Raw genomic sequence first — 57671 nt, 5'->3', positions numbered from 1 at the left:
CGCAGTTACCCGCGCCCCTGAGCATCTGCGGTGTCGCGGTGTGCTCTCGAGCGCGGGTCGCGTCGTGGTTGCCCGCGCAGTTCCCCGCGCCCCTGAAAGGCCGGCTACGTCTGCCGGGCGGGGCTTTCATCGCGGGCTGCGGTTCGTCGTGGTTGCTCGCGCAGTTCCCCGCGCCCCTGGGGAGATGCGCCCTTCGGACGGCATCTCCCCAGCGGGGGAAGGCTGCGCGAAGCGCATGCCTTCCAGGGGCGCGGGGAACTGCGCGAGCAACCACGACGAAACCCGCGCTCGAAGATCCGGCCACCACATGGCAGACGCTCAGGGGCGCGGGGAACGGCGCGAGAAGGCCCCACTGGTCGGCAGGCCGCGACGAATCCCTGCGCGAGCGGACGCAGTCGGCTTTTCAGGGGCGCGGGGAACTGCGCGAGAAGGCCCGCCCACCCGCACCCGAACATGGCGACAGCCAAGCGTACGCGGCAGGCTGAGCGCGTGAAGTCCGACCGCCTGCTCTCGATCCTCCTGCTGCTACAGACCCGCGGCCGCGTCCCCGCCCACGACCTGGCCACCCGCCTGGAAGTCTCCGTCCGCACCATCTACCGCGACATCGAAGCCCTCTCGGCCTCCGGCGTCCCGGTCTACGCCGAGCGCGGCCGCCACGGCGGCATCACGCTCCTGCCGGGCTACCGCACGGACGTCACCGGCCTGACGGCCGACGAATCCCGCGCCCTGTTCATCCTCGCCGCCCAGGGCGCCCACGCCGCCCTGGGCCTGGACGAGGCCCTCGGCTCGGCCCTGCGCAAGGTGATGGCGGCCCTGCCCGAACCCCACCGCCCCGCCGCCGAGTTGACCAGCCGCCGCATCCTGGTCGAGTCGTCCCGGTGGATGGGCCCGCCCCCGCGCGAGATCGACGTCAGCGCCCTCCAGGACGCGGTCTTCGCCGACCGCCGCCTGCGCATCCGCTACCGGCACAGCGGCACCGAGACCCCCCGCACGTACACCGTCGACCCGTACGGCCTCGTCTCCAAGGCCGGCGTCTGGTACCTGGTGGCCGACCGCCGCGCCGTACCCCGCCTGTTCCGCGCCGACCGGATGCACGCGGTCACCGTCACCGACGCACCGGTCCAGCGGCGCGCGGGCGTCGAACTCGCCGACGTCTGGGCCGTCCTGAAGCACGGCGTCGAGGTCCGCCCGGGCGGCATCGCGGTCACCGCCCGGGTCCACCGCAGCCGCTACGACCTGTTCCTGAAGATGTGCGGCAACTCCCTGATCGAGAACCCCGTGGGCCCCGAGAACCCCGAGGACCCCGAGGGCGACGGCGCAGGCGAGTGGATCACGGTCCGACTCGGCTTCGGCATCCTCGCCGCGACCCGCACCCTGCTGCCCTTCGCCGACCACCTCGAAGTACTCGAACCACCCGAAGTCCGCGCGGAGTTGGCGAACGCGGCGGCCGCCGTCACCCGGCTGTACGCAGGAACTCCCCAAGCGCCACCGTGAGTTCGGCCGGAGCGTCCTCCTGGACGAGATGACCCGCGCCCTCGACGATCCGCAGCTCGGCACCGGGGATCAGCTTGACCAGCTCGTACGCCCTGGCCACCGGGATCCAGGTGTCCTCGGCGCCCCAGCAGACCAGCACCGGCAGGTCCACCTCCCCGTAACGGCCCTGGATGTCGTCGGTGAACCGCTGGTCGTTCTGCTCGATCTGCCGGTAGAAGGAGTCCTTGCCCGCCTCGGTCAGCCAGGGTTCCACGAGCCGTGCGTGCGTGTCGGGGTGCAGGCCCTGGTGGCTGCCCGAGCTGATGTACCGGTGCACGAGGGCTTCGTGCAGATCGGCGGGCAACTGCCGGAAGACGTCGGAGTGTTCACCGAGCAGCCGGTACGTGGGGGAGCCCCACGGCGCGATCGCCACCGGGTCGACCAGGGCGAGCCGCGAGTACCGCGCGCCGTGCAGCAGCAGCGCGCGCAGCGCGATCGCGCCGCCGAAGTCATGGGCGACGACGGCCGGTTCGGCCAGGCCCCAGTGGTCGAGCAGATCGGCGAGGACCCGGGCCTGGGCGTCCAGCGAGAGGTCCTGGCCGGGGTGCTTCGCGGAGGCGCCGTAGCCGGGCAGGTCCCACACGTACACGCGGTGCCGGGCGGCGAGCGCGCGGGCCGGGCCCCGCCACACGTAGGACGAGAACGGCGTGCCGTGGACGAGGACGACGGGCGGTGCGTCCGCCGGGCCGAGCGCGGCCCACCGGATCTCGCCGGACGAGCTGGAGTAGCTGCGGTCGAGGTTCCACACGGCTGCTGTCATGACCGTAAGGCTAGTTGCTCATGACAGGTCGAGCCAGTGCTTTCGCCCGAGCGTCACCAGGCGCAGCTGCCGCTCGGCGAGACCGGACACCCGGGCGAGGTCCTCCGGGGCGGTGGTGAGGAACGCCGATGCCGTGATCACCATGTGGTCGACGTACAGGGAGGCCAGCATCAAGAGGTCCTCCTCGGTCCAGCCCGCCGCCTCCGGGTCGAGCCGGAGCGCCGCGCGCACCTCCTCCGCGAACTGCCCGAGCTGCTCGCTGATCGCCTCCCGCACCCGCCGGACCCCACCGTGCCGCTCACGGGCGATGAAGCGCACGTGAGCGGGGTACGCGCGGACGTGACGGGCGATCAACTCGACCGTGCGCGCGATGCGTTCGTCGCTGTCCCAGGTCGCCGTCAGGGCGTCGTGGATCACCGCGTGCAGGCTGCCGAGCGCCTCCTCGACCAGGGCGACACCGAGGTCGGCCGTGCTGTCGAAGTGCCGGTAGAAGGCGGTCGGGGCCACACCCACGGCGCGCGTGACCTCGCGCAGCCCCAGGCTGCTGAGGCTCTGCTCCTCCAGAAGCTCCAACGCGGCGTCCAGGAGCGCCTGTCGGGTCTTCTGCTTCTGTGCCTGCCGGATGCCGAGGGTGTGACTCATGTCATCCAGTTAACAACTGTTCTCTGTAATTGGGAACCCGTGTCCAGCGCTAGACTCGTCAGTCAGTGAACAGTTGTAACCCGCTCACCCGGGCCAACTCGAACCAACTCCGTGACGTCCTCGAGAGGTTCTCCATGCTGTTCCTCGTAGCGGCCCTCCTGCTCCTGGGTTTCGCCCTCGGCACCGTGGCCCACGCCCCGCTCTCCTTCACTCTCGTCGCGGCCGCCGTCATCGGCGTCTGGCTGACCGTCTTCGCGATCCGCGAGCGCCACGCCCGCCGCCACCAGCACTGACACCGCGTCCGCGCCCGTGTCCACACCCGTGTTCACGCCCGTGTCCATGTCCATCAGGGGGTACACCATGCAGCTCACCGCAGAATCCGAGTCCTCGGTTCGCCAGGCCGGTCAGGACGGTCAGGACGGTCAGGTCGGCCGGGATCGTGCGGACCGCCCGGTCGGCCGCCGGGACACCGACGGCATGGCCGTCGCCTCGTTCGTCCTCGGCCTCGTCGGCCTGCTCGTCCTGAACGTCTTCCTCGGCCCCGTCGCGATCGTCCTCGCCGGCCTCGCCCTGTGGCGCGGCACCACCCGCCGCGGGCGCGCCCTGCTCGGCCTCGGTCTCGGCATCGCCGACCTCGTCGTGCTCGGCGCCCTCATCGCCGCGGACGGCACGATGTCCTGGAGCATCACGGGCTGACACCCCGCCGAAGTCCGCCGTTCGATGTCCACCGTGTGGGACGGGACCCCACGCGGCGGCGGAGGGCCGCCGACGGGCTCGTAGAATCGTGCCCACCATGGCTTACCTCGACCACGCCGCGACCACTCCGATGCTTCCGGAGGCCGTCGAGGTGATGACCGCCCAGCTCGCCGTCACCGGCAACGCCTCGTCCCTGCACGCCGCGGGACGCCGCGCCCGGCGCACCGTCGAGGAGTCCCGCGAGACCCTCGCCGAATCCCTCGGCGCCCGCCCCAGCGAGGTCGTCTTCACCTCGGGCGGCACCGAGGCCGACAACCTCGCCGTCAAGGGCCTGTACTGGGCGCGCCGTGCCGCCGACCCGGCCCGCACCCGCGTCCTCGCCAGCCCCGTCGAGCACCACGCCGTCCTCGACGCCGTGCACTGGCTCGCCGAGCACGAAGGCGCGACGGTGGAGTACCTGCCCGTCGACGCCCACGGCCGCGTCCACGCCGACGCGCTCCGGGACGCGATCGAACGCAACCCGGACGACGTCGCCCTGGCCACGGTCATGTGGGCGAACAACGAGATCGGCACCATCCAGCCGGTCCGCGAACTCGCCGACGTCACCGCCGAGTTCGCGATCCCCCTGCACGCCGACGCGGTCCAGGCCTACGGCCAGGTCCCCGTCGACTTCGCGGCCTCCGGACTCGCGGCGATGACGGTCTCCGGCCACAAGGTCGGCGGCCCCTACGGCATCGGCGCCCTCCTCCTCGGCCGCGAGCACACCCCCGTCCCCGTCCTGCACGGCGGCGGCCAGGAGCGGCACGTCCGCTCCGGCACGCTCGACGTCCCGGCCGTCGCCGCCTTCGCCACGGCCGGCCGGATCGCCGCCGAGCAGCGCGACTGGTTCGCCCGCGAGATCGGCGGCCTGCGCGACGCCCTCGTCACGGCGGTCCGCGCGGCCGTCCCCGAAGCGATCCTCGGCGGCGACCCGGCGAGCGCGGGCCGGCTCCCCGCCAACGCCCACTTCACCTTCCCCGGCTGCGAGGGCGACTCGCTCCTGCTGCTGCTCGACGCCCAGGGCATCGAGTGCTCCACCGGCTCCGCCTGCACCGCGGGCGTCGCCCAGCCCAGCCACGTCCTCCTCGCCACCGGCACCGACCCCGACCTGGCCCGCGGCACGCTCCGCTTCTCCCTCGGCCACACGTCGACCAAGGCGGACGTGGAGGCGGTGGCGCAGGCGATCGGACCGGTGGTGGAGCGGGCGAGGTCGGCGGGCCTCTCGTAGCGCCGCGACGGCTACATGCGGCTACGTGCGGCTACGCCTTGGCGGACCCCGCCCGGTCGTACGCCGCCCGCACCAGCTTCATGTACCGGTCCCAGTCCCAGTGCGGACCGGGATCGGTGTGGTCCGTCCCCGGCACCTCCACGTGCCCGATGACGTGCTCCCGGTCGACCGGTATGTCGTAGCGTCTGCATATCCGGGCGGTCAGCCGCGCCGACGCCTCGTACATGGCGGCCGTGAAGTCCTGCGGCCGGTCCACGAACCCCTCGTGCTCGATGCCGACACTGCGCTGGTTGAAGTCCTTGTTCCCCGCGTGGAACGCGACGTCCAGCTCCCGGATCATCTGCGCGATGTGCCCGTCCTGCCGCACCACGTAATGCGCGGCGGCCCCGTGCCAGGGATCCTTGAACACCTTCAAGGTCCCCTGATAACTCCCCTGCGTCACGTGAATGATCACGCGGTCGATCGCATAGTCCGCGGGCCGGTCCGCCCGCCGCCAGTTCGCCGCGGCCGCGGCCACCCACTCCGCGCCCTTGAAGTCGACCTCACCGGCCTTGCGCGGCTTGTCGACGCCCGGCACCTGCCACCACATGCGGGCGAGGTCACTGCGGGCGAGCAGTCCGATGCCCACCGCGGACGCCGCACCGCCCACGATCAGGGCCCGCCGGCTGATCACCCGATCCCCGTCCCGGCCCTTGCCGGCTCCCTGCTTCCCCATGTGGCGCCCCCGTCCCCCACCAGCCCGTACGAGATCCACAACGGATATCCGCGGGATTCGGTTCCCGTGGCCCCTTACCCTGTTAGTGCTATGACTTCGCAGACCTCGATGCTCCCCACCGACCGCCCCCTCCGCGTCCTCGCCGCCATGTCGGGAGGCGTCGACTCCGCCGTGGCGGCGGCCCGCGCCGCGGAAGCGGGCCACGACGTGACCGGCGTTCACCTGGCCCTCTCGGCGAACCCGCAGTCCTTCCGCACCGGCGCCCGCGGCTGTTGCACCATCGAGGACTCCCGCGACGCGCGCCGCGCGGCCGACGTCATCGGCATCCCCTTCTACGTGTGGGACCTGGCCGACCGCTTCCGCGAGGACGTCGTCGAGGACTTCGTCGCCGAGTACGAGGCCGGCCGCACGCCGAACCCGTGCCTGCGCTGCAACGAGAAGATCAAGTTCGCCGCGCTCCTGGACAAGGCCCTGGCCCTCGGCTTCGACGCGGTCTGCACCGGCCACTACGCGCAGGTGATCCTCACGGAGTCCGGCGAGCGCGAGCTGCACCGGGCCTCCGACATGGCCAAGGACCAGTCGTACGTGCTCGGCGTCCTGGACGACCGGCAGCTCGCCCACGCGATGTTCCCGCTGGGCGACACGGAGACGACGAAGGAGGAGATCCGCGCGGAGGCGGAGCGACGTGGCCTCGCGGTCGCCAAGAAGCCCGACTCCCACGACATCTGCTTCATCGCCGACGGCGACACCCAGGGCTTCCTCGCGGCCCGCCTCGGCAAGTCCGAGGGCGACATCGTCGACGAGCAGGGCACCAAGCTCGGCACCCACGAGGGCGCCTACGGCTACACGATCGGCCAGCGCAAGGGCCTGCGCATCGGCACCCCCGCGGCGGACGGCAAGCCCCGCTACGTCCTGGACATCTCCCCGGTGAACAACACGGTGACGGTGGGCCCCGCCGCCTCCCTCGACGTCACGTCCCTGACAGCGATCAAGCCCCGCTGGTGTGGCACGCCCCCCTCGGGCCCCGGCACGTACACGGCCCAGCTGCGCGCCCACGGCGGCGAGACGGAAGTCACCGCGGACCTCCTGAACAACGAACTCCACGTCCACTTCACGGAGCCGGCCCGGGGCGTGGCACCGGGCCAGGCGATCGTCCTGTACGACGGGACGCGTGTGGTGGGGTCGGCGACCATTGCCACGACGGAGCGGGTGGCGGCGGGGGTCTGACGGCTTACGTGAACTTCAAGAGGCACGCGGCCAACAGCATGCCCGGCACCACCAGCAGGGCGGCACACGACGGCATGGGCTGTTTGCGCCGCCATCCCTGGACAGCCAGGCAGAGGCCGTAGAGCAGGACCAGTTGGAGGCCGATCAGGGGCCAGGTGATGACGCCGCGCAGTGCCCGGGGCACCGTCACGTACCCACAGACGGCGGTGAAGACGCTCACCCAGGCAGTGATAATGCGCTGGTTGTGGTGAAATTCTGCCTCACTGGGCATGGGATGTTCTAAGTTCATCTGATCTCTCATGGCGGAATGGAACGTGACTGCCGGGTGGTCACGCAGACATGAACAGACCGCTCACGCCTGCCAACCCGAGCAGCACGACTACGGCGATGGCGGTAAGTGGAAAGTGCTTCTTTCGCCAGCCCTGGAATGCGATGAACCCGTTGCAGATCAAGACGAGATCGGCGGCGAACCAGGTGAGGGAGAACATCCCTCTCCAGAGATCCACAATCAGATTCCCTGTCGCAAGCGCGCACAGCATGGCAGTCAGGAACGCCACCTTCTCCTGAACTCTTTCCGCCTGTGTTCTGGGGCGGTTCCGCTGTCCGAGTTCCACGTGATTTCCTTGCGTCTCGATCGGTGACTAGACGAGTGCGTTGTCGTAACTCTTGCCAACGACCGGGAAGTCCCGCACGTCCTTGCTGACGGAGCAGATGAATCCGCCCGCGGCGAAAGCCGCGTTGACGGCCTGCATGAGGTGCTCGTACTTCTCCACGAGACTCTTGTACTTCGCGACCATGGAGGCCACACGCTGCGCGGCGAACGCCGCGCCGATGAACGCTCCGGTGAACCCGACTCCGGATGCCGCCAGGGCAGTCGAAGCCGCGGCTGCCACGGCGGCTTGCACGCCCTCGTCGCACACCTCTGCCAGGACCCCTTTGGCTGTCTCGGCGACCGAGTAGACCATCGTGGCCACTCTCCTGTAGAGGTCATACAGGTCGTGAAAGGCATCGCGCGCGGCCTCGAGCTTCTTGGCGATGTTGTCGAAGTACTTCCATGCGGCCTCTGCGGCATTTCCGCGCCACGTGGTACTCAGCACGCCGTTTCCGTGCCGGATGTTCTCGGCCATGTCGGCACAGGCGTCACCAAGACATTTCCAGGCATCGGCGCACCCTGCGTAGTTCTGCCAGTCGCCTCCGAAGAGGTTGGCGAAATAGCCCAGGATGTCCCACCCGAAAGCAAGCTTGAGGCCCTCGTTGACCAAGGCCGATGGGCTGCCGAAGTCCAGCAGGGTGCCGACCCCCTTGTTGGCGGGGGCGAATGCGGCTTCTGCCAGGTGCCCTTGCAGCCAGCCGTCCGCCCCTCCGGGGGGTTTGAGGCGGCTGACGGCATCGCGCACATCGCGGAACGAGGTGGCGCCGTGGGGCACGACACGGGGAACCGGGGCGGAATGGCCGGACGGGTAGGTGGCGTCCAGCTTTCTGGCCGTGTCGAGGTCGATCGAGTCGTACCAGGCGGCGGTCTTCTTCAGTTCGCTCTTCGACGCCTGAAGGATCGTGCCGAAGCGGCTCAGGAGATCGCGAGCGTCCCGTACCTGCTCCTCGTGGTGCCCCAGCACCTTGTCCCAGAGAGGTGCAGTTGCCGAAGCTTTGATGCCGGTGCTGCGGGCCAGATACGCGCCTGCACTGCCGCTGTCCTCGCTTGCCCGGCGCACCAGGTCTGCGTAGCCGACCACGTCGTCGGACCGAACGGCCAGCGTCACAACCGCCCCCTCCCCACACGCTCCGCCTCCATGAGCGCCCGCTCCTCCGCCACCTGCCGCTCGCCATCACGCGCGAGCGCCTCCCGTTCGGAGTTCGGCATCGACTCCCACCGGGTGCGGAACTCGTGGCCCTGGTCGAGGACCGCCTCCGCGTAGGCGGGGATCCGCACCGCGTCACGCAGGGCGATGCGGCCGGCCAGTACCTCCTGGGCCAGCTCCCTCAGGACGGGGCCACCCCCGCCCTGCCGGAACACCTCCAGTGCCTTGCGCAGTAAGCGTTGCTGGACGGGATCGTCCGTCAGGTCCATGTACGCCGCCCGGTCGAGCGGGGGCGGGGTCTCGGGGGTCACCAGGCGTCTCCTCGGTGCGGTAGCGCGGGAGAGCGGCACAGTAGTGATGTCATTCCCTGCGAAAAGCACACCGAGCGACGGCGCGGCCCCGGGCGAAACGAAACCGCTCAACGGGGTCTTGATCGCGCGCCGCCGCACCGCCTCATCCGATCGGGCGAGGAGTCAACTCCCGTCCGGCGGAGGTGAATGGTGAATCAGGCGCGGCCCTGCAAGTAGTGGGCGAGGACCGGGGGGAGCTCGGCGCACCACGTCCGGGCCTGGGAGCGGCGGCGGGCCCGGACCGCGCACGTGTAGACCGGGCCGTCCACGGTCACCGCGGTGACGGTCACCCCGGCGTCCAGCGGCTGGAACTGGACCGTACGGAGGCGGGCCCACGGCAGGTCGATGGCGTGCGGGCCCTGTTCGAAGTGGACGCCGTCGGCATCGACGACCAGCCCGTTGTACTGGTCCGCCGCCACGAACTCCGGCCCCGCCCCGGGCGAAGGCATCGGCATCGGCACCGGCACCGGCGCGGGCTGGAACATGGGAGGGGGCGCGCCGAAACCACCCGGCGCGCCGCCCTGTTGCCCGTATCCCGGTCCCTGTGTCACTTCTGCCCGCCCCTTCGTGTGCGTGGGGGACCGCTCCGCCGGGCCTGCCCCACCGCCCTATCCCACCACCTCGACCTCGTAGAAGCACAAGTGCCCCTTGATGGCGGCCACTTCGCTCTTGGGCTCCGGGTAGGCCCAGACGAGGTCCTGCGCGTCCGGGAGCGACCAGTAGGAGGCGGTGCCCTTGAAGGGGCAGTACGTCGTCGTGTCCGAGGGGGAGAGGAGGTCGGTGCGGACGTCCTCCGGAGGGAGGTAGTAGCGGACGGGACAGCCCGTCTCGCGCAGCACCAGCGGGCGGGTGCTGTCGGCCAGCACGTGCCCGTCACGGACGACGCGCACATGTTCGGCGCTCTGCTCGACAGTGATCGTGTGTCCTGCGGATCCTTGCGTCATGTGAGCCATGTATAGGGCAGCGCCCGGCGCGCGGGGGTTCTTCCCGGCGCGCGGCACCCGTCCGGGCCGTCTGGAAGGATCACGGGCGACGAGAGGACCGCCATGGCGTTCACCCCCGAGGACCGCACCGCCGTCACCGAACTGCTCGCGCTGCACGGCCACCTGTTCGACGCCGGTGAGCTGGACCGGCTGGACGAGCTCTTCACCGTCGACGTGGTGTACGACGTCACGGACTTCGGCGGGCCGCCGCTGCGGGGCGTGACCGCCATCCGCGACGCGGCGCTCGCCCTGGGCGCGGGCAACCCCGTCGCGCACCACGTCACGAACGTCGTCCTGACCGAGGTCACGGACGACCGCGTCCACGTCCTGTCCAAGGGGCTCGGCATCAACGCCGACGGCACCAGCGGCAGCGTGACCTACGAGGACACCGTCGTACGCGGCGACGGCGGCTGGCGGATCGCGCACCGGAAGGTGGTCGCACGCCGGGTCCCGCTCGGCGGCAAGGGCGGCGCATGAGGGCCGGCGAGGACCGCGGGCGACGGGCCGTACCGTGGACGCCATGAACATCTGTGTCTTCCTCTCCGCCGCCGACCTCGACGACCGCTACACCCGCCCCGCCCGCGAATTCGCCGAGCTGCTCGGCAAGGGCGGCCACACGCTCGTGTGGGGCGGCAGCGAGAGCGGGCTCATGAAGGTCGTCGCGGACGGGGTGGCCGACGCCGGCGGGCGGCTCGTCGGGGTCTCCGTGGACTTCCTCGCCGCCAAGGCGCGGACCGTCACCGCGCCCGACGAGATGGTGATCGCCAAGGACCTCGCCGAGCGCAAGGCGCTGCTCCTGGAGAAGGCCGACGCCGTCGTGATCATGGTGGGCGGCACCGGGACGCTCGACGAGGCCACCGAGATCCTGGAGCTGAAGAAGCACGGGAAGACGGACAAGCCCATCGTGCTGCTCAACTCGGCCGGGTTCTACGACGGACTCAGGCAGCAGTTCCGGCGCATGGAGGACGAGGGGTTCCTGCCGATCCCCCTCACCGACCTCGTCTTCTTCGCCGAGGAGCCCGTCGGCGCCCTGGCCTACCTGGAAGAGTCGCGCGGCATCGAGTAGTGCGAGCATGGCGGCCATGACAGGCACAACCACCCATGTGATCACCGGTGCCGGTTCCGGCATCGGCGCCGCCGTCGCCCGCCGCCTCCACGCGCGCGGGGACGAACTCTTCCTGCACGCGCGCGACGCGGGGCGCGCGAAGGAGCTGGCCGCCGAGTTCCCCGGCGCCAGGACGCTCGTCGGGGACCTCTCCGACCCCGACAAGCTGTCCTGGGCGTTCTCGCACCAGACGCTGCCCGACCGGATCGACTCGCTGCTGCACGTCGCGGGCGTCGTCGACCTCGGCCCGGTCGGCGAGCTCACCCCGAAGACGTGGCTGCACCAGCTCAAGGTGAACCTCGTCGCCCCCGCCGAGCTGACCCGCCACTTCCTGCCGCAGCTCCGCGTCGCCCAGGGACACGTGCTCTTCGTGAACTCCGGCGCGGGGCTCAACGCCTCCGCCGACTGGTCCGCGTACGCCGCCTCCAAGCACGGCCTGAAGGCGCTCGCCGACTCGCTGCGCCACGAGGAGCACGCCAACGGGGTGCGCGTCACCACCGTCTACCCCGGCCGCACCGCCAGCCCCATGCAGGCCAAGGTGCACCAGCAGGAGGGCAAGGAGTACGACGCCTCCCGCTGGATCGACCCCGAGTCGGTCGCCACCACGATCGTCATGGCGCTCGACCTGCCGCGTGACGCGGAGGTCAACGACCTGACAGTGCGCCCCGGGCGCTGATGGACGGGCCGCCCCGGGCGTTACGTACCCTTCCTGGGTGAGCGAAAAGAGCGACTTCAGGTGGGGGCCGGCCACGGGCATCGGCTCGATGCCCGGCGGTGACGCCCGCGAGGCGGCCAAGACCGTGACCGGGTCCTTCGAGGACTTCCCGTTCCTGGCCGAGCTGCCCGCACGCGGTCCCGGCGCCGACATGATCGGCCGGACCGCGGGGCTGCTCGTCGACCTCTACGCGCGCGTGGAGCCCAGCGGCTGGCGGATCGGCGACCGGCCGGGCCGCGACACCAAACGCGCGAAGTCCTGGCTCGGCGAGGACCTCGACGCGCTGGAGGAGTTCACGCAGGGGTACGAGGGCCCGCTCAAGGTCCAGGCCGTCGGGCCGTGGACCCTCGCCGCCGCACTGGAGTTGCGGAACGGGGAGGTGGCGCTCTCCGACCCCGGCGCCTGCCGCGACCTCGCCGGATCCCTCGCCGAGGGGCTGCGCGCCCACCTCGCCGACGTCCGCCGCCGGGTCCCCGGCGCCCGGCTCGTCCTCCAGCTCGACGAACCCTCCCTCATCGCCGTCCTGCGCGGACAGGTCAAGAGCGCCAGCGGCTACCGCACGCACCGCGCCGTCGACCGCCAACTCGTCGAGAGCGCGCTGCGGGACGTGATCGACGTGCACGACGGCCCCACCGTCGTGCACTCCTGCGCCCCCGACGTGCCGTTCGCACTGCTGCGCCGATCCGGCGCCGACGCCGTCTCCTTCGACCTCGCCCTCCTCACGGAGCGTGACGAGGAGTCGATCGGTGAAGCGGTGGAGGCGGGCACGAAGCTGTTCGCCGGTGTCGTGCCCGGCGTCGACGGTCCATTGTCAGACCCTGCCGGTAGCGTCATGGGTGTCAGGACGCTGTGGCGCAGGCTGGGGCTGAATCCGGGATCGCTCGCGGATGCGGTCGTGGTCACCCCGTCGTGCGGACTCGCGGGCGCCTCTCCCGCGTACGCCCGCGCGGCCCTCGCCCACTGCGCCCGGGCGGCGAGATCACTCGCGGACAACCCTGAGTGACCGGGGACGAAGGAAATCGGGAGGACGAGACGGTGGCTGCCGCAAGCGCTGGAAACACGCCGGAGACGAAGGACTCCGTGCCCGCCGAGGCGCGGGACGAGCACGCCCAGCTCGCCGAGCAGATCGAGGAACACCGCTTCCGGTACTACGTGAAGGACGCGCCGGTCGTCTCCGACGCCGACTTCGACAAGCTGCTGCGCTCCCTGGAAGCGCTGGAGGAGAAGTACTCGGAGCTGCGCACCCCGGACTCCCCGACGCAGAAGGTCGCGGGGAACTACGCGACGGAGTTCACGTCCGTCGAGCACCGCGAGCGCATGCTCTCCCTCGACAACGCCTTCGACGACCTGGAGCTGGCGGCCTGGGCCGAGCGCGTCCAGAAGGACGTCGGCACCACCGACTACCACTTCCTGTGCGAGCTGAAGGTCGACGGCCTCGCGGTCAACCTGACGTACGAGAACGGGCGGTTGACGCGCGCCGCCACCCGCGGCGACGGCCGCGTCGGCGAGGACATCACGCCCAATGTGCGCACGATCGCCGAGATCCCCGACCGCCTCAAGGGCGACCGCATCCCCGCCCTCGTCGAGATCCGCGGCGAAGTCTTCTTCCCCATGGAGAAGTTCGAGGAGCTGAACGCGCGACTGGTGGAGTCCGGCGACAAGCCGTTCGCCAACCCGCGCAACGCGGCGGCGGGTTCGCTCCGCCAGAAGGACCCGCGCGTCACCGCCACGCGTCCGCTGCACATGGTCGTCCACGGCATCGGCGCCCGCGAGGGTTTCGACATCGTCCGCCTCTCGGAGGCGTACGACCTCCTCCACGAATGGGGCCTGCCGACCGCGAAGCACAACAAGGTGGTGGACGACCTCGACGGCGTCCGGGAGTTCATCGCGTACTTCGGGGAGAACCGCCATTCCGTGGAGCACGAGATCGACGGTGCCGTCGTCAAGCTCGACGAGATCCCGCTCCAGGGCCGCCTCGGCTCCACCGCACGCGCCCCGCGCTGGGCCATCGCCTGGAAGTTCCCGCCCGAAGAGGTCAACACCAAGCTGGTGAACATCCGGGTGGGCGTCGGCCGCACGGGCCGCGTCACGCCGTACGCGCAGGTGGAGCCGGTCACGGTGGCGGGCTCCGAGGTCGAGTTCGCGACGCTGCACAACCAGGAGATCGTCAAGAAGAAGGGTGTCCTCATCGGGGACACCGTCGTCATCCGCAAGGCCGGTGACGTCATCCCCGAGATCCTCGGCCCCGTCGTCGACCTGCGCGACGGCAGCGAGTACGAGTTCGTGATGCCCGCCGACTGCCCCGAGTGCGGCACCCCGCTGCGGGCCATGAAGGAGGGCGACATCGACCTCCGCTGTCCGAACGCGCGGACGTGCCCCGCCCAGTTGCGGGAGCGCCTCGCCTACCTGGGCGGCCGCCAGTGCCTCGACATCGAGAACTTCGGCGAGGTCGCCGCCGCCGCGCTCACCGCCCCGCTGGAGCCCGCCGAGCCGCCGCTCACCGACGAGGGCGATCTCTTCGACCTCACCATCGAGGAGATCCTGCCCATCAGGGCGTACGTCCTCGACGCCGACAGCGGACTGCCCAAGCGCGACCCGAAGACCGGTGAGGACAAGGTCGTCACGGTTTTCGCCAACCAGAAGGGCGAGCCGAAGAAGAACGCGGTCGCGATGCTGGAGCACATCGCCGCGGCCAAGGACCGCCCCCTGGCCCGGATCATCAACGGGCTGTCGATCCGGCACGTCGGCCCCGTCGCCGCCGAGGCCCTCGCCCGCGATTTCCGCTCCATCGACCGCATCGACGAGGCCACCGAGGAGGAGCTCGCCGCGACCGACGGCGTCGGCGGGATCATCGCCGCCTCCGTGAAGCAGTGGTTCGCCGAGGACTGGCACCGCGAGATCCTGCGCAAGTGGCGCGAGGCCGGTGTCCGCATGGAGGAGGAGGGCGCCGGCGAGGAGCAGGGGCCGCGGCCGCTCGAAGGACTCACGGTCGTCGTCACCGGCACCCTGCAGAACTTCACGCGGGATGGCGCAAAAGAGGCCCTGCAGAGCAGAGGCGCCAAGGTGACCGGTTCCGTTTCCAAGAAGACGTCTTTTGTCGTCGTCGGGGACAACCCGGGATCGAAGTACGACAAGGCCATGCAGGTGAAGGTTCCGGTTCTGGACGAGGACGGGTTCGCCGTCCTGCTCGAACAGGGGCCGGAAGCAGCCACCGACGTGGCGCTTCCCGCCGAAGAGTCGACCCAGCAGTAGCGGTTGAAGACCACCCGTTCAGCGCATACCAGATGCATACGAGTGGCCGGGTCGCATTCGGGCAACCGCGCTCGGGCGCGTCCGTCTGGTGCCCGTGGAAGCCTTCTGCGGCCTACTGTTGAGGTGTGCGCCTGCCGTGTCCTGCTGCGGATGGGGCATCTCCTGCTCATCAGAAGCTCATCCGGAGCGGGGGAGCGGGCAGCGGACGTGGGCACCGCCGGCTGTGAGAGGGACGGGAATGGAACCGACCGATAGCGCCGCCCCGGACTCACGCCTGCGCCCGCGCCGACGCGTTCGGCGCGGCGGCACGGCTCGAAGCACGGACGGGGGCGACGGCATCGAGAGCGGTCGCGGGGAGAACGAGCGCGGTGGTGTGGTGAACTGGCGCAATTGGTGGCGCGGGAGCGGACTGGGTCTCGTCCGCCCGGGCGCGGATCGGACACGTAGGGCCGCGGCCGACGGCCCACCGGGCCTCTCGCCCCCTGCGGGCAGCGGCAGTTCACGCCCGGCCGACCCCGAGGGCACCGGCCCCGGCGCGGCCGTCGTACCGGGTGAGCGCCGCACGGCGGGTGCCCGCGTCCCGGGCGCTCCCGCGGTGCACGGCGGCCTCGCCACCGGAGTGACCGCGGACGCCGGCGTGCCGGGCGCACCCGTCGGGCCGCCCGGCAGCGGCCGGGTCGGCGCGGCCACCCCCGCGCGCAACCACCAGACGGGCCCCGCCGACACCTCGCGGGCCGCCGCGCTCCCGCTGCTGCCCGGCGCGATCGTCACCGGCGCCGCCGTGGTCCTCGCCGCCGGCTTCTACCGAGCGTTCACCGGCAGCCACGCCCTCTTCCCGTCCGGCACCGTCGGCTGGTCCCTCGCCGTCCTGACCGGCATCATCGTCGGCCATCTCGTCGCGCTCGGCCGCGACCGCTGGTGGGGCGGCACCGGATCGGGTGCCGCCCTCACCCTCGCCGTGCTGCTCCTGTACGGCTGGGTGCCCGCCGGGATGGTCAGCCTCACCGTCGTCGTCCTCGTCGGCGCCGCCCGCCGGCACCGCTGGCGCCAGGGCGTGCTGCACGGCGCCATCGACATCCTCGGGATCGGGGCGGGCGCGCTGGTGCTCGCCGCGTTCGGCCGGGTGCCGTCGGTCGAGTCCCCGTGGAAACCGGAGACCTGGGACCTGTACGCGGTCCCCGAAGTCGTCCTCGTGGCGTCCGCGTACCTGCTGGTCACGCGGGCGCTGCTCTGGTACGTGCACGCACCGCGCCCCCACGGACTGCCCACGGTCGCCCGCACGGCGCTCGTCCGGCAGGGCCTGGTCGGTGTCGCGCTGCTCGGCATCGCGCCGCTGGTCTGCGTCGTCGCGATCGCCCTGCCCGTGCTGCTGCCGCTGTTCGCGGTCCCGCTGATCGCGCTCGACTCGACGCTGTGGATCGCGCGGGCCCGCGCCGAGGAGCAGCTGCGCGACCCGCTCACCGGGCTGCCCAACCGGCAGTGGCTGCTGGAGCGGACCTGGACCGCGCTCGACGACGCCGAGCGGATCGGGGCGCGCAGCGCGCTCATGCTGATCGACCTCGACCGCTTCCGGTCGGTCAACGACACGCTCGGTCATCTCGCCGGTGACCGGCTCCTGTTGCAGATCGCGGACCGGCTGCGGGCCGCCCTGCCGCGCGGGGCGGAGGCCGCGCGGCTCGGCGGCGACGAGTTCGCCGTGCTGCTCCCGGTCGCCGACTCCACGACGTCCGCGACCCGCGTGGCCCGCAACCTCGTCGCGGCGCTCGGTTCGCCGTTGGACCTGGACGGGCTGACGCTGGTGCTTGAGGCGAGCGCGGGACTCGCGGTCTTCCCCGACCACGCGCTGGACGCCGAGGGGCTGCTGCGCCGGGCCGACGTCGCGATGTACCAGGCCAAGCGGGACCGCACGGGCGTCGAGGTCTACGAGTCGAAGCGCGACTCCAACACCCCGGACCGCCTGGGCCTGTTGGGCGATCTGCGCCGCGCGCTCGACGCCGGGGACGTGGAGCTGCACTACCAGCCGAAGGTGCGCTTCGACGGGCAGGTGGCCGGTCTGGAGGCGCTCGTCCGCTGGGTGCATCCGGAGCGAGGGAAGGTTCCGCCGGACGAGTTCATCGCCATCGCCGAGTCGTCCGGGCTCATGCCGCACCTCACCGAGTACGTGCTGGAGACGGCCCTGGCGCAGGTCGCGCGCTGGCGGGCGCAGGGCCTGCACGTGCCGGTCGCGGTGAACGTGTCACCGCGTGACGTGCACACGCCCGGGTTCGCCGGGGCGGTCGCGGCGCGGCTCGCCCGGCACGGGGTCCCGGCCGGATCGTTGCAGCTGGAGATAACGGAGCACGTGCTCCTGGAGGACCCGCAGCGCGCCGCCGACACCCTGGCCGGGCTCACCGGGCACGGCGTGAAGATGTCGCTCGACGACTTCGGCACCGGCTACTCGTCGCTCGTGCACCTGCGGCGGCTCCCGGTGAGCGAGCTGAAGATCGACCGCTCCTTCGTGGCCCGCCTCGCCGTGGACAACGAGGACGCGGAGATCGTGCGCTGCACCGTCGACCTCGCGCACTCCCTCGGACTGCTGGTCGTCGCGGAGGGCGTCGAGGACGACGAGACGTGGGAGCGGCTGCGGGACCTCGGCTGCGACGCGGTGCAGGGGTGGCTGGTCGCCGCCGCGATGCCGCCGGACGAGACGACCGCCTGGCTGCGGGCCCGGGGCGACCGGGGCTGGCAGCGGGAGCCTGCGGCGCTTCCGGCGGCTCAGGGAGACGATCCCCGGCCCTTCAGCTGAGCTCGGCCCGAAGCGGGGGCGGGGGCGCCCTCCGGGTGGGGGGGGCTGTGGGGGTTCGTCGGCGGGTGCGGGCTCGTCGTGGCCGGGCGCGCAGTTCCCCGCGCCCCCAAGAATGGTCACCCGATGTGTGCTCGTTGTGTGCTCGTTCGTGAGCGCGACGCCGAGGTGATCGGCGGCTCCGGGGAAACCGTTTAGGGGGCACGGGCCCGCGCCCCATAGGATTGGGCCCAAACCACACACACTCACCCCAGAGGATCGCTGCATGCCTGGCATCACGCGCGAGGAGGTCGCCCACCTCGCCCGGCTGGCGCGTCTGGAGCTGAAGCCCGAAGAGCTCGACCACTTCGCAGGCCAGCTCGACGACATCATCGGCGCGGTCGCCCGCGTCAGCGAGGTCGCCGACCAAGACGTACCGCCGACCTCCCACCCGCTGCCGCTGACGAACGTCATGCGCGCGGACGAGGTCCGTCCGTCGCTCACCCCCGAGCAGGCGCTCTCCGGCGCCCCGGCCCAGGAGCAGCAGCGTTTCAAGGTGCCGCAGATCCTGGGGGAGGACTAATCACCATGACGGACATCATCAAGCTCACCGCCGCCGAGATCGCCGGGAAGATCGCTTCCGGCGAGCTCACGGCCGTCGAGGTCACCGAGGCCCACCTGGCCCGGATCGAGGCCGTCGACGAGAAGGTGCACGCCTTCCTGCACGTCGACCGCGAGGGCGCCCTGAAGCAGGCCGCCGCCGTCGACGCCAAGCGCGCCGCCGGCGAGAAGCTCGGCCCGCTGGCCGGCGTCCCGCTCGCGCTGAAGGACATCTTCACCACCGAGGGCATCCCGACCACCGTCGGCTCCAAGATCCTCGAAGGCTGGATCCCGCCGTACGACGCGACGCTGGTCAAGAACCTCAAGGCCGCCGACGTCGTCATCCTCGGCAAGACCAACATGGACGAGTTCGCCATGGGGTCGTCGACGGAGAACAGCGCGTACGGACCGACGGGCAACCCGTGGGACCTGACCCGCATCCCCGGCGGATCGGGTGGCGGCTCCAGCGCCGCCCTCGCCGCGTACCAGGCCCCGCTGGCCATCGGCACGGACACCGGCGGCTCCATCCGCCAGCCCGCCGCCGTCACCGGCACCGTCGGCGTCAAGCCGACCTACGGCGGCGTCTCCCGCTTCGGCATGGTGGCCTTCAGCTCCAGCCTCGACCAGGGCGGGCCCTGCGCCCGTACGGTCCTGGACGCGGCCCTGCTGCACGAGGCCATCGCCGGCCACGACCCGCTCGACTCCACGTCCATCGACGCCCCGGTCCCCGCGGTCGTCGAGGCCGCGCGCAACGGCTCGGTGCAGGGCATGCGCGTCGGCGTCGTCAAGCAGTTCCGCGGCGAGGGCTACCAGGCCGGTGTCGTGCAGCGCTTCGACGAGTCCGTCGAGCTGCTGAAGTCGCTGGGCGCCGAGATCGTCGAGCTGGACTGCCCGACGTTCGACCTGGCGCTGTCGGCGTACTACCTGATCGCGCCGTCCGAGTGCTCCTCGAACCTCGCCCGGTTCGACGCCATGCGCTACGGCCTGCGGGTCGGCGACGACGGCACGCACTCCGCCGAGGAGGTCACCGCGCTCACCCGCGAGGCCGGCTTCGGCGACGAGGTCAAGCGCCGCATCATCCTGGGCACGTACGCGCTGAGCTCCGGCTACTACGACGCGTACTACGGCAGTGCCCAGAAGGTCCGCACGCTCATCACGCGCGAGTTCGAGGCCGCGTTCGAGCAGGTCGACGTCATCGTCTCCCCGACGACGCCGACCACCGCCTTCCCGATCGGCGAGCGCGCCGACGACCCGATGGCGATGTACCTCGCGGACCTGTGCACCATCCCGACCAACCTGGCCGGCAACGCCGCCATGTCGCTGCCCTGCGGCCTGGCCCCCGAGGACGGCCTGCCGGTCGGCCTGCAGATCATCGCCCCCGCCATGAAGGACGACCGCCTGTACAAGGTGGGCGCCGCCGTCGAGGCCGCCTTCGTGGAAAAGTGGGGACACCCGCTGCTCGAGGAGGCTCCGTCGCTGTGAGTGCAATCGGTAAGGCCAAGGGCTTCAAGAAGTCCAAGTCCGGCACGTACCTGTCGATCGGGACGACCGCTTTCGGCGCGCTCAGCGTCGCCAAGCAGGCGAAGAAGGCCCGCAGCGAGAACGACACGCTGCGCCTCGTCGACGCCGTCGTCTCCGCCGCCGCCATCGCCACGGGCCTCGCCCTGCTCCTGCGCGAGTTGAAGCGCCTGGGCGACGACGACGTCCTGCTGGGCTGAGAGGGAAGTACCAGAAATCGTGACTGCCACGACCACTCCCGAGCTGCTGTCGTACGAGGACGCACTCGCGTCGTACGACCCGGTCATGGGCCTCGAGGTCCATGTCGAGCTCGGCACCAAGACGAAGATGTTCTGCGGCTGCTCCACCGAGCTGAAGCAGGACGCCAACAGCCAGACCTGCCCGACCTGTCTCGGTCTGCCCGGCGCGCTGCCGGTCGTGAACGAGATCGGCGTCGAGTCGGCCATCAAGATCGGCCTCGCGCTGCACTGCGAGATCGCCGAGTGGTGCCGCTTCGCCCGGAAGAACTACTTCTATCCGGACATGCCGAAGAACTTCCAGACCTCCCAGTACGACGAGCCCATCGCCTTCAACGGCTACCTCGACGTCCAGCTGGAGGACGGGGAGGTCTTCCGCGTGGAGATCGAGCGCGCCCACATGGAGGAGGACACCGGCAAGTCGACGCACGTCGGCGGTGCCACCGGCCGCATCCAGGGCGCCTCGCACTCGCTGCTCGACTACAACCGGGCCGGCATCCCGCTCATCGAGATCGTCACCAAGCCCATCGAGGGCGCGGGCGAGCGGGCCCCCGAGGTCGCGAAGGCGTACGTCGCGGAGCTGCGCGAGGTCATCCGTTCCCTCGACGTGTCCGAGGCCCGGATGGACAAGGGCCAGATGCGCTGCGACGTGAACCTGTCGCTGCGTCCCCACGGGACCGAGAAGTTCGGCACCCGCAGCGAGACGAAGAACGTGAACTCGCTGCGTTCCGTGGAGCGTGCGGCCCGGTTCGAGATCCAGCGCCACGCGGCGGTGCTCTCCTCCGGCGGCACGATCGTGCAGGAGACCCGGCACTTCCACGAGGAGGACGGCTCCACCACCTCCGGCCGCATCAAGGACAACGCCGAGGACTACCGGTACTTCCCGGAGCCCGACCTGGTCCCCGTCGCCCCGTCCCGCGAGTGGGTCGAGGCGCTGCGTGCCGGTCTGCCGGAGCTGCCGCTCGCGCAGCGCAACCGGCTGATCGAGGAGTGGGGCATCACCGCCCACGACATGCAGTCGATCCGCAACGCGGCGGCCGTCGGCCCGATCGTCGCCACCATCAACGCCGGTGCGGACTCCACGTCGGCCCGCAAGTGGTGGATGGGCGAGCTGGCCCGCTCCGCGAACGAGCAGGGCGTCGAGCTCGGCGAGCTGCCCATCACGCCGGAGCAGGTGGCGCGCGTGTCGGAGCTGGTCGCCAAGGGCGACCTGAACGACAAGCTGGCCCGCCAGGTCATCGACGGCGTCCTCAAGGGCGAGGGCACGCCCGACGAGGTCGTCGAGAAGCGCGGCCTGAAGGTCGTCTCCGACGAGGGTGCGCTGACCACGGCCGTGGAGGAGGCGATCGCGGGCAACGCCGCGATCGCCGACAAGATCCGCGGTGGCAAGGTCGCCGCCGTCGGCGCGCTCGTGGGCGCCGTCATGAAGGCGACCCGGGGCCAGGCCGACGCGGCCCGCGTCAAGGAACTGATCCTGGAGAAGCTGGGCGTCAGCGAAGGCTGAGTGTCTTTTCCGGAGGGGCTGGACACGTCCAGCCCCTCCGGCGTGTGAGGAGCGGGGTCCGGGGCGGAGCCCCGTGGAACGGAGCAGCACCTTTTGAGTACGACCTCGGCCGAAGTGCTGGCCGTCACCCTCCTCCTGCTCACCCTCGCCTTCGCGGTGGTCCGCCCCCGCAACTGGCCGGAGGCCGTCGTAGCCGTACCGGCCGCAGCGGTCGCCGTGGCCACCGGCAGCGTCAGCGCCACCCACGCCTGGGCCGAGACGAAGGACCTCCTCCCGGTCGTCGGCTTCCTCGCCGCGATCCTCCTCCTCGCCCAACTCTGCGCCGACGAGGGCCTGTTCAAGGCCGCCGGCGACGCCGTGGCCCGGGCCTGTCACGGCAGCCCGACACGCATGCTCGGCGGCGTCTTCGCCGTGGCCGCCGCGATCACCGCCGTACTGAGCCTGGACGCCACTGTCGTCCTGCTCACCCCGGTCGTCTTCGCCACGGCCGCCCGGATCGGCGCCCGTCCGCGCCCGCACGTCTACGCGAGCGCCCACCTCGCCAACTCGGCGTCCCTCCTGCTGCCCGTCTCCAACCTGACGAACCTGCTGGCCTTCGCCGCGAGCGGGCTCACCTTCCTGCGCTTCGCCGGGCTGATGGCGCTGCCGTGGCTGGTCGCGATCGCCGTCGAGTACGCGGTGTTCCGGCGGTACTTCGCCGACGACCTGGCCGCCCCGGCGCACGAGCCCGACGCCGAGGCGCCCACCGGCGTCCCGGTGTTCACGCTGACCGTGCTGGCGCTCACCCTCGTGGGCTTCGTCGTCACGTCCTTCGCCGGGATCGAACCGCTGTGGGCGGCACTCGCGGGCGCCGCCGTGCTGGGCGCCAGGGCGCTCGCCCGGCGCCACAGCACCCCCGGCGAACTGCTCAAGGCCGCCAACCTGCCCTTCTGCGTCTTCGTCCTCGCCCTCGGCATCGTGGTCAAGGCCGTCGTCGACAACGGCCTCGGCGACGCCATAGGGCGCCTCCTGCCCGACGGCTCGTCGCTGCCCGCGCTGCTCGCGATCGCCGGGGTGGCCGCGGTGCTCGCCAACCTCATCAACAACCTGCCCGCGATCCTCGCCCTGCTGCCCGTGGTCGGCCCGGCCGGTCCCGGCCCGGTGCTCGCCGCGCTGATCGGCGTGAACCTGGGGCCGAACCTCACCTACGTCGGCTCCCTCGCGACCCTGCTGTGGCGGCGCATCGTGCACGCCCACGGCACCGAACCGGAGCTGGGCGAGTTCACCCGGCTCGGACTGCTGACCGTGCCCGCGACGCTGCTCGCCTCGACCGTCGCGCTCTGGGCCGGACTGGCCGTCCTCGGCTAGCAGTTGGACCTTTGTCACGGACGCTTGGACGTTTACGCCTTGGCTGGTTCTCGTACTTCCCAGGGACATCTGGCCTCGCTACCGTCCCCGCCGAAACAGTCAATGGGTCGGTAGCAGACCATTACGCGCGGAGGTCACCCGTGTCCCCGGAGTCCCCGGAGTTGTCCCGCAGACGCCTGCTGGCCGTCGGAGGAGGCGCGCTCGGCGTCGCCGCCGTCGGGTCGTTCCTGCCGCCCTCCCTCCAGCAGGCCCTCGCCGCACAGGCCGAGGCGGGAGCGCCGCCCCGCGGCGGCCTCGACGCCGTCGAGCACGTCGTCATCCTGATGCAGGAGAACCGGTCCTTCGACCACTACTTCGGCACCCTGCGCGGCGTGCGCGGCTTCGGCGACCGCAACGCCATCCGGCTGCCCAGCGGCAAGAGCGTCCTGGAGCAGCCCGGCGCGCTGCGCACCGTCCTGCCGTTCCCGGTCCGCGAGGCCGCCGAGACGCAGAAGAAGGACCTCCAGTACATCGGCGCCCTCGACCACTCGTGGTCCGGCGGCGCCAAGGCCTGGCACGACGGCTGGCACGACGGGTGGATCACCGCGAAGACCGCGGCCACCATGGCGTACTACACGCGCGAGGACATCCCGCTGCACTACGAGCTCGCCGACACCTTCACGGTCTGCGACGCCTACCACTCCTCCATCCACTCCTCCACCAGCCCCAACCGCAACCACCTGTGGAGCGGCAAGACCGGCTACGAGGCGAACGGCAACCGCGCCGTCGGCAACGACGCGTACGACGAGGGCACCCACCCCGGATACGACTGGGGCACGTACGCCGAGCGCCTGGAGAAGGCGGGCGTCAGCTGGCGGACGTACACCGAGTGGGAGAACTTCACCGACAACCAGATCGAGTTCTTCACCACCTTCAAGGCGATCGCGAAGAAGGTCCTCGCGGGGACCGGCCTCACCTACATGGAGGCCTTCTACGCGAAGGTCCGCGACGCCAAAGACGACGCCGAGCGCGCGACGCTGCTGGCCGGCCTCGACAAGGGCGTCGCCACGCTCACCAAGAGCGAGCGGTCGCTGTTCGAGCGCGCGCTGCGCCGCGTGCCCACCGGGAAGCTCGCCGAGACCTTCGCGGCCGACGTCGCCGCCGGGAAGCTGCCCCGCGTCTCCTACCTCGTGCCGTCCGCCGTCGACTCCGAGCACCCCTCCGTGTCGTCGCCGATCCACAGCGCGACCATCGTCTACAAGGTGCTCGACGCCCTCGCCTCGCACCCCGACGTGTGGCGCAAGACCGCCGTCTTCATCAACTACGACGAGAACGACGGCTTCTTCGACCACGTGCCGCCGCCGGTGCCGGGCGCCGACGTGACCGAGGAGCACTGGAAGGGCCTGCCCACCGGGCTCGGCGTGCGGGTGCCGATGCTGGTCGTCTCGCCGTGGACCGTGGGCGGCTACGTGTGCTCGGAGGTCTTCGACCACACCTCGGTGATCCGCTTCCTGGAGCAGTGGACCGGGGTGCGCGAGCCCAACATCGGGGCCTGGCGCCGCCAGGTCACCGGTGACCTCACCGGCGCCTTCGACTTCCGGCACGCCGCCCGCCGGCCCTCCGTCGAGCAGCCGGGCCCGGTCCCGGAGTTCAGCGGCCGCTGGGCCCCGCAGCCGCCCCTGAACCAGACGATGCCCGAGCAGGAGCCCGGCAGCAGGCCCGCCCGCCCGCTGCCGTACCAGCCGGACGCCTGGGTGCGGACCGCCGACGGGAAGCTGACGCTGCACCTCGACAACTCCGGCCGCTCCAGCGCGCACTTCGCGCTCTACCCGTACGCGGGCGAGTTCACGGCGCCGCTCCACGTCGACGTCGTACGGGAGGCGACCGTGGCCGTGCCCGTCCGGGACGGCGCCTACGACTTCGTGGTGACCGGGCCGAACGGTTTCCGGCGCGAGTTCCGGGGCCGTGCGGACGCCGGGGCCGACGTCACGACCACCGTGGACGCGCGGGCCCGGGCGCTCCGGATCCGGCTGCGCGCCACGGGCGACACGGCACGGACGTTCACGGTGGGGAAGCGGACCGTCACCGTGCGGGCCGGGCGGACGGTGACCGTCGTGCACGACGCGGGCAAGGAGCACGGCTGGTACGACGTCGAGGTCGCCACGGTCGGCACGGACGGGACGGACGGCCCGTACCGGCGGCTCATGGGGCACATCGAGAACGGGCGGCCCAGCGTCTCGGGCTGACCGACGCCTCGTGTGAGTAAGCGCACGAAAGCGACAAACGATCACGTCTGACTGCAAGAGTGTCTGGCCATTGCTCATGTGTTCTTTGCGGGCTGTTCAGGCGATCACCGACTGTTCCCGATAAAGATCCACGAAACACCCAGGGAGCACGTCCGTGGCCGCACTCGCACGATGGTGTGTCAGTCATCGGCTCGTCGTCGTCCTGCTGTGGCTGCTCGCCCTCGGCGGGACCAGCGCGGCGGCCGCGGTGGCCGGGTCCGCGTACTCGAACGACTACGAGGCACCCGGCACCGAGTCCGGCCGCGCCACCCAGCTCCTGGACGAGGGCTTCCACGGCCTCGGCGGCGACAGCGACACCGTCGTCTGGCACATCGACGGCTCCACGGTGCGCGCCGCCGACGTCGAGACCACCATGAGCAACGCGCTGGACGAGATCGGCAAGCTGCCGGGCGTCTCGTCGGTCGGCTCCCCGTACGAGGCGGCCGGCGCCGCCCAGATCAGCGCCGACGGCCACACCGCGTACGCCACGGTCACCTTCGACGAGCAGGCCGACGACATCCCGCAGGGCCAGGCCAGGGCCGTCGTGGACACGGCGCTCGACGCCGAGAACCACGGCCCCGACGGGCTGCAGGTCGAGCTCGGCGGCAGCGCCGTCGCGCTCACCGAGTCGGCGTCCGCGCACACCTCGGAGATCGTCGGCGTCGTCGTCGCGGCCGTCGTCCTGTTCCTTGCCTTCGGCTCCCTCGCGGCGGCCGCGCTGCCCATCGCCACCGCGCTGGTCAGCGTCGGCACCGCGTACGCGGGCATCGTGCTGCTCGGGCACGCCATGACCGTCGCGGACTTCGCGCCGATGCTCGGCATGCTCGTCGGGCTCGGCGTCGGCATCGACTACGCGCTGTTCATCGTGACCCGGCACCGCAAGGGCCTGAAGCGCGGACTGCCGGTGGCCGTCGCCGCCGAACGGGCGGTGGCCACCACCGGCCGCGCCGTCGTCTTCGCGGGCGCCACCGTCTGCATCGCCCTGCTCGGCATGCTGATCCTCCGGCTCAGCTTCCTCAACGGGGTCGCCATCGCCGCCTCCGTCACCGTGCTGCTCACCGTCGCCGCGTCGGTGACGCTGCTGCCCGCCCTGCTCTCGTTCATCGGGATGCGCGCCCTGTCGCGGCGCGAGCGGCGCCGGCTCGCCGAGCACGGGCCCGAGCCGGAGCTGCCCACCGGGCTCGCCGCCCGCTGGGCCGCCTTCGTCGAGCGCCACCCCAAGCTCCTCGGCGGCATCGCCCTCGCCGTGATCACGGTCCTCGCGCTGCCGATGATGTCGCTGCACCTGGGCACCTCCGACCAGGGCAACAACCCGAAGTCGGCCACCACCCGGCAGGCCTACGACCTGCTGGCCGACGGCTTCGGACCCGGCGTGAACGGGCCGCTCACCCTCGTCACCGAGGTCGACGGCGCCCAGGACAAGGCCGCCCTGACCGAGCTGACCGGCGCCCTGCGGACCACCGACGGCGTCGCCTCCGTCTCCCCGATCACGTACAACGCCGACGACAGCACCGCCTACCTCACCGTCGTCCCGACCTCCGCCCCGCAGTCCGAGCAGACCAGCGCGCTCGTCGACCGGCTGCGCACGGACGTCGTCCCGGACTCCGGACTCGACGCGCAGATCGGCGGCGTCACCGCCAGCTACGACGACTTCGCCGAGGTCATCGTCGGCAAGCTGCCCCTGTTCGTGGGCGTCGTGGTCGGACTCGGCTGCGCCCTGCTGCTCCTCGCCTTCCGCTCGATCGGCATCCCGCTCAAGGCCGCCGCGATGAACGTCGCCGCCGTCGCCGCCGCCTTCGGCGTCGTCGTCGCGATCTTCCAGTGGGGCTGGGGCAGCGAACTCCTCGGGCTCGGCCGCTCGGGGCCCATCGAACCCTTCCTGCCCGTGATCATGGTGTCGGTCCTCTTCGGGCTCTCCATGGACTACCAGGTGTTCCTGGTCAGCCGGATGTACGAGGAGTGGCTGGAGACCGGCGACAACCGGCGGGCCGTGCGCGTCGGGCTCGCCGAGACCAGCCGCGTGATCAACTCGGCCGCCGTGATCATGATCTCGGTCTTCCTGGCCTTCGTGCTCAGCGGGGACCGGGTGATCGCGATGTTCGGCATCGCGCTCGCGGTCGCCGTCGCCGTCGACGCCTTCATCCTGCGGACGCTCCTGGTGCCGGCCCTGATGCACCTGCTCGGCGGCGCCAACTGGTGGCTGCCCAAGTGGCTCGACCGGCGCCTGCCCCGCCTCAGCATCGAGCCGCCGGAGTGCCGGGCCGCCGCGGATGCGAGGATCCCGGGACAGCGCGGCACCGTCGCCGAGCTGGACGATCTGCTGGCGAAGGAGCCTGATGTACGCGATATCCCTGGGTGACGACGGCGCCGAACTGCGCCCCCTCGACCCCTGGCGCGCCGAGGAGTTCCTGGCGCACCTCGACCGCGGCCGGGACTTCATCGGGCAGTTCATCCCCTTCGGCTCCCAGGCCACGGACGTCGCCTCCGCCCGCGCGACCCTCCAGCGGTACGCCGACATGCGCTGCGCCGACACCGGCGGGCTGCACGGCATCTGGCTGGACGGAAAGCTGGTCGGCGGCGTGCTCACGCTGAACGTCGACGCGGAGCTCGGCAACGCCGAGGTCGGCTGCTGGCTGGAGCCCGCCGCGTCCGGCCGCGGTCTGGTCACCCGCGCCATGCGCTTCCTGATCGACTCGCTCGTCGAGCAGCGCGGTTTCCACCGGGTGGAATGGGTCGCCGCGTCCGGCAACACGCCGAGCCTGAACGTCGCCCGCCGCCTCGGATTCACCCAGGAAGGCGTGCACCGCGAGGCCCGTCCGTGGCGCGGGATCCGCCATGACCTGGAGGTCTGGTCCGTGCTCGCGCCGGAGTGGCGCAGCGCACGCGACGGACACAAGAAACGTTAAGAGACCTCTCAGACTCCGTCCGTACGGTGCGCAGCATGACTACGAAGACTGATGCGCAGCGCGACGCCGAGGTTGCGGAGGAGACGGCCGTCACGGAGGGTGCCGAGGCCTCCGAGGCCGCCGCGAAGACCGAGAACACCGCGAGCACCGAGAGCACCGAGAGCACCGAGAAGACCGAGTCGACCGCGGGGACGGCCGGGACGGCCGGGGCGGCTGAGACGGTGGACCGGGCGGAGGCCGTCGCCGGTGACGCCGGTGACACCGCCGATGACGACGCGGCCGAGGCCGCCGCCGAGGCCGAGCTCGCCGCCCTGGCCGAGGCCGAGGCCCAGTCCGGCCCTTCCGGCGTCGGCCAGGGCGCCGGCGCCATCGTGTCCGTGGCCCTCGGCATCGTCGCCCTCAGCGGCAGCTGGCTCGGCACCATCGCCTCCGCCCGCGAGTCGCTCATCGGCCAGCTCAACACCTCGCAGTCCGCGAGCGTCGCCCAGCAGGTCTCCGAGGTCTACGGCGACTCCTGGCACGCCGCCGCCGTGGTCGGCGGGACCATCTCGCTGATCGCCCTGCTGGTCGGCGCGTTCGTGCTGGTCAAGCCCGCGTTCGGAGTCCCCGGCAAGCCGCAGGCGCTGTGGATCAGGTCGACCGCGTGGGCCGGCGTCTCGCTCGCCGTCCTCGGCCTGCTGCTCGCCGTGGCCAAGTACTCGGACCTCCTCCTGGGCCTGCCGAAGACCAGCTGAGGCCCCGCCTAAGGCGATGAGCCCCCGGACCGGGGGCACCTAAGGCCCCTCAGGCGGGGGCTAAGGCATCCCCGCCCCAGGAGATCCGGCACTCTCCCGATGTGCCGCACCCCCCTGGGAGACGAATCTTGAGGCATCGCAGGGAACACCCCGCGAGACCGACAGGGATCGTCACCAGGGAGACGGCATGTTCGAGTACGAGCTTCACCAGGTCCGCGCCGCCGAGCTCATCCGGGAGGCCGACAACTACCGACTGGCCCGCGAGGCGCGCACGGCCCGCAAGTCCCGCCGCCCGCAGGGCGGTTCGGACAGCCAGGACGCCGAGGGGCGGGTGAGTACCCACCGCCCGCGTCGGCACCGTGCCGCGCGCACCGCGTGAGCGCGGCACCCCGGCACGGGGGAGCGGGGGAGGACGGACTGCCTGCCGTCCTCCCCTTTCCGCTTTCCCCCGTGCCTGCGCAGGCCGCGCCGCCCGCCCGGGGCCACCGCGCGACGGCTTCGCCCGCCGCTGAATTCGCTGCCCAGGTCACGTACTCGTGTGCGATGCTCGGCGACGTGGAGACCAGGTCCGTCAGCCCGGTGTTCGTCGGTCGCTCCGACGAGCTGGGCATACTGAACACCGCCCTCGAGCGTGCCGCCGCCGGCGAACCCCAGGCGCTGCTGCTCGGCGGCGAAGCCGGCGTCGGCAAGACGCGACTCGTCGAGGAGTTCGCCGCCGAGGCCTGCAAGCAGGGCGCCGTCGTCGTCACCGGCGGCTGCGTCGAGATCGGCGCCGACGGGCTGCCCTTCGCCCCCTTCTCCACCGCCCTGCGCTCCCTGCGCCGCACCCTGCCCGCCGAGGTCGACGCGGCCGCGGCCGGCCGGGAGGACGAACTGGCCCGCCTGCTCCCCGAGCTGGGCGACCGGACCGTGCCGGGATCGGACGCGCGCGGCGACGAGAGCGCCACCGCCCGCCTCTTCGAACTCACCGGGCGCCTCCTGGAACGCGTCGCCGCCGAGCGCACCGTCGTGGTCGTGCTCGAAGACCTGCACTGGGCCGACGCCTCCACCCGGCACCTGCTCTCCTACCTCTTCCGCACCCTGCGCAACGGCCGCCTCGCCGTCGTCGCCACCTACCGCGCCGACGACGTCCACCGCCGCCACCCGCTGCGCCCCCTCCTCGCCGAACTCGACCGGCTGCGCACCGTGACCCGGATCGAGCTCGGCCGCCTCAGCCGCGAAGAGGTCGCCCGCCAGGTCGCCGGGATCATGGCCGCCGAACCCGACCGCGCCGTCGTCGACGACATCTTCCGCCGCTCCGACGGCAACGCCTTCTTCGTCGAGGAACTCGCCGTCTCCGCCGCCGAGGGCTGCGCCACGGGACTGACCGACTCGCTGCGCGACGTCCTCCTCGTCCGCGTCGAGTCGCTGCCCGAGGACGCCCAGCGCGTCGCCCGGATCTGCGCCGAGGGCGGCTCCACCGTCGAGTACCCGCTGCTCGCCGCCGTCGCCCGGCTCGGCGAGGACGACCTCATCGAGGCACTGCGCGCCGCCGTCGGCGCCAACATCCTGCTCGCCTCCACGGACGGCGACGGCTACCGCTTCCGCCACTCCCTGGTCCGCGAGGCCGTCAGCGACGACCTGCTGCCCGGCGAGCGCTCCCGCATCAACCGCCGCTACGCCGAAGCCCTGGAGGACGACCCCGCCCTGGTCCCCACCGAGGCCCGCGTCATGCGCCTGGCCAGCTACTGGTACCACGCCCACGACGCGGCGAAGGCCCTGCCCGCCGTCCTCGACGCCTCCGTCGAGGCCCGCCGCCGGCACGCCTACTCCGAGCAGCTCCGGCTCCTGGAGCGGGCGATGGAGCTGTGGGACGAGGCACCCGAGGAGATCCGTGCGCAGCTGCGGATGGGCGACTACGCGGTCGCCTACCTCTCCTGCGGCTGCGACCCCGCCGAGACCCGCCTCGACTACCTCGACCTGATGGCCGAGGCGGCCGCCGCCGGCCGCCTCTGCGGGGAGCGGGAGCGCGCCCTCAAGATCGGCAAGCGCGCGATCCGCATCCTGGACGAGGCCGCGGCCACCGGCGCCGCCGACCCGCTGCGCCTCGCCTGGTTCTGGATCCAGCGCTCCCGGATCATCTCCCACATCGCCCGCGGCAACGGCTGGGACGAGATCGCCAAGGCCCAGGAACTGGTCCGCGGCCTGCCCCCGTCCGCCGTGCACGCCGAGGTCCTCGCGCACGCCGCGGCCTGGGGCATGCTGCACAACCCGGGCGGCGAGACCCTCGCCGCCGCCGAACGGGCCGTCGAGTACGCCCAGATGGTCGGCGACGACGAGACCGAACTGCACGCCCGCCTCATCCGCGGCGGCCTCCTCGTCGACGCCGGCTCCATCGACCAGGGCTTCGCCGAGATGTACGCCGTGCGCGACCGCTCCGCCGAACTCGGCCTGATGGCCCGGATCAGCAACGTCAACGTCAACCTCCCCTCCCACCTGGAAGGCGCCGGCCGCTCCGCCGAAGCCGTCCGGATCTGCGACGAGGGCGTCGAGCTGTGCCGCCGGTTCGGCCTCACCGACACCAAGGCCTGGGTCCGCTCCAACCAGGCCGAGTCCCTCGTCTCGCTCGGCCGCTGGGACGACGCCGTCAAGGCCGCGAACTGGACCTCCCGCTTCGCCCTGAGCGACAAGCCGCGCGCCACGGCCACCACGCACCTCGCGTCCGTCGCCCTCGGCCGCGGCGCCTTCCAGGAGGCCACCGACCACCTCGCGGCGGCCCGCCGGTACTTCGGCACCCACGATCCCCAACCCCAGCACGACCTCCCCCTCGCCCACCGCGCCATCGAACTCGCCGCCGCCCAGGGCCGCCTGCTCGACGCCCGCGCCGAACTCGACCGCCTCGTCACCGCCGGCCTGCCGCCCTCCCTGCAGCGCTACATCTGGCCCCTGCTGCTCGCCGCCGCCGAGGCCGAGGCCGACGCCCGCGGCCTGCCCGCCGCCGACGCCGGCCGCGCCGAGGCCGTCGCCCGCATCCGGGACGCCGCCAAGCGCCAGGCCACCCCGGTCCCCGTCTGGCAGGCGTACGAACAGTGGGTCCGCACCGAGCTCCTGCGTGCCGAGGGCCGCGTCACCCCCGACGACTGGTCCGCCACCGTCACCGCCCTCGAACCCGTCGACCGCCCCTACGACCTGGCCCGCGCCCGCACCCGCCTCGCCGACTCCCTCCTCGCCAGGGCCGAGGGCGACGACCGTGACCGCGCCACCGAACTGCTCCGCCTCGCCTCCGCCGTCGCCGACCACCTCGGCGCCCGCCCGCTCGCCGAGTCGGTCGCCCTGCTCGCCCAGCGCGCCCGGCTCAGCCTCACCCGCGACCTGCCGCGCCAGGACGGTCCGGCCGACCCCGCCGAGGACTTCGGCCTCACCAGCCGCGAACGGGACGTCCTCCGCCTGGTCACCGCCGGCCGCAGCAACCGGCAGATCGCCGAGGAGCTCTTCATCTCCCCGAAGACCGCCAGCGTCCACGTCTCCAACATCCTCGCCAAGCTGGGCGTCGCCGGCCGCGGCGAGGCGGCGGCCCTGGCGCACCGGCTGCGCCTCTTCCCCCAGCCGACCGCCTGAGCCCGCCCGCAGGGGCCTCCCGTACGCTGGACGGGAGGCTCGGCCAGGACCCCTGGAGGCGCGGTGTTCAACATGTTCGAGGAACTGTTCGCCCCCGGCCGCAAGCACACCAACGACGAGCGCAAGCGCCTGGAGCTCACCCGCGTCGACCTCAACGACGGCGATCCCGGCCGCGGCCCCATAGACCTCACCTCGGGCAAGGTCGTCGTACGCGTCCAGCCGCGGGACGCATCCGGTGAGGACGATCACGCCGATGACGGCCGTGATGCCAGTGACGGCGGTGATCACCAGGAGGGCAGCGAGGGCGGCGTGGGCAGCGCGGGCAGCGACGAAGCCGGTGCGGGCCCCGGCGACGTGGCCGGTCCGAGTGGTCGGAGTGGTCCGAGTGGTCCCGGTGCCGTCAGCTGACCTTCAGCTCCAGAATCCGGTCGTCCCCCTTCCCCGGCGTGCCCCGTGTGTCCGTCTCGCTCGTGACCAGCCACAGCTTGTCGCCGCCCGCCGCGACCACCGTGCGCAGCCGCCCGTACTTCCCCTCCAGGAACGCCTGCGGGTCATGCGCCGCCTCGGTGCCGTCCAGCGGGACCCGCCACAGCCGCTCGCCGCGCAGGCCCGCCATCCAGATCGACCCCTCCGCGTAGGCGATCCCGCTGGGCGAGGCGTCCTGCGTGTGCCACTGGGCGATCGGGTCGTGGAACCCGGAGCCGCCGCCCTTGCCCTCGGCGTCCGGCCAGCCGTAGTCGTCGCCCGCCACGATGTTGTTCAGCTCGTCCCAGGTGTCCTGGCCGAACTCCGAGGCCCACAGCCGCTTGTCCTTGTCCCAGGCCAGGCCCTGCACATTGCGGTGCCCGTACGAGTACACCGGAGAGTCGCCGAACGGATTGCCCGGGGCGGGCTCGCCCTCCGGCGTCAGCCGCAGGATCTTGCCGCCCGTGGACTTCTTGTCCTGCGCCAGCTCCGTCTTGTACGTCTCGCCCGTGCCCACGTACAACAGGTCGTCGGGGCCGAAAGCGATCCGTCCGCCGTTGTGGTTCGTGCCCTTGGGGATGCCCTTGAACACCGTGTCCGGCGCGCCCAGCTGCTCACCGGCCGGCTTCTTCTCGTCGTACTGCATGCGCGCGATGCGGTTGTCCGATTCCGTCGTGAAGTACGCGTACACCATGTGGTCCGACGCGTACGACGGGGAGAGCGCGAGGCCGAGCAGGCCGCCCTCGCCCGCCGGCGCCACCCCGGGGACCGAGCCGAGCTCCGTCTTCTTCCCGGTCTTCGTGTCGACCCGGGTGATCGTGCCCTCGTCACGCGACGAGACCAGCAGACCTCCCTCGGGCAGCGGGGCCAGGCCCCACGGTGACTTGAGGTCCTCGGTGATCGTGCGCACGACGCTCACCGAGCCCCTCGCCGGCGGGACGTCGTCCGACCGCGGCGAGGCGGAGCCGCCCGGATCGCTCGCACTCGGCGCGGAACTCTTGTCGGTGCTCGACTGCCCGTCGTCGCCGGAGGAGCATCCGGCCGTGAGCAGGAGCGTGGCACAAGCGGCCAGGGCCACGGTGGGCCGCACAGCTGGACGAAGCACGATCAGGATCCCTTCGACGCGAGGTTCTACTGTTCATACACCGCTCGCGCCGCCCAGGTTCCCGATCTCCACGCACACGATCCGGCCGGGCGGCGGCCGGGGACGACAGCCGGTGCCGACGACCAGCCGGGGGGCGGGCCGGCGGCCGCGGAGCTCAGTCCCACGACCCCCGCGCCGTCGGCAGCTCGGCGAGTTCCGCCAAGTCCGCGTCCGTCAGCCGCAGTTCGGCCGCCGCCGCGTTCTCCCGCGCCCACCGCTCGTGCTTGGCGCCGGGCACCGGCACCACGTTCCGCCCGCGCGCGAGCACCCAGGCGAGCGCCACCTGCGCCGGTGTCACGTCCTCGCCGTGCCGTGCCGCCACCCGGCGCAGACCCACCACGACCGGCTGGTTCGCGGCCATCATCTCGGCGGTGAACCGGGGGTGCCGGGCCCGCACGTCGTCCGGCTCGAAGCCCTGCCCCGGCGTCAGCGTCCCGGACAGGAACCCGTTGCCGAGCGGCATCGCCGCCAGGAACCCGACGCCCCGCGCCGTGCACCACGGCAGCAGCGCCTCCAGCGCCTCGGGCGACCACACCGACAGCTCGGCCATCACCGAGCTCACCGGGAACACCTGCTGGATCCGCTCCAGCTGCCGGATCGTTCCGGCATGCAGTCCGGCCCGGCCGTCGCGGCGCGTGGCCCGCGCGCCGACCGCGCACAGCCCCAGCGAGCGCACCTTGCCCGCGCCCACCAGCTCCGCCATCGCGCCCCAGGTCTCCTCGACCGGGACCTCGGGGTCGGCCCGGTGCAGCTGGTAGAGGTCGATGACGTCCGTCTGCAGACGTCGCAGCGACGCGTCGCAGGCCCGCTTCACATAGCCGGGACGGCCGTTGGCCACGATGTGCTGCTCGCCGACCAGCAGGCCCACCTTGGTCGACACGAACGCGTCCGCGCGCCGCTCCTTCAGGACCCGGCCGAGCAGCAGCTCGTTGGTGAACGGCCCGTACATGTCGGCGGTGTCGAGGAGCGAGCACCCCGTGTCCAACGCGGCGTGCACGGTGCGCACGGACTCCTCGCCCCGCTGCCGAGAGCCGGTGTACGCCCAGCTCATCGGCATGCAGCCGAGTCCGACCGCCCCCACTTCGAGTGCCGCCGCGCCGATCGCCTTGCGCTCCACCTGCTCGTGACCCTCCCTGGCCCCGCCGGCCCTCCCCTGTCAGAGGTCCCCAACCTAACCTCTGCGGGTCGGCGCGTCTGACATAGCCTCCTGACCATGACTGATGATGTGTGGCTGCCCTTCCCCGCCGACGAGGTCCCGGGGCTCCCCGAGGGGCTCAACTACCGTTTCTGGAACGGTGAGCCCGACTACCCCGCGGACCCCGCCGACTGCGCGTTCTACGTCGTCCCCTACATGAAGCCTCCGGGCGTCGGCGTGCGACCGCTGCCCGGGATGACCTCCGTACGCGCCGTGCAGACGCTCTCCGCGGGCGTCGACCACGTACAGAGCGGCCTCAAGTACCTGCGTCCCGGCGTTCAGTTGTGCAATGCGCGCGGGGTGCACGACGCGAGCACCGCCGAGCTCGCGCTCACCCTGATCCTCGCCTCCTTGCGCGGCGTTCCCGACTTCGTGCGCGGGCAGGACCTGGGGGAGTGGCGGTCCGGGTTCCGTCCCGCGCTCGCCGACAAGACCGTCCTCATCGTCGGCTACGGCGCCATCGGCTCCGCCATCGAGGACCGGCTCGTCCCGTTCGAGGTCGCGCCCGTCGTGCGCGTCGCGCGCTCCGCCCGCACGACGGAGCGCGGCCTTGTGCACCCGCTCTCCGACCTTCCCGCGCTGCTGCCCGAGGCCGACGTCGTCGTCCTGGTGACCCCGCTCACCGAGGACACCCGCGGCCTCGTGAACGCCGCCTTCCTCGCCCGGCTCAAGGACGGCGCCCTCCTGGTGAACGTCGGCCGCGGCCCCGTCGTCGACACCAAGGCGCTCCTCGCCGAACTGGAGAGCGGCCGGATCCGCGCGGCACTTGATGTCACGGATCCCGAACCGCTGCCCCGGGACCACCCGTTGTGGCAGGCTCCGGGAGTGCTCATCTCTCCGCACGTCGGCGGTCCGACGTCCGCCTTCATGCCGCGGGCCAAGAGGCTTCTCGCCACACAGCTCACTCGGTTCGCAGCAGGGGAGCCGCTCGACAACGTCGTGCTCACCGTCGGTTGACACCGGCCGACAGCAGCCCCACCGGCCCCACGGACAACTCCGGTGCGGCCGCTCGCCGTTGGGCGCCCACGCTCCGCGCCCGTCCGGCTGCACCCAGTGCCCGCATCTCCGCTGGTCGTCACGGAGAGTAGAGGAACTATGTCCCTGAGTGACGAGACTGGTGTATCGTCCCGACTGGGGCAGCGCCGCGCAGCACGCGGCGCCGGGGATGAGTGACGGACTGCGAGGGGGGCGACGGGCGATGCACGGCCTATGGGCGAACGATCCGACGCGACGGGGCCACCGACGGGGACCCTCACGCGCACCGATGCACGGGCGAAGTCCCGGCTGCCGCAGGACCCATACCCACCGGAGCGGCCCGCGCGGCGGCCGCAGAAGGCATCCGCACACCGGCCAGGGCAAGCGGGACACGGGAGCGGCCCGACGGACCGAGGCGGCCCGGTGACCGCCCACCCGCCGCCGAGCACCGCGCTGGGCGCCGCACTGCGCCCCGGCGGCCCGTTGTCGATGCGCGCGCAGGGGCGCGGTGGCGGCATGGGCCCCCAGGTGGTGCTCGCCCTGCTGTGCACGGGGTACGCCACGGGATCGGCGCTCGGCTGGGGTTCCGAGGAACTCGCGCTGTTCATGGGCGACTTCGGCCTCAGCGTCGCGGCCTTCGTCGCCGCCGTGTCGAACTTCCTGTTCGCCCGGAGCAGCCGCAGCCGCTTTCGACCCGCCTGGCTCCTGTTCGCGCTCTCCTCCCTCATGGCAGCGCTCGGTAACGGGGTGTGGGGCTGGTACGAGGTGGTGCTGCGCCTGCCGGTGCCCAGCCCGAGCCTCGCCGACCTGTTCTTCCTCTGCTTCGCGCCACCCGCGATCATCGGCCTGCTGGTCCTCGCCAAGCGGCCCGTGACGAAGGCCGGCTGGATCTGCCTCGCGCTCGACGCCTGGCTCATCGCCGGATCGCTGATCACCCTCTCCTGGAGCCTCGCCCTCGCGCACACCGCCGAGTTCGAGGGGCAGAGCGTCACCCGCACCGCGCTCTCCCTCGCGTACCCACTGCTGGACATCGCGCTCGTCAGCATGGTCCTCGCGCTGCACTTCCGCCGCTCGCCCGGCAACCGCACGGCGGTGAACACCGCGATCGGCGCCCTCGCGCTGACCGTCATGTGCGACGCCCTGTTCACCTCGCCCCTGCTGCACGCCAGTTACCGGTCGGGGGAGATCCTCGACGCGGGCTGGTTCGCCGGTTCGCTGCTGCTCGCGTACGCGCCGTGGGTGGGCCCGCGGCACGGGGTGCGGCACGAGGAGCCGCCCAAGGGGCCGGGCGGTCGCTATCAGGTCAGTTACACGCGGCCCATCTCCGGATCGCTGGCCGCGCTCACGCCGTATCTGGCCGCGGCCGTCTGCACGTTGGGGATTCTCTACAACGTCCTGAACGGCCACAGCGTCGACCGGGTCGTGCTCTTCACGGCCTGCACGGTCGTGCTCGCCCTCGTGGTGCGCCAGGGCATCATGCTCCTCGACAACATCACGCTCACCCAGGAGCTGGCGCAGAAGGAGAACCACTTCCGCTCGCTGGTGCAGGGGTCGAGCGACGTGATCATGATCGCCGCGCCGAACGGGATCCTGAGGTACGTCAGCCCGGCCGCCGCAGGGGTCTACGGACGCGAGGCGGAGGAGCTCGTCGGGTCCGAGCTCGCGTCGATCATCCACCCCGAGGACCTCGGGCGCGTGGTGCACGAGGTGCGCAGGTTCCTCGCCGCGAGCCAGATCGAGGAGCCCACCACCCGCATCGAGTGCCGCTTCCGCTCCGGCACCGGAGCCTGGCTGAACGTGGAGTCCACGATCAACCGCCACCACGGCGGCCTGATCCTCAACAGCAGAGACGTCACCGAACGGGTGCGCCTCCAGGCGCAGTTGCAGCACAACGCCGAGCACGACCCGCTCACCGACCTGCCCAACCGGGCCCTGTTCACCAAGCGGGTCAGCCAGGCCCTCACCGGACGGCGGGCCACCGATCACGGCACCGCCGTGCTCTTCATCGACCTCGACGGCTTCAAACAGGTCAACGACACGATCGGCCACCAGGCGGGCGACGAACTGCTCGTGCAGGCGGCAAGAAGGCTGGCCGACTCCGTACGTTCCGGAGACACCGCGGCTCGTCTCGGCGGTGACGAGTTCGCGGCACTGATCGTCGGAGACGGCGGCAGGGATCACACCGCCAGGGAGCAGCACATCTACGAGCTGGCCGACCGGCTCCGCGTCACCCTGTCCCAGCCCTACTCGATCGGCGGGCACGAGGACGTGCGCGTGGCGGCCTCCATCGGGGTCGCCTTCGCCGAGACCGACGTCACGGCCGGCGAGCTGCTGCGCAACGCGGACCTGGCGATGTACCGCGCCAAGGCGGCCGGCAAGGGCCGGGTCGAGCTGTACGCGCCGCAGATGCAGGCCGATGTCGTACGGAAGGCGGAGCTCGCCACGCGGCTGCGGTCCGCGCTGCACGACGGCGAGTTCGCGCTGCTCCACCAGCCGATCGTGTCGCTCGACGACGGCCGGATCACGGCGGTCGCCGCGCAGGCCCGATGGCGGTCGGCGCAGGGCATCCTCTTCACCCCCGCCGAGTTCCTGCGCGTGGCCGACGACAGCGAGCGCACCGCGGAGCTGGGGCGCTGGATGCTGGAGGAGGCCGTCGAGCAGGCCGCGGAGCGGGGGCACAGCGGGCACGCGACGCCGGTCGCCGTCCGGATGAGCGCCCGCAGACTCCTCGACCGGGCCATGCCGCTCGGTTCGATCGAGGCGCTGCTCACCCGGCACGGGCTGCCGTCGGGCGCGCTGATCATCGAGCTCGCGGACAGCGACCCCAGAGTGCCCCTGGAGGAGCTGGAGCGGCGGCTGACGGCGCTGCGCCGACTCGGTGTCCGGATCGCGCTGGACGGATTCGGCAGCGGCTATGCGGCCATCACGGCGCTTCGGCGGCTCCCCGTCGACGTACTGAAACTGGACAGATCGCTCGTCGAGGGCGTCGTCGAGTCCGCCCGGCTCCACAAGATCACCAGTGGGCTGCTGCGGATCGCCGGGGACCTCGGGCTCACCTCCGTGGCCGACGGCGTGGACCTGCCGGAACAGGTCGTGGCGCTGCGGGCGATGGGGTGCACGCACGGACAGGGCATGGCGTTCTCCGGACCGCTCGACGAGTACCGGCTGCGCCGCGCGCTCGTCTCGGGGGAGTTCCCCGTGCCCACGGGTCCGGCCGAGCCGGTGTTCGCGGGCGTGCCCGCCCTCCGCTCACATAATGAGACTCCCGTCCCACCTACTTGACACGCACGGCGTGCCGGGGGGAGGGTCAATGCCATGCGCACCCGAATTCTCGTACTTGGAAAGCGCGTCGGCTGAAGCTGGGACCCACCGGGCTGAGATCACGAAGCACCGGAATCCCCAGCAACCGCTCCCGGCGCGCTCCCCTCGCTTGCCTCACGGCACGAGGGGTTTTTTGTTGCACCGGCACAGGACGCAACTCGTAAGACCTCTGCACAAACCTCGCAAAAACCCTCAGCATCGAGAAGAGAATGCCGATGACCGAGCAGGCCACCGGGGCCCACCATCCGCAGCCGCGGCCCCGTTCCGGAGGACAGCAGTCCGCCCCCGTCGAGCACGTCACGGGTGCGAAGTCCCTCATTCGCTCGCTTGAGGAGGTCGGGGTCGACACCGTATTCGGCATTCCCGGCGGCACGATCCTTCCGGCGTACGACCCGATGATGGACTCGAGCCAGGTGCGCCACGTGCTCGTCCGGCACGAGCAGGGTGCGGGGCACGCGGCCACCGGTTACGCGCAGGCCACCGGCAAGGTCGGCGTCTGCATGGCGACGTCGGGCCCGGGTGCCACCAACCTGGTGACGCCGATCGCCGACGCGATGATGGACTCGGTGCCGCTGGTGGCGATCACCGGTCAGGTCGTCTCCAAGGCGATCGGCACGGACGCCTTCCAGGAGGCGGACATCGTCGGCATCACGATGCCGATCACCAAGCACAGCTTCCTGGTCACCAAGGCGGAGGAGATCCCGCAGGCGATCGCCCAGGCGTTCCACATCGCCTCGACGGGCCGCCCGGGTCCGGTCCTCGTGGACATCCCGAAGGACATCCTGCAGACGGAGACGACGTTCTCCTGGCCGCCGCAGCAGGACCTGCCCGGCTACCGCCCGGTGACCAAGCCACACGCCAAGCAGATCCGCGAGGCCGCGAAGCTGATCACGAGCGCGAAGCGTCCCGTCCTCTACGTGGGTGGCGGCGTCCTCAAGGCGCACGCCACCGCCGAGCTCAAGGTCCTCGCCGAGCTCACCGGAGCGCCCGTCACCACCACCCTGATGGCGCTCGGCGCATTCCCCGACAGCCACCCGCTGCACGTGGGGATGCCGGGCATGCACGGTGCGGTCACCGCCGTCACCGCGCTGCAGAAGGCCGACCTGATCGTCGCCCTCGGTGCCCGCTTCGACGACCGCGTCACCGGCAAGCTGGACAGCTTCGCCCCGTTCGCCAAGATCGTCCACGCCGACATCGACCCCGCGGAGATCGGCAAGAACCGCGCCGCGGACGTGCCGATCGTCGGTGACGCCCGCGAGGTCATCGCCGACCTGATCCAGGCCGTCCAGAAGGAGCACGCCGAGGGCCACCAGGGCGACTACGCCGCCTGGTGGAAGGACCTCAACCGCTGGCGCGAGACCTACCCCCTGGGCTACGACCAGCCCGAGGACGGCTCGCTCTCCCCGCAGCAGGTCATCGAGCGTGTCGGCCAACTCGCCCCCGAGGGAACGATCTTCGCGGCGGGCGTCGGCCAGCACCAGATGTGGGCCGCGCACTTCATCCAGTACGAGAAGCCGGCGACCTGGCTCAACTCCGGCGGCGCCGGGACCATGGGCTACGCGGTGCCCGCCGCCATGGGTGCCAAGGCCGGTGCCCCGGACCGCACGGTCTGGGCGATCGACGGCGACGGCTGCTTCCAGATGACCAATCAGGAACTGACCACCTGCGCCCTGAACAACATCCCGATCAAGGTCGCCATCATCAACAACGGCGCCCTCGGCATGGTCCGGCAGTGGCAGACGCTGTTCTACAACCAGCGCTACTCCAACACCGTGCTGCACAGCGGCCCCGAGGACATCGGCCCCAACAAGGGCACCCGGGTCCCCGACTTCGTGAAGCTGTCCGAGGCGATGGGCTGCTACGCGATCCGCTGCGAGCGCCCCGAGGACCTCGACAAGTGCATCGAGGAGGCGAACTCGGTCAACGACCGCCCGGTCGTGATCGACTTCATCGTCCACGAGGACGCCATGGTCTGGCCGATGGTCGCCGCCGGCACCTCGAACGACGAGGTCATGGCAGCCCGGGGGGTCCGCCCCGACTTCGGCGACAACGAAGACGACTGAGCGAGAGAGACAGAGAGACCACCGACATGTCCAAGCACACGCTCTCCGTCCTGGTGGAGAACAAGCCGGGTGTCCTGGCCCGGATCACCGCCCTGTTCTCGCGCCGCGGCTTCAACATCGACTCCCTCGCCGTCGGCGTCACCGAGCACCCCGACATCTCCCGCATCACCATCGTGGTCAACGTGATCGACGCGCTCCCGCTCGAACAGGTCACCAAGCAGCTCAACAAGCTGGTCAACGTCCTGAAGATCGTGGAGCTGGAGACCGGCTCCGCCGTCCAGCGCGAGCTCGTCCTCGCCAAGGTCCGCGCCGACAACGAGACGCGCTCGCAGATCGTCGAGATCGTCCAGCTGTTCCGCGCCAAGACCGTCGACGTGTCGCCCGAGGCCGTCACCATCGAGGCCACCGGATCGAGCGACAAGCTGGAGGCGATGCTCAAGATGCTGGAACCCTTCGGCATCAAGGAGCTCGTCCAGTCCGGGACCATCGCCATCGGCCGCGGCTCGCGCTCCATCACCGACCGGAGCCTGCGCGCCCTCGACCGCAGCGCCTGACCCTGCTCGCATAGCGAGACCCGAAAACTTCCTGTCCTTCTCCCGCCGTACGGTGGGACGCAACACCAGCACACCAAGGAGAACCCCAGTGGCCGAGCTGTTCTACGACGACGACGCCGATCTGTCCATCATCCAGAACCGCAAGGTCGCGGTGATCGGATACGGCTCCCAGGGCCACGCGCACGCGCTGTCCCTGCGTGACTCGGGCGTCGACGTGCGCGTCGGTCTGCACGAGGGCTCCAAGTCCAAGGCGAAGGCCGAGGAGCAGGGCCTGCGCGTGGTCACCCCGGCCGAGGCCGCGGCCGAGGCCGACGTCATCATGATCCTGGTGCCGGACCCGATCCAGGCCCAGGTCTACGAGGAGTCCATCAAGGACAACCTGAAGGACGGCGACGCGCTGTTCTTCGGCCACGGCCTCAACATCCGCTTCGACTTCATCAAGCCCCCGGCCGGCGTGGACGTCTGCATGGTCGCCCCCAAGGGCCCGGGCCACCTGGTGCGCCGCCAGTACGAGGAGGGTCGCGGCGTCCCGTGCATCGCGGCCGTCGAGCAGGACGCCACCGGCAAGGCCTTCGAGCTGGCGCTGTCCTACGCGAAGGGCATCGGCGGCACCCGCGCCGGCGTCATCAAGACGACCTTCACCGAGGAGACCGAGACCGACCTCTTCGGCGAGCAGGCCGTCCTCTGTGGTGGCACCGCCGCCCTGGTGAAGGCCGGTTTCGAGACGCTGACCGAGGCCGGCTACCAGCCGGAGATCGCGTACTTCGAGTGCCTGCACGAGCTGAAGCTCATCGTGGACCTCATGTACGAGGGCGGCCTGGAGAAGATGCGCTGGTCGATCTCCGAGACCGCCGAGTGGGGCGACTACGTCACCGGCCCGCGGATCATCACGGACGCCACCAAGGCCGAGATGAAGAAGGTCCTCGCCGAGATCCAGGACGGCACCTTCGCCCGTGAGTGGATGGCCGAGTACCACGGCGGTCTGAAGAAGTACAACGAGTACAAGACCCAGGACGAGAACCACCTCCTGGAGACCACCGGCAAGGAGCTGCGCAAGCTCATGAGCTGGGTGGACAACGACGAGGCGTGAGTCTCGGGACGACGGGGCCGCGGCACACGCCGCGGCCCCGTTCTCCATAGGTCGTCCACACGGCCGGCCCCGGCTTGTCCACGGCGTCCAGCCACGGACGAGTGATCCTTCCAGGGAGGCGCAAGAGTGCCTCCCGCGCGCCACTACACTGCTGAACTATTCGCGTCGGGCCCACAGCGTCGTGCGTCTTCCACGCGGCCATGCACCCACCCCTCCACCGCTTGCGGCCGTCGGGACGGCCGTCCGCATTGGGACTTGTGAGGACTCACGTGAGCACTGCTGCCAACGGCAAACCCGTCGTACTCATCGCTGAAGAGCTGTCGCCCGCGACCGTCGACGCGCTGGGCCCGGACTTCGAGATCCGCCAGTGCAACGGCGCGGACCGCGCCGAGCTGCTGCCCGCCATCGCCGATGTCGACGCGATCCTGATCCGCTCGGCCACCAAGGTCGACGCCGAGGCGATCGCCGCCGCGAGCAAGCTGAAGGTCGTCGCACGAGCCGGCGTCGGCCTCGACAACGTGGACGTGTCCGCCGCCACCAAGGCCGGCGTGATGGTCGTGAACGCCCCGACGTCGAACATCGTGACCGCCGCCGAGCTGGCCTGCGGTCTCCTCATCGCCACCGCGCGCAACATCCCGCAGGGCTCGCAGGCCCTCAAGGGCGGCGAGTGGAAGCGCAGCAAGTACACGGGTGTCGAGCTCGCCGAGAAGACCCTCGGTGTCGTCGGCCTCGGCCGCATCGGCGCGCTCGTCGCGCAGCGCATGTCCGCCTTCGGCATGAAGGTCGTCGCGTACGACCCGTACGTGCAGCCCGCGCGCGCCGCGCAGATGGGCGTGAAGGTGCTGTCCCTCGACGAGCTGCTCGAGGTCTCCGACTTCATCACCGTGCACCTGCCCAAGACGCCCGAGACGATCGGTCTCATCGGCGACGAGGCGCTGCACAAGGTCAAGCCGTCGGTGCGCATCGTGAACGCCGCGCGCGGCGGGATCGTCGACGAGGAGGCGCTGTACTCGGCGCTCAAGGAGGGCCGCGTCGCGGGCGCCGGTCTGGACGTGTACGCGAAGGAGCCCTGCACGGACTCCCCGCTGTTCCAGTTCGACCAGGTCGTCTGCACCCCGCACCTCGGCGCCTCGACGGACGAGGCGCAGGAGAAGGCCGGTGTCGCCGTCGCCAGGTCGGTGCGGCTCGCGCTCTCCGGCGAGCTCGTGCCGGACGCGGTGAACGTCCAGGGCGGCGTCATCGCCGAGGACGTCAAGCCGGGTCTGCCGCTCGCCGAGCGCCTCGGCCGGATCTTCACCGCGCTTGCCGGTGAGGTCGCGGTCCGCCTCGACGTCGAGGTCTACGGCGAGATCACCCAGCACGACGTCAAGGTGCTCGAACTCTCCGCGCTCAAGGGCGTGTTCGAGGACGTCGTCGACGAGACCGTGTCGTACGTGAACGCGCCGCTGTTCGCCCAGGAGCGCGGCGTCGAGGTCCGGCTGACGACGAGCTCCGAGTCGCCCGACCACCGCAACGTCGTCACGGTGCGCGGCACCCTCGGCGACGGCCAGGAGATCTCGGTCTCCGGCACGCTGGCCGGCCCCAAGCACCTCCAGAAGATCGTCGCCGTCGGCGAGTACGACGTGGACCTGGCGCTCGCCGACCACATGGTCGTCCTGCGCTACGAGGACCGTCCCGGCGTCGTCGGCACCGTCGGCCGCGTGCTCGGCGAGGCCGGCATCAACATCGGCGGCATGCAGGTCGCGCGCGCCGCGGTCGGCGGCGAGGCCCTCGCGGTCCTCACCGTCGACGACACCGTCCCGGCGGGCGTCCTCAGCGAGGTCGCCGCGGAGATCGGCGCCAACTCGGCGCGGTCCGTCAACCTCGTCTGAGGTCCGACCAGGCACAGCAACGGCTGAGGGCCGGGTCACCCGCGGGTGACCCGGCCCTCAGCCGTTTCCCGTGTCGGACGACTCCCGTGTCAGGCGGACGCGTCACGAGGACGCGCTGGTCTCCGGCTCGATCAACCCCTCGCGGTAGGCGATGCCCACCGCATCGGTGCGGCTCGAAGCGCCCAGCTTGGCGAGGATGTTCGACACGTGGACGCTCGCCGTCTTGCCGCTGATGAACAACTCCTCGCCGATCTGGCGGTTGGTGCGCCCGCGGCCGAGCAGCCGCAGCACATCGCTCTCCCGGGCCGTCAGCGCGGCGATGCGCTCCCCGGCGGCCGGGGCGTCGGAGAGCCGGCCGCGCCGGATCAGCGCGTCCAGGGCGTCGAGCAGGGGTGCGGCGCCGAGCCGGACGGCGGTGTCGCGGGCCGCGTAGGCCTGCTCGGCGGCCTCGTCGCGGCGGTCGGCGGTGAGCAGGGCCTCCGCGAGCCGCCGCCGGCAGCGGGCCAGCTCGTACGGTTCGCCGTAGCCGAACGCCGTCACGGCACGCTCCCAGGCCGCGACGTCGGGACCGCTCGTGGCGCGGATGGCCTCGGCCTCGGCGCGGGCCAGCCAGGCCAGCCCCTCCGGACCCTGCTCGGTGCCGTCCTCGCCCCGGGCCGCCGTGTCGCGGGCCAGCTCCACCAGTTCGGCGGCGGTGCCCGCCCAGCGTCCGGCGGCGGACGCGTCGCCGGTCAGCCGGGACTCCTCTGCCGCGTCCGCGACCGCCGCCAGGGCGAGCGCGGCGAGCCGCACCACGGCGTCGGGCCGCTCGGAGCCCGAGTTCTCGGTGAGCTTGTCGACCCAGTCCCGCATCTGCCGCACGCAGTCCTCGGCGTCGCCGCTCAGCGCCGCGTCGTCGGTGAGCACGATGCTCGCGACGAGCGACGCCATCCAGTCGGTGGTGCCGTCGAGCAGCGCACGGGCCCCGGCGACCGCCGCGTCGTGGTCGCCGCGGGCCAGGACGACGTACAGGGCGGGCGCCGTCGTGAACCCGCCCGCGGCCGTGAGCAGTTCGGCGTCGGTGGCGGCGGCCCGTACGCACTCGTCCCAGCGGCCCAGCGTGTACAGCAGCAGGGACTGGAGGTAGCGCAGCTCCAGGGCGTACGGCGAGGAGAGCACACCGGCGCGCCGGGCGCCGTCGAGGCCGTCGCCGATCCAGGTCAGGCACGCGTCCAGGTCGCCGGACTCGTAACAGCCGATGGCGAGGTTGTAGAGCGCCCGCATCTCCACGGACAGGTTTCCCGCGGTGCGGGCCAGTTCGCGGGCCCGCACCAGGTCCAGGCGGCCCTCGGGGGTGCGCCGGTTGTGCGTCCGCAGGCCGATCCGCGAGATCAGCAGGTCCGCCTGGGCGTCCGGCAGCCCCAGCCTCTCGGCGATGTCGATGGCCTGCCGGGCGACCCGCTCGGCGTCCTCGTCGCGGCCCACGTACCGGGCGGCCATGACATGGGTCGCGGCGGCCCACACCCAGGTGCGGGTGGGCGGCTCGGCGGGGATCAGCGAGAGGGCCTCGCTGCTGTACGTGAACGCGGCCTCCAGGTTGTCGATCCGCATCAGGTTGTCCGCGAGGGTGTAGCGCACCCGCGCGGCGAGTTCGGAGTCGGCGTCCGAGCCGGCCCGGGCGAGCGCGGAGCGGGTCAGCTGGACGGCGCGGTGCGGCTCGCCCGCGTGGGCGGCGGCGCCGGAGGCGCGCAGGGTGAGGGTGACCGGGTCGGTGTGCCCGGGGTGGGCGGCGGCGTCCACGACGGCCCACAGTTCGAGCGCGGTCTCCAGGTGGCGCAGTTCCTCGGCGGGCGCGCGCACCCGCCGGGCGTGGTCGGCGGCTTCCAGGGAGGCGGCCAGCGCGTCGGCCAGGTCGTGGCTGGCGCGCGAGTGGTGGGCGCGCTCCGCGGCGCTCTCCGCCGCCCGGCCGTCCGCGGCCAGGAGCGTGGCGAACAGCCGGTGCAGCCGGATCCGTTCGCCGGGCAGCAGGTCCGCGTAGACGGCCTCGCGGGTGAGGGCGTGCCGGAACGAGTACGTCGCGTCGTCGCCCGGCACCAGCTGCTGGTGCCCGATGGCCTCGCGCAGCGCCGACTCCAGCTCCTCCTCCGGGAGTTGGACGGCGTCGCGCAGCAGGTCGTGGCCGACCCGGCGGCCCGCGACGGCCGCCGTGCGCAGCACCTGCTGCGCGGTCTCGGTCAGCTGCTCGATCCGGATCAGCAGGACGTCAGCCAGGCCGCCGGGCATGGCGGAGGAGCCGGGGCCCTCGTCGTCGGGCAGCGCGGCGAGCAACTCCTCGGCGTAGAAGGCGTTTCCCTCGGCGCGGTCGACGATGGTGCGGACCGTGCTGTCGGGGACGGGGCCCGAGTGCTGCGCGCGCACCAGCCGGGCCATGTCGGCGTCGGCCAGCGGGCGCAGGTCGAGGCGGTCCACGGCGGGCAGCCGGATCAGCTCGGCGAGCAGCGGGCGCAGCGGGTGGCGGCGGTGCAGGTCGTCCGTGCGGTACGAGGTGAGGACCGCGAGGCGGCGGGGCGGGCCGCCCGGCGCGGGCCGTTGCAGGACGCCCCGGCTGAGCAGGAAGCGGAGCAGGTCGCGGGAGGACTGGTCGGCCCAGTGGAGGTCCTCGACGACCAGCAGCAGCGGGGTCAGGTCGGCGAGGTCGGCGAGGAGCCCCGCGACGCCCTCGAAGAGCTGGAGCCGGCCGCCCGCGTCCGATCCGGCGGCCGTGCCGATCAGCCGGCTCACCGCGGGGTACGCGGCGAAGGCCGGGGCGAGCCGCTCGTCCGCGGCGGCCGCGCCGAGGATCTCCGTGAACGGGAGGTACGGCAGGCCCACGTCGCCGAGGTCCACGCAGTGCCCGGTCAGGACGGTCGTGCCGGTCGCGGCGGCGTGGGCCGCGGCCTCCGTCAGCGTGCGGGTCTTGCCGACGCCCGCGTCCCCCGCCACCAGGACCGCGCGCGGCTCGCCGGCCGCGGCCCGGTCCAGCACGCCGGTGAGCCGGGCCAGTTCGTCGTCCCGGCCGATGAGCGGCGTGTCGAATGTCTGTGCCACGGGCCCATCCTGGCACGCTCCGGGCTGGTCGCGGTCGCTGGTTGCCGGTTGCCGGTCGCCGGTCGCCGGGTGTCCCGGCGTCCCGGTGCTGCCGGGCGTCGGACGCGGTGCTGCCGGACGCGATGCGGGGCGGGCCGGAGTGGTCCGGCCCGCCCGGCGTCGTGCCCGGCAGAGGTGGTCGTCGGTGAGGGTCGTCGGTGGCCGTCAGTGGTGGTCGGCAGGGGGTCGTCGTGGGGTCAGGCCGCTGCCACGTCGGCGGCGGTGGTGTCGGTCGCCGCGGCCTCGGGGGCCGGCACCTTGCGCAGGCTCGCCACGGCGAGGACGGCGGCGGCGAGGAGCAGCGCCGCCCCGGCGATCGCGGCGGCCTGCATGCCGTGGGTGAAGGCTTCCCGGGCGGCGGCGGTCAGGGCGCGTCCGGCCTCGCCCGGCAGCTGTCCCGCGACGGCCAGCGCGCCGCCGAGCGTCTCGTGGGCCGCGGCCGGGGCGTCGGCCGGGACGCCGTGGCGGTAGACGGCGGTGCCGATGGAGCCCAGGACGGCCATGCCGAGGGCGCCGCCGAACTCGGCGCCCGTCTCCAGGAGGGACGCGGCGGAGCCGGAGTTGGCGGGCGGGACGGTGCCGAGTGCCAGATCCATCATCTGGGACATCACGGTGACGATGCCGGCGGCGAGGACGCCCGCCCCGGCCAGGACCAGCCAGAGCGAGTCGGTGCCGGCCAGGGTCAGCAGCCCGTATCCGCAGGCGGCGACGGTGAAGCCGCCGGCGACGACGTGGGCCCGGTGCACGCCCTTGGCGACGAGCTGGGCGGAGACGGGGGCCGCGACACCGACCAGGACGGTGGGGAGCAGCGCCCAGAGCGCGGCGGCCATGGAGCTCTTGCCGAGCACCGACTGGAGGTACTGCGTGGTGAAGAAGGCCGAGCCCATCATGCCGAAGGAGGAGACGAGGTTCAGCACGACGGCGGGGGCGAAGCCCCGGCCGCGGAACAGGGCGGGGGAGATGAGCGGGGACGTCGCGGTGCGCTGGCGGTGCACGAAGAGGGCGGCGAAGAGCAGGCCGACGGTGATCGAGACGACGTACTGCGCGTGGAAGCCCTCGGAGGGGATCTCCTTGATGCCGTAGATGACCGGCAGCACGGCCGCCATCGACAGCGGCACGCTCAGCAGGTCGAAGCGGCCCGGCTCCGGGTTCTTCGACTCCGGCAGCAGGAACGGGCCGAGGACCAGCAGCAGCGCCATCGCGGGCAGGTTGACCAGGAAGACCGAGCCCCACCAGAAGTACTCGACGAGGACGCCGCTCATCACCGAACCGAGGGCCACGCCACCGGTCATGACGGCCGACCACAGGCCGATCGCCTTCGCGCGCTGGCCGGCGTCGGTGAACATCGTGCGGACGAGCGCCATGGTGGACGGCATGAGGGTCGCGCCGCCGATGCCGAGCAGGGCGCGGGCGGCGATCAGGGTCTCGGCACTGTTCGCGTAGGCGGCCAGGGCGGAGGCGGTGCCGAAGGCGGCGGCGCCGGTCAGGAGCAGCTTGCGGCGCCCGATGCGGTCGCCGAGCGAGCCCATCGTCATCAGCAGACCCGCGAGCACGAACGCGTAGATGTCGAAGATCCACAGCTGCTGGGTGCCGGACGGCTCCAGGTCGGCGCTGATCTCGGGGATCGCGAAGTAGAGGACCGAGACGTCCATGGAGACCAGCAGCAGCGGCAGCATCAGGACCGCCAGCGCGGTCCATTCCTTGCGCCCGGCAAGGGAGTCGGAGCTCGGGGTGGTGCTCGTCGGGTTCGTCATGCCAGGAACTGTACGAGTGTCTTAAACACTTGTCTAGAACGAATGTGTAAGACAGTCGTCTGGATCCTGGGTAGGGTGGTGGCATGGGACATCGCGAAGATCTGCTCGAAGGCGCCAAGCGCTGCCTGCTGGAGAAGGGGTTCGTGCGCACGACGGCGCGCGACATCGTGAAGGAGTCGGGGACCAACTTGGCGTCCATCGGCTACCACTACGGGTCGAAGGACGCGCTGCTCGCGCAGGCCTACGTGGCGCTGGCCGAGGTGGCGTCGGAGAGCTGGGGCGAGCAGGACGAACTGCCGGGCGAGCCCGGGTCGTTGGAGCGGTTCGGCGCCGTGATGTCGGGGATCACCGGCAGCCTCGGCAAGCCGGGCTCGATCTGGCACCTGAGCATCGAGCTCATCACGATGGGCGACAAGCTGCCGGCCGTACGGGAGTACCTGGCGGCGGCCCAGCGGGAGGCCGGCCGCGGCTTCATCGGCATGATCATGGGCGGCGAGGAGCCGCCGGCCGACGACCCGAGCGTGGACACCCTCGGCAAGTTCTTCTCGGTGCTGGTGCTCGGACTGATCGCGCAGCACACCTTCGACCCGGAGTTCTCGCCGAGCGCCGAGCAACTCACCGAGGGGCTGCGGCAGTTGACCGAGTCCGTGGCGAAGGCGAAGTAGCCGCGTGCCCGAGCAGCAGCCGCCGGAGCGGACCCCGCTCGACCGCCTGACCGCACGCCTGCCACCGCCCGCCGCGGCCGTCGACGCACAGGGCGACTGGGCCGCCGCGGAGCGGGCGCTCGGCCTCCGGCTGCCCGACGACTACCGACGCCTGGTGGAGACGTACGGCCGCGGCACCTTCTGGGACGTGCTGAACCTGCGCACCCCGTTCGGCGACGCGGGACCGATGCGGCTCGACGCGGACCTCGCCGCGGACTTCGGCCCGCTGCGGGAGACGTCGCCCGAGGACTACCCCTACCCCCTCTTCCCCGAGCCGGGCGGCCTGTTCTCCTGGGCGCTGACCGACAGCGGCGGACACGTGTGCTGGCTGACCGAGGGGGAGCCCGACAGCTGGCCCGTCGTCGTGTGGTCGCGCGACGACGACTACGAGCGCTTCGCGTGCGGCACGGTCGCGTTCCTCGACGCGTGGACCGCCGGCCGGCTCACCGGCGAGCTCCTGCGCCCCGAGCCGGGCCTCGCCCCGTACTTCGACGCGACGATCGAGCGGGACCACGTCTACGTGCGGCTCGGCGAGGGAGACCTCCCGTACGACGAGCGGCTCGGCATCCTGCGCGACGCCCTCGGGCCGACCGCGGACCGCGGCTCCTTCGAGCACGACGGCGCCCGCCAGGACCACTTCCTCGTCCCGCGGACCGGCTGGCACCTCACCTACGAGACGGCGTACGGCCACACGCTCCGCGTCGCCTTCCCGCCCGCCGACAGCGAGGCGGCCCGCCGCGCGGTGCTGGACGCCGTCCGCCGCACGGGCTGCGCCGTGCTCTCCTGCGACACGATCCACGGGACGTCGTCCTGGTGCGACGCCTGACCTTGTAGAGGCGTGCCGCCTAGAGGCGCGCCGCCTTCAGGCCCATGTGCAGCAGCAGCCGGTCCTCGCCCTCGTCCAGGTCGAGGCCGGTGAGCTGCTCGACGCGGGAGAGGCGGTAGTAGAGGGTCTGCCGGTGGATGCCCAGCGCCGCCGCCGTGCGGCCCGCCTGGCCCGCGCAGTCGAGGAACACCTCGGCGGTGCGGGCGAGCTGGCGGTGGGCGGGGGCCAGCAGCGGGGCGACCACCGGATCGTGGGCCGCCTCGGTGGGCAGGGCGGTCAGCAGGCGGTAGGGGCCGATCGCCGACCACCGGGTGTCGGGGCCGAGCCGGGGATTGGCCAGCGCGGTACGGGCCGCGGCCGTCGCCTCCTGCCAGGCCGTGGCGAGCTCCGCCAGATCGGTGCGGGGCGCCCCGATGCCCGCCGCCACCGGACCCGACCCGGCCCGCGCGCGCAGCTTCGCCGCCGCCGTGAGCGCCGGGGCCAGCACCTCGGCCGACCGCAGCCGCACCAGCAGCGCCAGGCACTGGCCCGTCGGGCCCCACGGCACCGTGCACAGCGCGTCCGCGGCCGGCAGCGTACGGACCGACGGGGCGTCGGCCGGGTCGGCCGACGGCCACGGCGCCACGCAGACCACCGTGTGCAGGCCGTCCGCGCGGGAGCCGAGCGCCGTGCGCAGCGCCGCCACCGCCATGTCCCGCTGCCAGCCCCGCTCGGCCGTGAGCACGGAGTGGAACTCGCGGGTCAGATCGGCGCCCGCCTGCGCCTCGTCGGCGAGCTGCGCGCCGATCCGGCCGGCCACCTCCATGGCCGCGTCCAGCTGCTCCTGGGTGGGGCCCGGCTCGTCGTCGAGCAGCCACACGTAACCGAGCACGATGCCCCGGTGGCGCACGGGCAGACAGATCCGGCCCCGGTACACCCCCGCCTCGGGCGTCGCCGGGATCCGGACCGGCTCCGTCGCACGGGCGATGCCGAAGCCCTCGAACCAGGCGCGGACGGCGGCGGTGGAGCTGCGCGTGAGGATCGAGCGGGTGCGGACCGGGTCCAGGGTCGACGCGTCGAAGTCGGTGTCCCCGTCCTCGCCGTCGCTGAGCTGCGCGCCGAACGCGATCAGCCGGAAGTCGCGGTTCTCCAGGGTGGCGGGGGCGCCGAGCAGCGCCGAGATCTCGTCGACCAGTTCCTGGTAGTCACCCTTCACCCCACCATTCTCACGCATCTCATGCAGGGCTTCATACATATGTCTGAGGTGGCGGCCACAGATGCGTGACAGCTGTCGATGGCACAGGATCGGAGGGATCCTTAGATTTCACGGTGGTTCCCCGTGCCGTTCCCCCTTTGCGGTGGTTCGGCCTGTCCTCAACTCATGCTCCGTGGAGGTGCCCCGTGCTGGCTCCCCTGATCCTCGCCGCGTCGCGCAGCGACAAGATGCGTTCCTTCGTGTCGGCGGCGCCGGGCACCAAGCAGGTCGTCGACCGGTTCATCGCCGGTGAGACGGTCGAGCAGGTCGTGCCGATCATCGAGGACGCCGCCGCCAAGGGCCTCGAGGTCACCCTCGACGTCGTCGGCGAGGACATCACCACCGTCGAGCAGTCGCACGCCGCGCGCGACGCCTACCTGGAGCTGATCGAGCGCCTCAAGGTGCTCGGCCTCGGCACCAAGGCCGAGATGTCCGTGAAGCTGTCGATGTTCGGCCAGGCGCTGGAGGGCGGCCACGAGCTCGCCCTCGCGAACGTCCGCCCGGTCGTCGAGGCCGCCGCCGCCATCGGCACCACCGTCACGCTCGACGCCGAGGACCACACCACCCTCGACTCGATGTTCGCCATCCACGAGGAGCTGCGGAAGGACTTCCCGCAGACCGGCTGCGTCATCCAGTCCTACCTCTTCCGCACCGAGGACGACGCCCGCCGCCTGGCCGCCGCCGGCAGCCGCGTACGGATCGTGAAGGGCGCCTACAAGGAGCCCGCCGAGGTCGCGTACCAGGACAAGGCCGAGATCGACAAGGCCTACGTGCGCATCATGCGCATCCTCATGGAGGGCGACGGGTACCCGATGATCGGGTCCCACGACCCCCGCCTCATCTCCATCGCCCAGGAGCTCGGCCGGCAGGCCGGGCGCAAGCTGGACGAGTACGAGTTCCAGATGCTGTACGGGATCCGCAGCGACGAGCACCTGCGGCTCGCCGCCGAGGGCCACCGGATGCGTGTCTACACCGCGTACGGCACCGACTGGTACGGATACTTCATGCGCCGCCTCGCGGAGAAGCCGGCCAACCTGCTCTTCTTCGCCCGCTCGATCCTCACCAAGGGCTGAGCCCCCTACTCGTAGGGCCCACTCGCTTTACCGATAACTCCCCGACCCCCCGAAGGAGATACGGACCCATGACGCTGGACGCCGTGACCCAGGTCCCCGCCCCGGTCAACGAGCCGGTGCACGGCTACGCCCCCGGTTCCCCGGAGCGCGCCCGCCTGGAGGCCAAGCTCAAGGAGCTGGCCGAGAACCCGATCGAGCTGCCCTGCACCATCGGCGGCGTGCGGCGGATGGGTGGCGGCGAGCGCTTCGACGTCGTGCAGCCGCACAACCACAAGGCCGTCATCGGTACGTACGCGAACGCCACCGAGCAGGACGCCCAGGACGCGGTCGACGCCGCCCTGGCCGCCGCCCCGGCCTGGCGCGCGATGTCCTTCGACGACCGCGCCGCGATCATCCTGCGCGCCGCCGAGCTGCTCTCCACCACGTGGCGCGAGACCCTGGCCGCCTCCACGATGCTCGGCCAGTCGAAGACCGCCCAGCAGGCCGAGATCGACACCCCGTGCGAGCTCGTCGACTTCTGGCGCTTCAACGTCCACTACGCCCGCAACCTGCTCGCCGAGCAGCCGCCGGCCAACTCCACCGGCGTGTGGAACCGCATGGACCACCGCCCGCTGGAGGGCTTCGTCTACGCGATCACGCCGTTCAACTTCACGGCCATCGCGGGCAACCTGCCCACCGCCCCCGCCCTCATGGGCAACGTGGTGGTCTGGAAGCCGTCCCCGACGCAGACGCACGCCGCCGTCCTGCTGCTCCAGCTCCTGGAGGAGGCGGGTCTCCCGAAGGGCGTCATCAACCTGGTGACCGGTGACGGCCTCGCCGTCTCCGAGGTGGCCCTGAACCACCGCGACCTGGCCGGCATCCACTTCACCGGCTCCACCAAGACCTTCCAGCACCTGTGGAAGACGGTCGGCAACAACATCGAGAAGTACCGCACCTACCCCCGCCTCGTCGGCGAGACCGGTGGCAAGGACTTCGTCGTCGCCCACCCGAGCGCCGACCGCGCCGTCCTCAAGACGGCCCTGACCCGCGGCTCCTTCGAGTTCCAGGGCCAGAAGTGCTCCGCGTCCTCGCGCGCCTACATCCCGGCGTCCATCTGGAACGACGGCTTCAAGGAGGAGTTCGCGGCCGAGGTCGACGGCATCACCATGGGTGACGTCACCGACCTGTCGAACTTCATCGGCGCCGTCATCGACGAGCGCTCCTTCGCGAAGAACAAGGCCGCGATCGACCGCGCCAAGGGCGACGCGTCCTGCACGATCGTCGCGGGCGGCACGTACGACGACTCGACCGGCTACTTCGTGCGCCCGACGGTCATCGAGTGCACGGACCCGGCCAACGAGGTCTTCACGACGGAGTACTTCGGCCCGATCCTCGCGATCCACGTCTACGAGGACGACCAGTACGACGCCATGCTGGAGCAGATGGAGTCGGTGTCGGACTACGCGCTGACGGGCTCGGTCATCTCCAACGACCGTGCCGCCGCCGCGGCCACGATGGAGAAGCTCCGCTACGCCGCGGGCAACTTCTACATCAACGACAAGTCGACCGGCGCCGTCGTCGGCCAGCAGCCGTTCGGCGGTGGCCGCGCGTCCGGCACCAACGACAAGGCCGGTGCCCCGCAGAACCTGATGCGGTGGACGCTGACCCGTGCCATCAAGGAGACGCTGGTCCCGCCGACGGACTACACGTACCCGCACATGGGCTGACGCCCACCCCATGACCCCCGCCCTCGGCCAGGGCCCCACCCCGGCCGAGGGCGGTGTTGTCTTTCCGGCCGCGGACCGGTGGGGGCTGCTCGCGCAGTTCCCCGCGCCCCTGAAGGCCTGCGGCCTTCTCCTGATGGAGGTCGCGCACGCAGTGCGCATCTCCAGGGGCGCGGGGAACTGCGCGAGAAGCCCCACCGGCCCGCACACACCCGCCGAACCAGCGGAGCTATGGCGCGACCCGAGCCGCGTCGATCACCTCGTCCAGAACCGCCCGCGCACGCAACAGCTCCGCGATCGTCTCGTCGATGCGGGCCCGCTCCCCGGCCAGCTCCGTGAGGAGCCACGGCGTGGCGGACGCCGAAGGGGCGCCGTCCTCGTCACGGGTGCACGGCAGCAGCTGCGCGATCTTCGTGCTGCACAGGCCCGCCGCGAAGAGCTCCTGGATGCGGACGACACGGGCCACCGCGGACTCGGGGTAGGCGCGGTGCCCACCCGGGGTGCGGTCGGCCGTGAGGAGCCCCTGCTGCTCGTAGTAGCGCAGGGAGCGCTCGCTGACGGCGGTGCGTCGCGCCAACTCGCCGATGCGCACGGGCCGTTCACCTCCGGACTTGAAATTGACACTGGTGTCAGGATCTACCGTCCCGGCATGTCGAACAGTTCGCTTCTGCGCCCCTATTCCCTCGCCCCCACCGGCCTCGCCCTGCCCAACCGGATGGTGATGGCCCCCATGACCCGCTACCGCGCCACCGAGGACGGCACGCCGCTGCCGGTCGTCGCCGACCACTACGCCCAGCGGGCGAGCGCCGGGCTCATCGTCACCGAGGGCATCTGGCCCAGCCGGCGCGGCCAGAGCGGCTGGCGCCTGCCCGGCCTGGAGACGCCCGCGCACGTCGAGGGCTGGCGGCGGGTCACCGACGCCGTGCACCGGGCCGACGGGCGGATCTTCGCCCAGCTGATGCACGGCGGCCGGCAGGGCCACCCGCTCAACCGGATCGACGCGGACGTGCCCGCCGGACCGTCCGCCGTCGCCCAGCCCGGACCCGTGCACGTGCGCGACGGCGCCAAGGCCGACGCCGTCGTGCCGCGGGTGATGACCCCCGACGACATCCGGACGGCCGTCGACGACCACGTGGCCGCCGCGCGCAACGCCCTCGACGCCGGGTTCGACGGCGTCGAGCTGCACGGCGCCAACAGCTACCTCATCCACCAGTTCCTCGCCGACAACACCAACCTCCGCGACGACCGGTACGGCCGTGGCTCCGTCGCCGACCGCATCCGGTTCGCCGTCGAGGTCGTCGGCGCCGTCGCCGACGCCATCGGCGCCGGGCGGCTCGGCCTGCGCCTCTCGCCCGGCAACCCGCAGTTCGGCATGGCCGAGGCCGACCCGGGCCCCGTCTACCGCGCCCTGCTCGCCGAGCTCGACGGCCTCGGCCTCGCCTACCTCCACCTCACCGACGACGACCGCTACCCGGCACTCGCCGACCTGCGGCCCCGCTGGAGCGGCACCCTGATCGCCAACGTGGGGGAGAACCACGAGCCCACCACCCGCGCCCAGGGCGAGGCCGTGCTCGACGCGGGGCGCGCCGACCTCGTCTCGTACGGGCGGGCCTTCCTCGCCAACCCGGATCTGCCGCGCCGCTTCGCGGCCGCGGACGCGCCGCCGCTGAACACCGTCGACGAGAGCCGTCTCTACACGCACGGCCCCGAGGGGTACACGGACTACCCGGCCCTGGACGACCTCGCGGTCAGCCGTCCGTGACCGTCAGCACGATCCGGCCCTGGGTGCGGTGCGTCGCCGCCATCTCGTGCGCCTTGCCGACCTCCTCCATCGGCAGCAGCGCCGCGACGTACGGGCGCACCCGGCCCGCCGCCATCAGGGACGCCACCTTGCGCAGCGTGGCGCCCGACGGCTGCACCGCCACCGGCGCGAACCGCACCCCGCGCGTCTCCGCCTCCTCCGGGGTGACGCCCAGGTCGGCGAGGATCGCGGAGACCAGCAGGCCGCCGGGGCGCAGGGTGGCCAGGCTGCGCGGCCCGTAGTCGCCGCCGACCAGGTCGAGGGCGACGTCCACGTCCCGTA

The 57671-nt window shown here is 71.9% G+C and carries 50 protein-coding genes (1 of these 50 running past the window's edge); 34 read left to right on the top strand and 16 right to left on the bottom strand.

Annotated features, from left to right (window positions below; translation table 11 throughout):
• The first annotated feature begins 489 nt into the window (after nucleotides 1–489).
• On the top strand, nucleotides 490–1494 hold the full coding sequence (locus tag RBJ77_RS54425) for a helix-turn-helix transcriptional regulator (RefSeq protein ID WP_372351809.1): 1005 nt from the start codon (nucleotides 490–492) through the stop codon (nucleotides 1492–1494).
• Here the strand turns inward: RBJ77_RS54425 and RBJ77_RS54420 are convergent.
• Nucleotides 1454–2293: an alpha/beta fold hydrolase gene (locus tag RBJ77_RS54420; protein ID WP_372351808.1), complete on the bottom strand. Its 840-nt coding sequence runs from the start codon at nucleotides 2291–2293 to the stop codon at nucleotides 1454–1456. The genes RBJ77_RS54425 and RBJ77_RS54420 overlap by 41 nt on opposite strands.
• A gap of 18 nt (nucleotides 2294–2311) precedes the next feature.
• Complete coding sequence (locus RBJ77_RS54415) at nucleotides 2312–2935, bottom strand: TetR family transcriptional regulator (protein ID WP_372351807.1); 624 nt, start codon at nucleotides 2933–2935, stop codon at nucleotides 2312–2314.
• 134 nt (nucleotides 2936–3069) lie between these two features.
• Between RBJ77_RS54415 and RBJ77_RS54410 the strand changes: the two genes are divergently transcribed.
• The 3 genes from RBJ77_RS54410 to RBJ77_RS54400 all read left to right on the top strand — a co-directional run bounded on the left by RBJ77_RS54410 (nucleotide 3070) and on the right by RBJ77_RS54400 (nucleotide 4898).
• The gene (locus RBJ77_RS54410; protein ID WP_255968190.1) at nucleotides 3070–3228 is read left to right on the top strand and encodes a hypothetical protein; all 159 of its coding nucleotides are present in this window, start codon (nucleotides 3070–3072) and stop codon (nucleotides 3226–3228) included.
• A 184-nt stretch (nucleotides 3229–3412) separates the two neighbouring features.
• Nucleotides 3413–3631: a DUF4190 domain-containing protein gene (locus tag RBJ77_RS54405; RefSeq protein ID WP_372351845.1), complete on the top strand. Its 219-nt coding sequence runs from the start codon at nucleotides 3413–3415 to the stop codon at nucleotides 3629–3631.
• A 97-nt stretch (nucleotides 3632–3728) separates the two neighbouring features.
• Nucleotides 3729–4898 carry a cysteine desulfurase family protein gene (locus RBJ77_RS54400; RefSeq protein WP_372351806.1) on the top strand — a complete coding sequence of 390 codons (1170 nt, stop codon included), beginning with the start codon at nucleotides 3729–3731 and terminating at the stop codon, nucleotides 4896–4898.
• A gap of 31 nt (nucleotides 4899–4929) precedes the next feature.
• On the opposite strand, the gene RBJ77_RS54395 is transcribed toward RBJ77_RS54400, so the two are convergent.
• On the bottom strand, nucleotides 4930–5613 hold the full coding sequence (locus tag RBJ77_RS54395) for an N-acetylmuramoyl-L-alanine amidase (RefSeq protein ID WP_372351805.1): 684 nt from the start codon (nucleotides 5611–5613) through the stop codon (nucleotides 4930–4932).
• 90 nt (nucleotides 5614–5703) lie between these two features.
• On the opposite strand from RBJ77_RS54395, the gene mnmA reads away from it, so the two are divergent.
• The gene (gene mnmA / locus RBJ77_RS54390) at nucleotides 5704–6840 is read left to right on the top strand and encodes a tRNA 2-thiouridine(34) synthase MnmA (RefSeq protein WP_372351804.1); all 1137 of its coding nucleotides are present in this window, start codon (nucleotides 5704–5706) and stop codon (nucleotides 6838–6840) included.
• 4 nt (nucleotides 6841–6844) lie between these two features.
• Here mnmA and RBJ77_RS54385 read toward each other — a convergent pair whose 3' ends face one another.
• The 6 genes from RBJ77_RS54385 to RBJ77_RS54360 all read right to left on the bottom strand — a co-directional run bounded on the left by RBJ77_RS54385 (nucleotide 6845) and on the right by RBJ77_RS54360 (nucleotide 9933).
• Nucleotides 6845–7060, bottom strand: a complete 216-nt coding sequence (locus RBJ77_RS54385) for a hypothetical protein (RefSeq protein ID WP_255968182.1) — start codon at nucleotides 7058–7060, stop codon at nucleotides 6845–6847.
• A gap of 109 nt (nucleotides 7061–7169) precedes the next feature.
• Nucleotides 7170–7454, bottom strand: coding sequence for a hypothetical protein (locus RBJ77_RS54380; RefSeq protein WP_372351803.1), 285 nt, complete (start codon nucleotides 7452–7454; stop codon nucleotides 7170–7172).
• Between the two features lie 27 nt (nucleotides 7455–7481).
• Entirely contained in the window at nucleotides 7482–8600 is a 1119-nt protein-coding gene (locus RBJ77_RS54375; RefSeq protein ID WP_372351802.1) for a hypothetical protein, read from the bottom strand.
• A complete protein-coding gene (locus RBJ77_RS54370; protein WP_372351801.1) occupies nucleotides 8597–8950 on the bottom strand; it encodes a hypothetical protein in 354 nt (117 codons plus the stop codon). Before RBJ77_RS54370 ends, RBJ77_RS54375 begins: the two co-directional genes overlap by 4 nt.
• A gap of 194 nt (nucleotides 8951–9144) precedes the next feature.
• A complete protein-coding gene (locus RBJ77_RS54365) occupies nucleotides 9145–9474 on the bottom strand; it encodes a hypothetical protein (protein WP_372351800.1) in 330 nt (109 codons plus the stop codon).
• A 123-nt stretch (nucleotides 9475–9597) separates the two neighbouring features.
• Nucleotides 9598–9933, bottom strand: coding sequence for a DUF427 domain-containing protein (locus tag RBJ77_RS54360; RefSeq protein WP_255968172.1), 336 nt, complete (start codon nucleotides 9931–9933; stop codon nucleotides 9598–9600).
• Nucleotides 9934–10035: 102 nt separating this feature from the next.
• On the opposite strand from RBJ77_RS54360, the gene RBJ77_RS54355 reads away from it, so the two are divergent.
• From RBJ77_RS54355 to RBJ77_RS54270, 18 genes are all read left to right on the top strand, one after another.
• The gene (locus RBJ77_RS54355; protein WP_372351799.1) at nucleotides 10036–10449 is read left to right on the top strand and encodes a nuclear transport factor 2 family protein; all 414 of its coding nucleotides are present in this window, start codon (nucleotides 10036–10038) and stop codon (nucleotides 10447–10449) included.
• Between the two features lie 43 nt (nucleotides 10450–10492).
• Nucleotides 10493–11038 carry a TIGR00730 family Rossman fold protein gene (locus RBJ77_RS54350; RefSeq protein WP_372351798.1) on the top strand — a complete coding sequence of 182 codons (546 nt, stop codon included), beginning with the start codon at nucleotides 10493–10495 and terminating at the stop codon, nucleotides 11036–11038.
• A gap of 16 nt (nucleotides 11039–11054) precedes the next feature.
• Complete coding sequence (locus RBJ77_RS54345) at nucleotides 11055–11753, top strand: SDR family oxidoreductase (RefSeq protein ID WP_372351797.1); 699 nt, start codon at nucleotides 11055–11057, stop codon at nucleotides 11751–11753.
• Between the two features lie 37 nt (nucleotides 11754–11790).
• Nucleotides 11791–12795 carry a methionine synthase gene (locus tag RBJ77_RS54340; RefSeq protein ID WP_372351796.1) on the top strand — a complete coding sequence of 335 codons (1005 nt, stop codon included), beginning with the start codon at nucleotides 11791–11793 and terminating at the stop codon, nucleotides 12793–12795.
• 32 nt (nucleotides 12796–12827) lie between these two features.
• Entirely contained in the window at nucleotides 12828–15044 is a 2217-nt protein-coding gene (gene ligA / locus RBJ77_RS54335) for an NAD-dependent DNA ligase LigA (protein ID WP_372351795.1), read from the top strand.
• Between the two features lie 238 nt (nucleotides 15045–15282).
• Entirely contained in the window at nucleotides 15283–17829 is a 2547-nt protein-coding gene (locus RBJ77_RS54330; RefSeq protein ID WP_372351794.1) for an EAL domain-containing protein, read from the top strand.
• A 262-nt stretch (nucleotides 17830–18091) separates the two neighbouring features.
• Complete coding sequence (gene gatC, locus RBJ77_RS54325; protein ID WP_018531282.1) at nucleotides 18092–18388, top strand: Asp-tRNA(Asn)/Glu-tRNA(Gln) amidotransferase subunit GatC; 297 nt, start codon at nucleotides 18092–18094, stop codon at nucleotides 18386–18388.
• Between the two features lie 5 nt (nucleotides 18389–18393).
• Complete coding sequence (gene gatA, locus RBJ77_RS54320; protein ID WP_255968148.1) at nucleotides 18394–19887, top strand: Asp-tRNA(Asn)/Glu-tRNA(Gln) amidotransferase subunit GatA; 1494 nt, start codon at nucleotides 18394–18396, stop codon at nucleotides 19885–19887.
• Entirely contained in the window at nucleotides 19884–20123 is a 240-nt protein-coding gene (locus tag RBJ77_RS54315; RefSeq protein ID WP_255968146.1) for a hypothetical protein, read from the top strand. Before gatA ends, RBJ77_RS54315 begins: the two co-directional genes overlap by 4 nt.
• Nucleotides 20124–20142: 19 nt before the next feature.
• Nucleotides 20143–21663, top strand: a complete 1521-nt coding sequence (gene gatB, locus RBJ77_RS54310; protein ID WP_255968144.1) for an Asp-tRNA(Asn)/Glu-tRNA(Gln) amidotransferase subunit GatB — start codon at nucleotides 20143–20145, stop codon at nucleotides 21661–21663.
• Between the two features lie 93 nt (nucleotides 21664–21756).
• The gene (locus RBJ77_RS54305) at nucleotides 21757–23010 is read left to right on the top strand and encodes an SLC13 family permease (protein WP_372351793.1); all 1254 of its coding nucleotides are present in this window, start codon (nucleotides 21757–21759) and stop codon (nucleotides 23008–23010) included.
• A 140-nt stretch (nucleotides 23011–23150) separates the two neighbouring features.
• Complete coding sequence (locus RBJ77_RS54300) at nucleotides 23151–25235, top strand: phosphocholine-specific phospholipase C (RefSeq protein WP_372351792.1); 2085 nt, start codon at nucleotides 23151–23153, stop codon at nucleotides 25233–25235.
• 154 nt (nucleotides 25236–25389) lie between these two features.
• Nucleotides 25390–27633, top strand: a complete 2244-nt coding sequence (locus tag RBJ77_RS54295; RefSeq protein WP_372351791.1) for an MMPL family transporter — start codon at nucleotides 25390–25392, stop codon at nucleotides 27631–27633.
• Nucleotides 27611–28180 (top strand): GNAT family N-acetyltransferase, encoded by a 570-nt coding sequence (locus RBJ77_RS54290; protein ID WP_372351790.1) that lies wholly within the window; start codon nucleotides 27611–27613, stop codon nucleotides 28178–28180. The genes RBJ77_RS54295 and RBJ77_RS54290 overlap by 23 nt, the downstream gene beginning before the upstream one ends.
• 35 nt (nucleotides 28181–28215) lie before the next feature.
• Nucleotides 28216–28914, top strand: a complete 699-nt coding sequence (locus tag RBJ77_RS54285; protein WP_372351789.1) for a hypothetical protein — start codon at nucleotides 28216–28218, stop codon at nucleotides 28912–28914.
• A gap of 187 nt (nucleotides 28915–29101) precedes the next feature.
• Nucleotides 29102–29293, top strand: a complete 192-nt coding sequence (locus RBJ77_RS54280; RefSeq protein WP_372351788.1) for a hypothetical protein — start codon at nucleotides 29102–29104, stop codon at nucleotides 29291–29293.
• 164 nt (nucleotides 29294–29457) lie between these two features.
• Nucleotides 29458–32511, top strand: coding sequence for an AAA family ATPase (locus tag RBJ77_RS54275; protein ID WP_372351844.1), 3054 nt, complete (start codon nucleotides 29458–29460; stop codon nucleotides 32509–32511).
• A 72-nt stretch (nucleotides 32512–32583) separates the two neighbouring features.
• Nucleotides 32584–32919, top strand: a complete 336-nt coding sequence (locus RBJ77_RS54270; protein ID WP_372351843.1) for a DUF6191 domain-containing protein — start codon at nucleotides 32584–32586, stop codon at nucleotides 32917–32919.
• Here RBJ77_RS54270 and RBJ77_RS54265 read toward each other — a convergent pair.
• Together RBJ77_RS54265 and RBJ77_RS54260 are read right to left on the bottom strand one after the other, a co-directional pair.
• Nucleotides 32912–34087, bottom strand: a complete 1176-nt coding sequence (locus RBJ77_RS54265; protein WP_372351842.1) for a sorbosone dehydrogenase family protein — start codon at nucleotides 34085–34087, stop codon at nucleotides 32912–32914. The two genes, RBJ77_RS54270 and RBJ77_RS54265, sit on opposite strands and share 8 nt — an antisense overlap.
• Nucleotides 34088–34235: 148 nt before the next feature.
• Nucleotides 34236–35237, bottom strand: coding sequence for an aldo/keto reductase (locus RBJ77_RS54260; protein WP_372351787.1), 1002 nt, complete (start codon nucleotides 35235–35237; stop codon nucleotides 34236–34238).
• Nucleotides 35238–35333: 96 nt separating this feature from the next.
• Between RBJ77_RS54260 and RBJ77_RS54255 the strand changes: the two genes are divergently transcribed.
• The 6 genes from RBJ77_RS54255 (at nucleotide 35334) to serA (ending at nucleotide 45189) form a co-directional block, all read left to right on the top strand.
• The gene (locus RBJ77_RS54255) at nucleotides 35334–36272 is read left to right on the top strand and encodes a 2-hydroxyacid dehydrogenase (protein ID WP_372351786.1); all 939 of its coding nucleotides are present in this window, start codon (nucleotides 35334–35336) and stop codon (nucleotides 36270–36272) included.
• 507 nt (nucleotides 36273–36779) lie between these two features.
• On the top strand, nucleotides 36780–39572 hold the full coding sequence (locus RBJ77_RS54250) for a putative bifunctional diguanylate cyclase/phosphodiesterase (RefSeq protein ID WP_372351841.1): 2793 nt from the start codon (nucleotides 36780–36782) through the stop codon (nucleotides 39570–39572).
• A 254-nt stretch (nucleotides 39573–39826) separates the two neighbouring features.
• Nucleotides 39827–41674, top strand: a complete 1848-nt coding sequence (locus RBJ77_RS54245; protein ID WP_372351785.1) for an acetolactate synthase large subunit — start codon at nucleotides 39827–39829, stop codon at nucleotides 41672–41674.
• 26 nt (nucleotides 41675–41700) lie between these two features.
• Nucleotides 41701–42228 carry an acetolactate synthase small subunit gene (gene ilvN, locus RBJ77_RS54240; RefSeq protein WP_255968107.1) on the top strand — a complete coding sequence of 176 codons (528 nt, stop codon included), beginning with the start codon at nucleotides 41701–41703 and terminating at the stop codon, nucleotides 42226–42228.
• Between the two features lie 88 nt (nucleotides 42229–42316).
• Nucleotides 42317–43318, top strand: coding sequence for a ketol-acid reductoisomerase (ilvC, locus tag RBJ77_RS54235; RefSeq protein ID WP_255968096.1), 1002 nt, complete (start codon nucleotides 42317–42319; stop codon nucleotides 43316–43318).
• 269 nt (nucleotides 43319–43587) lie between these two features.
• Entirely contained in the window at nucleotides 43588–45189 is a 1602-nt protein-coding gene (serA, locus tag RBJ77_RS54230) for a phosphoglycerate dehydrogenase (protein WP_372351784.1), read from the top strand.
• Between the two features lie 102 nt (nucleotides 45190–45291).
• Here serA and RBJ77_RS54225 read toward each other — a convergent pair whose 3' ends face one another.
• Both RBJ77_RS54225 and RBJ77_RS54220 read right to left on the bottom strand, forming a co-directional pair.
• Entirely contained in the window at nucleotides 45292–48255 is a 2964-nt protein-coding gene (locus RBJ77_RS54225) for an AAA family ATPase (RefSeq protein ID WP_372351783.1), read from the bottom strand.
• A 236-nt stretch (nucleotides 48256–48491) separates the two neighbouring features.
• Entirely contained in the window at nucleotides 48492–50048 is a 1557-nt protein-coding gene (locus RBJ77_RS54220; protein WP_372351782.1) for an MFS transporter, read from the bottom strand.
• 83 nt (nucleotides 50049–50131) lie between these two features.
• Here RBJ77_RS54220 and RBJ77_RS54215 point away from each other — a divergent pair, with 83 nt between their 5' ends.
• A complete protein-coding gene (locus RBJ77_RS54215; protein WP_372351781.1) occupies nucleotides 50132–50713 on the top strand; it encodes a TetR/AcrR family transcriptional regulator in 582 nt (193 codons plus the stop codon).
• Nucleotides 50714–50717: 4 nt separating this feature from the next.
• Nucleotides 50718–51578 (top strand): SMI1/KNR4 family protein, encoded by an 861-nt coding sequence (locus RBJ77_RS54210; RefSeq protein ID WP_372351780.1) that lies wholly within the window; start codon nucleotides 50718–50720, stop codon nucleotides 51576–51578.
• Between the two features lie 19 nt (nucleotides 51579–51597).
• Here the strand turns inward: RBJ77_RS54210 and RBJ77_RS54205 are convergent, their stop codons facing one another.
• Nucleotides 51598–52791, bottom strand: a complete 1194-nt coding sequence (locus tag RBJ77_RS54205; RefSeq protein ID WP_372351779.1) for a PucR family transcriptional regulator — start codon at nucleotides 52789–52791, stop codon at nucleotides 51598–51600.
• A gap of 167 nt (nucleotides 52792–52958) precedes the next feature.
• On the opposite strand from RBJ77_RS54205, the gene RBJ77_RS54200 reads away from it, so the two are divergent.
• Complete coding sequence (locus RBJ77_RS54200) at nucleotides 52959–53885, top strand: proline dehydrogenase family protein (RefSeq protein ID WP_255968082.1); 927 nt, start codon at nucleotides 52959–52961, stop codon at nucleotides 53883–53885.
• 74 nt (nucleotides 53886–53959) lie between these two features.
• Nucleotides 53960–55591 carry an L-glutamate gamma-semialdehyde dehydrogenase gene (gene pruA / locus RBJ77_RS54195; RefSeq protein WP_372351840.1) on the top strand — a complete coding sequence of 544 codons (1632 nt, stop codon included), beginning with the start codon at nucleotides 53960–53962 and terminating at the stop codon, nucleotides 55589–55591.
• Between the two features lie 226 nt (nucleotides 55592–55817).
• On the opposite strand, the gene RBJ77_RS54190 is transcribed toward pruA, so the two are convergent.
• Nucleotides 55818–56180 carry a MerR family transcriptional regulator gene (locus RBJ77_RS54190; RefSeq protein ID WP_372351778.1) on the bottom strand — a complete coding sequence of 121 codons (363 nt, stop codon included), beginning with the start codon at nucleotides 56178–56180 and terminating at the stop codon, nucleotides 55818–55820.
• 57 nt (nucleotides 56181–56237) lie between these two features.
• Here RBJ77_RS54190 and RBJ77_RS54185 point away from each other — a divergent pair, with 57 nt between their 5' ends.
• A complete protein-coding gene (locus RBJ77_RS54185; protein WP_372351777.1) occupies nucleotides 56238–57350 on the top strand; it encodes an alkene reductase in 1113 nt (370 codons plus the stop codon).
• Here RBJ77_RS54185 and RBJ77_RS54180 read toward each other — a convergent pair.
• Nucleotides 57337–57671, bottom strand: partial view of an NADP-dependent oxidoreductase gene (locus tag RBJ77_RS54180; protein WP_372351776.1) — the 3' portion only. The gene runs 607 nt beyond the window's last position; only the last 335 of its 942 coding nucleotides appear in the window; its start codon lies off the right edge, out of view; it ends in the stop codon at nucleotides 57337–57339. The genes RBJ77_RS54185 and RBJ77_RS54180 overlap by 14 nt on opposite strands.

This window comes from Streptomyces sp. KL116D (genome assembly GCF_030766975.1).
Lineage (GTDB): Bacteria > Actinomycetota > Actinomycetes > Streptomycetales > Streptomycetaceae > Streptomyces > Streptomyces longispororuber_A.
This window is presented reverse-complemented; position numbering and strand designations above follow the sequence as displayed.

Excerpts from the sequence above, each read along its gene's own strand:
- RBJ77_RS54405 (WP_372351845.1), top strand. The coding sequence starts at position 3,413 with ATGGCCGTCGCCTCGTTCGTCCTCGGCCTCGTCGGCCTGCTCGTCCTG.
- RBJ77_RS54420 (WP_372351808.1), bottom strand. The coding sequence starts at position 2,293 with ATGACAGCAGCCGTGTGGAACCTCGACCGCAGCTACTCCAGCTCGTCC.
- RBJ77_RS54205 (WP_372351779.1), bottom strand. The coding sequence starts at position 52,791 with ATGCGTGAGAATGGTGGGGTGAAGGGTGACTACCAGGAACTGGTCGAC.
- gatA (WP_255968148.1), top strand. The coding sequence starts at position 18,394 with ATGACGGACATCATCAAGCTCACCGCCGCCGAGATCGCCGGGAAGATC.
- RBJ77_RS54360 (WP_255968172.1), bottom strand. The coding sequence starts at position 9,933 with ATGACGCAAGGATCCGCAGGACACACGATCACTGTCGAGCAGAGCGCC.
- RBJ77_RS54330 (WP_372351794.1), top strand. The coding sequence starts at position 15,283 with ATGGAACCGACCGATAGCGCCGCCCCGGACTCACGCCTGCGCCCGCGC.
- RBJ77_RS54185 (WP_372351777.1), top strand. The coding sequence starts at position 56,238 with ATGTCGAACAGTTCGCTTCTGCGCCCCTATTCCCTCGCCCCCACCGGC.
- gatC (WP_018531282.1), top strand. The coding sequence starts at position 18,092 with ATGCCTGGCATCACGCGCGAGGAGGTCGCCCACCTCGCCCGGCTGGCG.
- RBJ77_RS54365 (WP_372351800.1), bottom strand. The coding sequence starts at position 9,474 with ATGTTCCAGCCCGCGCCGGTGCCGGTGCCGATGCCGATGCCTTCGCCC.
- RBJ77_RS54215 (WP_372351781.1), top strand. The coding sequence starts at position 50,132 with ATGGGACATCGCGAAGATCTGCTCGAAGGCGCCAAGCGCTGCCTGCTG.
- RBJ77_RS54350 (WP_372351798.1), top strand. The coding sequence starts at position 10,493 with ATGAACATCTGTGTCTTCCTCTCCGCCGCCGACCTCGACGACCGCTAC.
- RBJ77_RS54415 (WP_372351807.1), bottom strand. The coding sequence starts at position 2,935 with ATGAGTCACACCCTCGGCATCCGGCAGGCACAGAAGCAGAAGACCCGA.
- RBJ77_RS54280 (WP_372351788.1), top strand. The coding sequence starts at position 29,102 with ATGTTCGAGTACGAGCTTCACCAGGTCCGCGCCGCCGAGCTCATCCGG.
- RBJ77_RS54395 (WP_372351805.1), bottom strand. The coding sequence starts at position 5,613 with ATGGGGAAGCAGGGAGCCGGCAAGGGCCGGGACGGGGATCGGGTGATC.
- RBJ77_RS54400 (WP_372351806.1), top strand. The coding sequence starts at position 3,729 with ATGGCTTACCTCGACCACGCCGCGACCACTCCGATGCTTCCGGAGGCC.
- RBJ77_RS54255 (WP_372351786.1), top strand. The coding sequence starts at position 35,334 with ATGACTGATGATGTGTGGCTGCCCTTCCCCGCCGACGAGGTCCCGGGG.
- RBJ77_RS54355 (WP_372351799.1), top strand. The coding sequence starts at position 10,036 with ATGGCGTTCACCCCCGAGGACCGCACCGCCGTCACCGAACTGCTCGCG.
- RBJ77_RS54285 (WP_372351789.1), top strand. The coding sequence starts at position 28,216 with ATGACTACGAAGACTGATGCGCAGCGCGACGCCGAGGTTGCGGAGGAG.
- RBJ77_RS54245 (WP_372351785.1), top strand. The coding sequence starts at position 39,827 with ATGACCGAGCAGGCCACCGGGGCCCACCATCCGCAGCCGCGGCCCCGT.
- RBJ77_RS54345 (WP_372351797.1), top strand. The coding sequence starts at position 11,055 with ATGACAGGCACAACCACCCATGTGATCACCGGTGCCGGTTCCGGCATC.
- RBJ77_RS54250 (WP_372351841.1), top strand. The coding sequence starts at position 36,780 with ATGCGCGCGCAGGGGCGCGGTGGCGGCATGGGCCCCCAGGTGGTGCTC.
- RBJ77_RS54410 (WP_255968190.1), top strand. The coding sequence starts at position 3,070 with ATGCTGTTCCTCGTAGCGGCCCTCCTGCTCCTGGGTTTCGCCCTCGGC.
- mnmA (WP_372351804.1), top strand. The coding sequence starts at position 5,704 with ATGACTTCGCAGACCTCGATGCTCCCCACCGACCGCCCCCTCCGCGTC.
- ilvN (WP_255968107.1), top strand. The coding sequence starts at position 41,701 with ATGTCCAAGCACACGCTCTCCGTCCTGGTGGAGAACAAGCCGGGTGTC.
- RBJ77_RS54270 (WP_372351843.1), top strand. The coding sequence starts at position 32,584 with ATGTTCGAGGAACTGTTCGCCCCCGGCCGCAAGCACACCAACGACGAG.
- RBJ77_RS54290 (WP_372351790.1), top strand. The coding sequence starts at position 27,611 with ATGTACGCGATATCCCTGGGTGACGACGGCGCCGAACTGCGCCCCCTC.
- RBJ77_RS54220 (WP_372351782.1), bottom strand. The coding sequence starts at position 50,048 with ATGACGAACCCGACGAGCACCACCCCGAGCTCCGACTCCCTTGCCGGG.
- RBJ77_RS54275 (WP_372351844.1), top strand. The coding sequence starts at position 29,458 with ATGCTCGGCGACGTGGAGACCAGGTCCGTCAGCCCGGTGTTCGTCGGT.